This is a genomic window from Roseateles sp. (assembly GCF_036486225.1).
In the GTDB taxonomy this organism is placed as follows: Bacteria; Pseudomonadota; Gammaproteobacteria; order Burkholderiales; family Burkholderiaceae_C; genus Roseateles.
The window spans coordinates 1-51116 of sequence record NZ_DASVNZ010000181.1 but is presented as its reverse complement, the minus strand read 5'-3'; the positions used below and the strand labels follow the sequence as shown (position 1 = coordinate 51116).

Genomic DNA, 51116 nt, shown 5'->3' with positions numbered 1-51116 from the left:
CTGGCCGCGGCGCAGGTCGAGGCCAAGGCCGCCGCGCAGGCCGTGCGGACCCGGCCCTATGCGGCGGATCCGGTGGCGCACCTGGCAGTGGCCGCGGCGGTGCACGGCGCCGCGATGACGCGGATGGTGTCGCTGGTCGAGCACCACGCGGAACTGAGCGCCGATCCGGACCTCGGCGGCGCCGTCGATGAGCTCAAGATGATCGACCGCCAGCGGGCGTTCTCGCGGCAGGTCTTCAACCAGGCGGTCGACGCCTACAACGCATCGATCCGGCAGTTCCCGACCCGGGTGCTGGTCAGCTTCGTCGGCTTCAGCGAGGCGCGCAGCCTGTAATCAACCCTTCTTGTTCTTCATCAGCGCGAGGAACTCCGCGCGCAGCGTCGCATCCTTGAGGAAGGACCCGCGCATGACGCTGTTGGTCATCGTCGAGTCCATGTCCTTGACGCCGCGCCAGTGCATGCAGAAGTGGTCCGCGTCCATGACGATCGCCAGACCGTCCGGCTTGACGCGGTCCTGGAGCTCGTTGGCCAGCATCACGACCGCCTCTTCCTGGATCTGCGGACGGCTCATGATCCACTCGGTCAGGCGCACGTACTTGGACAGACCGATCAGGTTCGAGTGCTCGCTCGGCAGCAGACCGATCCAGACCTTGCCGATGATCGGGCACAGGTGGTGCGAGCAGGCGCTGCGCACGGTGATCGGGCCGACGATCATCAACTCGTTCAGACGCTCGGCGTTGGGGAACTCGGTCACCGGCGGCGGCGGCGCATAACGACCCGCGAAGACCTCCTTCACGAACATCTTCGCCACCCGCTTGGCCGTCTCCTGCGTGTTGTGGTCGCTGACGGTGTCGATCACCAGCGACTGCAGCACCTCCTGCATCCGCGACTGCACCTCGGCCTGCAGCTGCTCCAGTTCACCCGCCTCGATGAACTCGGCGATGTTGTCGTTGGCGTGGTGGCGCTTGCCAGCCTTCACCAGCCGGTAACGGATGCGGTCCGATGTGGGCAGCGCGGCCAACTCGTCGGGGCTCAGGATCAGGGTGCTCGTCATGGGCGGGATTGTCGCGGCTTCCGAATGGGATGGCGAAAGCTAGGTGCTTCACTGCGGGTTGCCAAGCGCGGGCACTCCACGAGGCAGGGGGCATCGCGTCCGCGAACCCCCAGCCTCATTCCGGCCCCACAAGCGCTCGCTGCCATCGCCACTAAACTCCAGCGGTGTCTGCCCCCTCCCCAAAGAATCCCTCCGCCGGCGGTGCGCCGCCGCTCCATCGGCTGCTGACCAGCGCCGCCGATGCAGTCCAGGCCGTGCGCGACGGCCACTCGCTGACCGAGTGGCTCGCACGATGCCCCGCCGACATCCGCCCCGGCGTGCAGGCGCTGAGCTTCACCGTGCTGCGCCGGCTCGGCGCCGCGCAAGTGGTGCGCGCCACGCTTGCCCCGAAGAATCCGCCGCCGCGCGTGGACGCCCTGCTGGTGACCGCGCTCGCGCTGCTCTGGCCTGGCGAGACGGCCTACACCGATCACACGCTGGTCGACCAGACCGTGCATGCGGTGCGTCAGCGCGCACCCAACAGCGCGGGTTTCGTCAACGCGGTGCTGCGCCGCTTCCTGCGCGAGCGCGACGCACTGGTCGCCGCCGCGGAGGCAGATCCGGTCGCCCGCTTCAACCATCCACGCTGGTGGCAGGACCGGCTGCGTGCCGATTGGCCCGCCGAGTGGCAGGGCCTGCTTCAGGCCAACCAGCAGAAACCGCCGATGACGCTGCGCGTCAATCCGGCGCATGACGACCTTGAGGGCTATCTCGCGCGCCTGCAGGAGGCCGGCATCGCCGCGCATCCCGCCGGCTCGCTGTTCCCGCAGGCCGTGGTGCTCGACGAGCCCCGTCCGGTCCAGGCCCTGCCCGGCTTCGACGGAGGCCATGCCTCGGTCCAGGACGCGTCGGCCCAACTCGCCGCGCCGCTGCTGCTGGGCCGCCACCGGCCGCAAGACCTGTCCCCGGGCGAGGACTGGCCGGAACTGGGCGCCGGCGCGCGGGTGCTCGACGCCTGCGCCGCACCGGGCGGCAAGACGGCGCACTTGCAGGAACTCGCCGGCAACCGCCTCGATCTGCTGGCTTTGGACGCCGACGCCAAGCGGCTGGAGCGTGTGAGCCAGAACCTGCAGCGCCTGAAGCTCGACGGCGCGGTGCGCGCCGCCGACGCCCGCGACACCGCCGCCTGGTGGGACGGCCGCCCGTTCGACGCCATCCTGCTGGACGCCCCCTGCAGCGCTTCGGGCATCGTGCGCCGACATCCGGACGTGCGCTGGCTGCGCCGGCCCGACGACATTCCGTCGCTCGCACGCATCCAGGCCGAACTGCTCGAGGCCCTGTGGCCGCTGCTCAAGCCGGGCGGCCGGCTGCTCTACGCGACCTGCTCGGTCTTCAAGGCCGAAGGCCAGGACCAGATCGACGCGTTTTTGCAACGCCATGGCGATGCACGGTCGCGTCAGTTCGACCAGGGGGCCGGGCATCTGCTGCCGCTCGCAGACAATGGTCCGCAGGACTCCGCATCCAGCGCGGCGGCCGTCACCGACGGCTTCTATTACGCGCTGCTGCAGAAGACCTGACCCGAGAACTTCCCCCCTGAATCCGTCCGCGTGCCTCCGCCGTCCCGTCCCGTTTCGCTGCGTTCCTGGTGGCAGCGCCTGACCCTGGTCGGCGCGCTGCTGGCGCTGCACGGCTGGGCGCTGGCGCAGGGCGTGGCGCTGCAGGTGCTGAACGCGGAGCGGGTGGAGGACGGCCTGGCCGTCAGCTTCAGCACCCGCTTCGAGCTGCCGCGGCAGGCCGAGGACGCGTTGCTCAAGGGCGTGGCGATCTACTTCGTCGCCGAGATCCAGGTCTTGCGCAACCGCTGGTACTGGCGCGACGCCCGCGTCGCGCAGGCCAGCCGGACCTGGAGACTGACCTGGCAGCCGCTCACCCGCCAGTACCGGGTGAGCACCGGCGGCCTGCACCAGAGCTTCGACACGCTGGGCGAGGCGATCGGGTCGCTGCGCGGCGTGTCCGGATGGCGCGTCGCCGAGACCAAGGACATCGAGGACGATGGCCGCTATTACCTGGAGTTCAGCTACAAGCTGGACACCGCGCAACTCCCGAGACCGATGCAGATCGGCCTGGGCGGCAATCAGGGCTGGGCGCTGAGCGTCGATCGCAATCTCACACTGACGCTGGAGGCGCCACCGACGCCGCCGCCCAACCGGCCACAGCCTTGACCCCGCGGACCTTGCCTTCTTCCTTCTCCGCCCTCTTTCCGACCTCCTTGATTCAGCAAGGACCCTGCCCGTGACCAAGTCGGCGCGCCTGGCGTGGTTGATCTCCGTGACCGCGATCGCGGGCGCCTGCGGCATGCTGGTGTTCCTGCTATCCATCAGCACGACCGCGCAACGCGGCTTCCTGGAGCGCCACTTCGTCTGGCTGTTCTGGGTCAACGTGGCCGTCGCCACCGCGCTGATCATCGTCATCGGCGTCGCCGGGACGCGGCTCGCGCTGCGGGTGAAGCGCGGACGCTTCGGCAGCCGCCTGCTGCTCAAGCTCGCCGGGATCTTCGCGATCGTCGGCGTGGTGCCGGGACTGCTGATCTACACGGTGTCCTTCCAGTTCGTGAACCGGAGCATCGAGAGCCTGTTCGACCAGCGCCTCGCCAGTGCCCTGGAGGCGGGCCTGGCACTGGGCCAGGACACGTTGGAGAACCTGCGCACGGAACAGACCACGCGAACCCGCGCCGCCGCCGAACGCTGGGAGGACGGTGCGCTGGCGCCGCTGGCACTGGAGCGCCTGCGTGACCAGCTGGGCGCGCGCAGCGTCGCGCTGGTCGCGGGCAACGGCCAGGTCATGCTGTCCGCCGGCGGAGAGTCGAGCGAGATCCCCGCGCGTCCGAGCGCGGCGCTGATCTCCCAGGCGCGCAGCAACGGCATCGCGTCGCGGCTCGAAGGACTGGAGGACGAACAGCTGGCAGTGCAAGGCGAGGCGCGGATCCGGTCGCTGGCCCTGCTGCCGAGCAGCGCGCTGCAGCTGACCAACAGCGACCGCTACCTGATGGTCGTCAAGCAGATCTCCGGCAAGGTGATCAGCAACGCGCTGAACGTGTCGGCGGCGAACCAGGAGTACCTGCAGCGCTCGCTGCTGCGCGACGGCCTGCGACGCATGTACCTGAACACGCTGACGCTGGTGCTGATCCTGGCGGTGTTCGCGGCGCTGCTGCTGGCGGTGGCCCTGTCCAACCAGCTGGTGCAGCCGCTGCTGCTGCTGGCCGAGGGCATGCGCGAGGTCGCGACCGGCGACCTGAAGGCCAAGCCGGTGTTCCGCTCGCGCGACGAGCTGGGCGGGCTGACGCAGTCGTTCGCGGACATGACGCAGCAGCTGGCCGACGCGCGCGGACTGGTCGAGCACAGCGTGACGCAGCTGGAGCGCGCGCGCACGCACGTGCAGACCATCCTCGACAACCTGACGGCGGGCGTGATCGTGTTCGACGCCGATCGGCACATCGAGACCGTCAACCCCGGCGCGACGCGCATCCTGAAGCTGCCGCTGTCGGCCTACGTGGGCCGGGAACTGGAGGAACTGCCGGCGCTGGCAGCCTTCAGCAAGGACATCTGGCAGCGCTTCGAACTGCAGGGCTCGGAGTCCGGCGAGCGCGAGCACTGGCAGGATTCGTTCGAGCTGCAGCTCGACGAGAAGACCGCGCTGACGCTGCTGGTGCGCGGCGCGCTGCTGCCGCAGGACGCGCGGCTGCTGGTGTTCGACGACATCAGCGAAGTCGTGTCGGCGCAGCGCTCGGCAGCCTGGAGCGAAGTGGCGCGCCGGCTCGCGCACGAGATCAAGAACCCGCTGACGCCGATCCAGCTGTCGGCGGAGCGGCTGCAGTTCAAGCTCGAGGCCAAGCTCGAGGGCAACGACCAGGCGATGCTGGTGCGCTCGGTGGGCACCATCGTCAACCAGGTCCAGGCAATGAAGCAGCTGGTCAATGAATTCCGGGACTATGCTCGGCTGCCCGCGGCCAAGCTCGCGCCGCTGGACCTGAACGGGCTGGTGGCCGAGGTGCTGACGCTGTATGCCGAAGCCCAGGAAGCGGGCCAGTTGAACGCGGACCTGGCGACCGATCCGCCGTTGATGCTGGGCGACGCGCCGCAGTTGCGGCAAGTGATCCACAACCTCGTGCAGAACGCGCTGGATGCGGTCAGCCATCGTCCGGACGGTCACGTGACCGTGCGGACCCAGAAGGCGTTGACGGAATCGGGCGAGTTGCGGGCGCTGCGGCTGGTGATCGTCGACAACGGGCCCGGTTTCGCGGAGAACGTGCTCAAGCGCGCCTTCGAGCCTTACGTCACGACCAAGACCAAGGGCACGGGACTGGGACTCGCGGTGGTGAAGAAAATCGCCGATGAACACGGCGCGCGCATCCGCTTGGTGAATCTACCAGCAGCCAGCGGCGGCGATCAGCCGCCGAGCGGCGCACAAGTTTCGTTATCATTTTCAAAACTCGCGACTGCACCGAGCCCTGCGCAGGACGCGCCTCGGCCGCGTGAACAGTAGGCATACATGGCAACCATACTTGTTGTTGACGACGAACTGGGCATCCGCGCCCTGTTGTCTGAAATCCTCTCCGACGAGGGGCACACCATCGAACTCGCGCAGAACGCCCAGCAGGCGAGGGCCAGCCGCGAGCGCTCGCGCCCGGACCTGGTGCTGCTGGACATCTGGATGCCGGACGTCGACGGCATCACGCTGCTCAAGGAATGGGGCAGTACGGGCCAGTTGACGATGCCGGTCATCATGATGAGCGGCCACGGCACGATCGACACGGCCGTCGAGGCGACCAAGTTCGGCGCGATGGCCTTCCTGGAAAAGCCGATCACGCTGCAGAAGCTGCTGCGCGCGGTCGAGCAGGCGCTGGTGAAGACCACGCCCCGGCCGGCCCCGCCGGCGGCCCCGGTGATCGGCGCCGTGATCGGCAACAGCTATCCGCGCCCGGAGGCGATGCAGCCGATCGCCACCGGCACGCTGCCGGTGCAGACGGCCGGTCTCGCGCCGGTGACGCCGCTGCCGCACCAGGGCCTGGCCTCCGAGCAGGTCTTCGAGCTGGACCGCCCGCTGCGCGAGGCGCGCGATGCGTTCGAGAAGAGCTACTTCGAGTTCCACCTGGCCAAGGAAAACGGCTCGATGACCCGCGTGGCCGAGAAGACCGGCCTGGAACGCACCCACCTGTACCGCAAGCTCAAACAACTGGGCGTCGATCTGTCGAGAAACAAGCGCGGGAGCGGAATTTAGTGCTATAGTCGCTGTCTTCGTTGTTCGGCACAGGACGCAAGACCTGGAACAACGATGCGAGACCCAGTCTCACGGCCAAGTAGCTCAGTTGGTAGAGCAGCGGATTGAAAATCCGCGTGTCGGTGGTTCGATTCCGCCCTTGGCCACCAAGAATGCTAAGCCCTTGATTCCTAACGGAGTCAGGGGCTTTTTGCTTTCCGGCGCATCGCTAAGCACGTTGGTTTGGTACACCGAACAGGTACACCAATGCCCTCTCGCCCTAGACTCGCGACCTCTCGCAAGCCTCGCCGCCGCTCGTTCATGGCCGACCCATTCAAGCATCCCGTATCCGGCATTTACTACCTTCGTCGCAGGGTGCCCGCCGAGCTGAGGCCCGCACTTGGACATGAGTACAAGCGCTCGCTGAAGACGCGAGATCCGGGGCAGGCGAAGTCCCGGTATGCGGCCGCGTGGACGGAGTCGGACGCAGCCTTCGCGGTGGCTCGGGCGGGGCTCGCGGGCATCGAGGCAATCAGCCTCGAAGACTCATCGCAACTTGCAGCCCGGTGGTTCCGCAGCGAGCAGGCCCGCCTTGAGCGATCACGTCGGTTCACCGAGATGCTCGCAGAAGGGCCAGGTGGCCGATGGAGCCAAGGCGACCACGAGGAAGAGTGGGCTTCATACCTGACACTCGCCCAAGCCGCCGCTCAGGGCGAGGGCCCGCCCAACAACGATTGGGCGGCACTAGTCGCGCCGCACATCCGGACGGCACTGAGCGAGCACGGTCTCCCGCTGCCTCCTTCAGACTCACTGGTCGCGAGCCACCTAAACCTCGCGTTCATCGAGCACCTTCACAAGCTTTCCAGCTGGGCGCTGCAACGTCACGAAGGCGAGTTCACCGCGCCTGGGCAAGACGTGGCACCAATCGCTCCACTCGCCACCGAACGACAAAAGGAGCGGAGCACAAAACAGATCCGGCTGCCTGCGCTGTTCGATTCATACAGCAACGAAAAGATCCTGAACGACGGCGACACGCGAGCCACCCGCAAGACGATTGCAAGCTTTAAATCGACCGTAGAGCGATTTGTCGAGCTGGTCGGCGATCTGCATGTCAACGACATCGACCGGGACGCTGTAGGCCGTTTTAGAGCTTTGTTGGCACGCATGCCAGCGAAAGGCGAAGGCACACGCGGCCTCTCAGCTCAGGCACTCATCACAAAGGCCGACGCGGAGAACCTGACGCGACTTTCAGAGCCGACGATCCGTAATCAGCTTCGCGCACTTTCGGCCGTGCTCAGCCATGCGGTGCGGTTGGATTGGCTCAGCGAAAACCCCGTGATTGCTGGCGGCGCCGGACGTGCTGCAGCCAAGGCCGCCACGAGAAGGACCGTGACTACACGCAAGCGCAAGGAGTACACCAGGTCAGAGCTTCAGGCGATCTTCAACAGCCCCGCCTTTGCGTCGAAGAATTGGAAACCCCCACGCGCCAACTTCGGCGAGGCTTGGTACTGGCTACCCGTGCTGCTGTTCTATACCGGCGCTCGACGGGAGGAGCTTGCGCAGCTCAAGGCCATCGATGTCCGAAGGTCAGAGGATGGCATCTGGCACCTCAACATCCTCGCGGTTGCCGACGAGGAGGACGGCGACCGGGGTGTCAAGACAGAGAGCAGCCGACGATTGATCCCCTTGCACCCAGACGTAGTGGATCGCGGCTTCTTGGTCTATGCCAACTCCGTCGACAAGAGCGGCCAGCTATTCCCTGAGCTAAAGGCAAACCCATCCGGGTACTACGGTGCCAACTTCGGAAAGCATTGGACCAACTACCTTCGATCCACAGTCCGCCTTGTGTCCCCCGTGAGCCCAATGCATGGATTTCGGCATACCTTCAAGACTCTATGTCGAGATGTTGGCATCACCGAGGAGGTACACGATGCATTGACGGGCCATGCCGGTAGCGGTGGCGTAGGCCGAGCCTATGGATCCATGTCTCTTCGACGTATGAGCGAAGAGCTGCAACGCCTCCCACGAATCATCGACCTATGAGCCTTAGCCACACTGAGACTGCTCGATATTCCCAATCCCCTTAAAGCCCCCATAAAAGCCCCCTGGACAGATGCTCCATGTACTTGTTCGCTCACCTACTTCACCGACTTCTCTAATCTTCTCTTTGTCGTGCGTCTTCTAGGTGCCGGCCTACTAGAACTTGTCTACTAGGTGCTATTTACTATGTGTCTATCTGGCACTTATCTACTGGTCTCTTACTCACTAGGCGCTGGCTACCGACGGCAGGTCTACTGATTGTAGGTCGACGTATCAAGTGGACTTTGAATAGCAATTGCAGGTTCGGGATGAACACTTACGTGCTGTGGGCTTGTGGGCTTGGGCTTGGGCTTGGGCTTGGGCTTGGGCTTGTGGGCTCATTCTGACTTACATGGGGGGCCAGCCTGACCGCAGTTGCGGCGCCCAAGTTCGGGTACGCAGGCAGGATCCGAGCGAGAGGGGCAGACGGGACGCACTTGTCCGTTCTTATAGGGTACCGAATCACCTCCCCGGATAGCATCCCGTCAGCATCGCCGAGTCGTGGGATGGAACCCGAACCTTGGGCCACTTGACGTGGTTCCATGCAACCCTCCCACGAACGTTGGCGGCGATGCTCGGAGTGTTGTTGCTAGCCAAACGAACCTATCGAGTTACAGCGACGGGAACGTCTGCCTGCACTTGCTGTCGGTAAGCATCCATTTTCTGAATTCGGAGTGGTCGGCATACATCGCGAATTCGGTTAGGTCGTCATGCTTCGGTATGGTCCCAAAGAGGACCTCCGACTTGAATGGGGCCGCCCTCCAAGCGTCCGTTCGCCCCGGCACTGGGACGAAGTCATGTCGCGCCAACACCGACTCGACCATCAAGTCCCTTTGTCTTTCCGATACCGAGAACTGCAGCGCAACACTTGCAAGACGATAGGCATCCTCGCCTTGTCCCAGCCCTGGATAGCGGCGGAACACAAGTCGGATGAGTCTCGGACCCTCACCGAGAACGTAGCCAGTCAAGACATCATGCTCATCGCATACGGTCGGAGGACTGCGACGCTCAAGCGACTCGATCTTGTGTGAGGCTTTGGCCGTTGCCAGAGAAGTCCCCAGGCAAATGTCATTTAGGCAGAAGCTCGCCAACGCCTTTATTGCGCCCTCTGGCTCGCTAGCCTGCACTTGCGCTTGCGCTTGCGCTTGCGCTTGCGCTTGCGCTTGCGCCGAAGATAAAGAGCCCATGGCCGATAGCAAGAGGCCAAGCAGTTGCACCCTCATCACAAAACTCCAAACACTTTGGTTGGCCAATTGTGACTTAAACGCGGCTGACTTAAAGGATGCAGGTTTGGAGACTTGCATGCTTGTCCAGCACCACTCCACAGCCGCAGGTCGCAGGGCCGCCAGCACGCCAAGCTCTGGCGATCAATCTGATTCGATTGAGGCGAGAGCGCGGATGGTCGCAGGAGGCCTTAGCGCTAGAGGTGGGTCTGCATAGAACTTTTGTCGCCCATGTCGAGCGGCAAGTTCGGAACGTGTCGCTGGACAACGTAGAGCGCCTCGCGAGAGTTTTCGGCCTTCAGGCGTTTGAGCTGCTCACACCCCACCCTTAGCTCTTGTGACTTGACTTGCACCGTGCATGCCAGTGCCATCTAGCATCCCGGGCCACGGCCAGGCTGTCGCCATCCTCTAGGCCTAGCTCTGGGAGCCTGCCGCCATGTACCTCTTAACCGAGGTGACTGAGATGTTGAAGTGCTCTGCCGTCTTCTTGATGCTCGCTGCATGAGCGGACCTCCAGGCAAGCACTTCCCTGGGATCTGCAGCCTGGGGACGGCCCAACGAGTCCTTGCCCCGATGGGTCTTGCCGGTGGCCTCCAACGAGGCCCGAGCCGCAACACGGCCCGCCGAGGTGCGCTCGTTAATCCGGTTGCGCTCCATGTCGGCTATCTGAGCGAGGACCGCCAGGATCAGCTCCCCGACGCCCTTACCGATCAGCCCCAGGCCGTACACCTCAACCGAGACCCCGCGCTCCAAGAGGCCGCGGACGGTCGCCTGGACATCCAACGCATCCCTGCCAAGGCGGTCAACGGCATACACGGACACGGTGTCACCTTCGCGGACATAGGCCAGTAGCTTGGCAAACCCCGGTCGCAGCGCAGCAGGGACGCCACCGCTCACACCCTCATCAGAGAATTCGCAATCGAACGCCCGCCCCTGAGCCAAGACTTGGCGCTGGGATTCGACGGACTGGGTATCACTGGAGGTACGGTGGTAGGCGATGTAGGACATAGGCGACCTGGCACGAAAGGTAGTAGCCCACATCATGACCTGGCCCACAAGTCGAGTCAATATCTTCTGGACCAACCCTGGGCCAGCCTCCCGACCATGGCTCGCAAGGTACAACTTTCGGATGCGGGATGTGCTCAAGTCCCCCTCATTGCGAAACCGCTCGCTGGGGCAGACTGTCTAGTAGCCTTGACAACGCTTACGCACCCTATAGCGGGGCGGGGGGAACCCGATTCTTGGATGGGCAAGCACCCCCCTCGAAATAGCACAACGATTTTAATCTTGCACCCAAAAGAGAAGCGGCCCCTTTGGGCCGCTCAGAATCGCACTATTTCTTTTTCCCGCGTATCGGGCGCTGTTTCACTGCTCTAACGGGCTTCTTCGGCGCAATTTCAGGCGGAAGATCAGAATTGGTCCAACCAGCCAACTTGTTCATAGCATACTCCGCATTCGATTTCACCGGTCTTGAAACCGGTGGCAAATCGCGCTGGAAGTAGTGTGTTGCATCACCATATCTTGCACCGGTATTTCCGCCAATGCACGGGAGATCCTTATGATGAATATCCCACTGCGCACCTAGTTTTGACGCCCATTTACCCGAATGATGCAGAAAAGCCGCATGCGTAGGGCTTCCGTTCAAGGTATATAGGGCGACTATTTCCTTTCCCGCAATGGGGTCAGGACCGGCGCAAGGAACAAAGCCCTTTGTAGCAAATGCTTCAATGAAGGCTTGAACGGTGACCGAACGCTCAACTCCATCCGGCCAATATCCATCCTGATCAGGCCACCAATAGCGTTCGTCCTCTCCCATTGCCCACGCGATGCAGTTGTACTTCGGATCTCGATCTGATGTTATCTCTAGATCCCCAACGACCGCTCGATGGAAGCCTTGTCTGATTTTTGCTTCTATAGTAATCAACGCCCCCCCTGCCATAGCTTACTGATCCTTATTCAGCTCCCACCATTGAAGCCAAGCCTTAGACATCAGCTCCAGCCTCCCCTTCATTGACGCATCTACAGGGTCGTGCCCAGTTATCGCACGCAGCGCCCAGAACCACCAGAAAGGACTCGCCTTCAACTCGGCAAAGATGAAAGGCAACGCTTCCCGACCCATACCAATAATTCGTTGGTAGGCAGGATGCATAGCCATTTCTGTCGGACTGGACGAGTAAGCGACCGCTTCACGCCATTCATCTTTCAGCTGTGCAAATAGCTTAGCTTGGAGAGAAATTTCCCCGCCAATTTCATTCAGATTCTCGCCTGGAGAAACAATCCTGATACGTTTTCCAGTGATTCGCGGCGCAACTTTTTTCGGTTGAGGCGGCGAACGAAGCAGCGAGCTGACGCGACTGGGAGTTGCGTAGTCAAAAGCAGACGAAATCTCGTCGCTTGACCCGTATCCGTAGGAAAAAGAGAAGTCCATGATTTACTCCTCAGGACAGTTTAATTTCGCCGATACCTGCACCGGCTATAAAAGTCGATAACGCCGACTCCTTTTCAATCGCTCTTTCGACTGCCTTTTTCAATCGCTTCAGGTCATGGGAGTCCAATGCGATGGAAAAGGTATCGTCACTGCCCGTATGTTCGATTCGCAAGGTATGGTAAACGACAGCTGATTCAACTTCGATTTTTCCGTCCGTCTTGAATACAGGGCGAATATCAGAAAAAATTTCACACTGAGAAAGTGCCCTCTCATGCGTTGCTAGCAAACGCATCGCTTTCGCTTTAATGCGGACGGTAGCATTATCTAGAATCGTCAGCAGATTGGCACGCAGCTTCTTAAGTGCAGAACCCGTAAACTCATTTCCGTCAGCCTTGGCTGCAGCTTGCGCCGAATGCACGAGGCCCGTAGCAACTTCGTCCCCGTCCACTGCGGAGGGAAGAACCTCATAAATGAATGGCAGGAGATTGTTAAACCATAGGACCGCAGTATCAGGGTCTACAGCTTTCAGCGGCTTCTCTGAGACGATCCGATAGGCTTCTGTTGGCGTCTGAAGCTTTTCTAGATTTTCGGCCAGGAAATTGGCTAGTTCTGCCGCTCCCGCAGCGTTTAGGCGTGCGACGCCCCTCAACATATTCAGCGCTTTCGACTGAACATTGAAAAATTGCACGAACTTGCTCCCTTCACAGGTGCGGAGAAGACCCTTCGATCCGCACCGATAGCCAAAAAAGTTCACCCAGGTCTTGTGATCGGCAATTGCCGCACCCACTCGTGCAGCCTCCCATGCCAAACGACTCTTCCGAAAAAATCTTATGGATCAACAACTTAGCCTTGCCACAAGTGTTGCAATTTCGGTCGGGCAGCGTAATGTAGCGCAAGCGCCAATAGCGCAACAGTCCCCTTTGTCAAGCCCTTCGGGAAGTCTGCAACGTCTTGCGCACACGAAAGCCATGACGCCTCCTCAAGCCACTGCTCACTAAGCAAGCGACTCGAAACGTCTTCCGTCATACCTTGCGGCATGCCCCAGCGGGGAAGCAGCAGCCCGGCATTAGGAGGCAGACTTTCGATGCACCAGCTGTCGCCCCTTCTCCCGCGCCCCTCGCAGTGGCCGAGCAGGCCCACCGATGTCGCTTCCGACTATTTGAGTAAGCAAGAGATGGCGGCCGTGCAGTCTTGTTTTTGGGCCGCTCTCGAGCCGTCTTTGTAGTTGGTACCCGACGCAGGTACACTTAGCCAAATAGACGTTCAGAAAACTCTCAACAAATCAACGGCTTAGCGGAGCTTCGGCGTTTCGGTGGTTCGATTCCGCCCTTGGCCACCAGATTCAAGAAAGCCCGGCTCTGCCGGGCTTTCTGCTTTCTGGCTCGATCGCGTCGCGATCAGGCGGTGCTCTCTCCATCGACCGGTCGCGCCACCGCCACCGCCATCGCCCATTTCGCGCTGCCAGGCATCAACATCACCCGATGCAGCACCTCGGTGGCCGGCTGCAGCGCGGACATCTCAGCATCGTTCTGAGTCAGGACGGGGACATTCCGGATGGGATCGCCAACGCCCCTAAGCGCCATCGTGCTCAGGCGGCACGCGTGATCCTTGAAGACGACCGCACATCCATTCGGGCCGAACACCAATGCGCAGCCATTTGCCTCGAGTGCATCGCAGCGCCGGACGACGTCATGGGATCGGAGCAACAGAAGATCAAGGCCTCGCCTTGGCCCAGCATCACGGGGCTCCCGCGGCGGGGTCGGAATCCGAATCACCGACTTGAGCGAATCGAGTCCCCGGGACCACGGCGTGAATTCGCTCGTCAGCAGAAAATCCAGGTCATCGCAGACCCTCACCTCGAATGCCAGCCCTCGATCCTGGATGGGCTCCAGGATCTCCGCAATGGAGCGTGGCGGACCTGCACGTCGGCCCCCGCCGGCGGTCTCTGAAGCTCGCTTCATCGCCTCATGCAGGCCGTCGTCACGACCCGTCGCGAGCATCTCGAACGCGCCGGCGAACAGCTCGCTGTCGGGCACCTTCAACCGATGCCCTTGCATCAGCAGGTCCAGGACGCTGCCGCATAGCTGGCCGTCAATGTGGTGAGCGGAAGCGGCCGGAACGCCACCGCCCTCGAGCGTCTGCGATGGAAACTGTCCTTGGACGGCGGAGGTAGTCGGCAACATAAGAGCCCCTGGTCAACGCCAGTCCGGCCAATCCGGACCAGCGACCCCCTAGTCGGCTGCTGCGCCGTGGACGTTCAAGACTCCGCGAGCAGGCGCCCACACCGTCAACGCGTGATGATGTCCCGATGCATCGGCGCCAGCAATGACAGCAAGCGGTTCTGCACCGCGAACGGCACCTGCTGGTCATCCATGGCGAACTGCAGGTCCTCGACCAACGCATTGAAGTCAGCCTTGTCCAAGCCCAGGTGGGCATGCGACTTCACCATCGTCTCGCCGTCGTAGACACAAGGCCCGCCGGTGAGCTGGCAGAACTGCTTGCGGATCGACTCCTTCAACGCCTTCGGATTGACGCCGTCGAACTTCTTCTTGATGCGATCGTCCGCGTAAGCGCGATCGAGCATGCCGTCGACGATGCGGGCGATGCCCTCCTCGCCGCCGAGCGAGCGGTACAGCGCATCGTCCGCCGCGTTCGCCCGCACGCCGGCACCCAGGCCGATCAGCAGCGCCAGCGCGCCGGCCATCCACATCCTTCGAGCAGATCGCATCGTCAGGGTCTCCTCGTCGATTCGTCGTGGTGGCATGCGGGCGTCAGGTCAAGGATCAGTATGCGAACTGGATCGACCCGTAGACCCCGCGCTGGCGCCGCGGCTGGATGCCGGGCACCACACGCCCCAGGTCCACGTAGGCTGCCGTCAGCGAGAGATGCTTGTTCGGCGCCCAGGCAACGAACACATCCTTCCAATCGTCCTCGCGCAGCGCATCCCCGAGGACCGACGGATTGAGCTTGTCGGGCTTCATGCGGTACTCGGCGCCGATCGCCCACTGTTTGTTGATGAGGTACGCGACCGATACCTCGGGGACCAACGAATAGCGGCTGCTGGCGGTGCCGCCAAAGCCCAGCAGACCGTTCTGGTTGGCTCGCGTCGCGCGCAGTGTCACGTTCACCAGCGTGCTCTGCGCGAGCAACAGCTTGGTGGCGCTCAGGTAGACGTCGACGCCGTTGCGCTTCGCGCCGAGGGCACTGAGCGTCGGCGCCAGTCCGCCGGCATCCAGGTGCTTGTACTCGACCCCCAGCGCGATCTGCGGCATCCAGGTGTCCGCGTCGAGCACCGCATCGCCGACCAGCCGCAGTTTCGCGCCGAGGATCGTCTGCTTCAACCTGAGCCCCGGCAGGCCGAGCGCGGCACCCGTGCCGCCAGCGCTGAAGTCCTGCTTCGCGAGCGACAGCTCGGCGCGCTCGCCGAAGGCCACGGACGCGCCGTAGCCGGAGAGGCTGTAGTCCTGCACTGGCAAGCGCGTGAAGTAGGCCGTGGCACCGATCTGGCCGCTGGTGGCATAGCTGCCTGTCAGCGCCCAGGGGGTCAGGCCTCCACCGGCGGCGCCGTCGATGCTGCTCACACCGCCGGTCAGCAGCAGCTTGCCCTGCGCCTGCGCGGCACAGGCCAGCGGCACGGCCAGCAACAGGGGGACAAGCGTTCGAATCATTACCAGGCGCCGGTGTTGGCCATCGAGATCCACGGCTCGGCCGGCGGCAGCGCCGGACCGTCCTGCAGCAGTTCGACGGAGATGTTGTCGGGCGAGCGCACGAAGGCCATGCGGCCGTCGCGCGGCGGACGGTTGATGGTCACGCCGGCGTCCATCAGGCGCTGGCACGCGGCGTAGATGTCCGGCACCGCGTAGGCGACGTGGCCGAAGTTGCGACCGCCGGTATAGACCTCCGGATCCCAGTTGAACGTGAGTTCGATCTGGGCATCCTCATCGCCGGGCGCGGCGAGGTAGACCAGCGTGAAGCGACCGGCCTCGTGCTCGGTGCGGCGCACTTCCTGCAGGCCGAGCGCGTCGCGGTAGAAGTTCAGGGAAGCTTCGAGGTCGGTCACGCGGACCATGGTGTGCAGATACTTCATGAGCGGTCGGCGGATGGCGTTGGAGGAATGGAAACGGAATGATGCATTGTGGCCGCGACCGGCCCGGCGCGCATGCACGAAGGCCATGTGCGAAGACCGTCTCGATGGGGCCGCACCAAAAGAAAAGGCCCGCATCAGCGGGCCTTGGTGCAAGCGGAGCGCGTCCGGGGTCAGGTCGCCTGCGGCGCGGCGTCGCCGCCCTGCGCCTGTTGCGCCGCTTGTGCCAGGCGTTGCGTCAGTTCCTTGCGGAAGCGGTTCAGCTCCTGGACGCTGGCGAAGCTGCGCTCCATCAGCAGGCTCATGTTGTGCAGGATGCGCTCGACGACCTTGTTCTCCCAGACGGTGTCGAACTGGATCTGCTTGTCGAGCCAACGCTCCAGCCACTCCGGATCCGGCAGACGGCTCTGGATGGTGTCGCGCGGGAACAGCTTGGCGTTCACATGCAGGTTGGTCGGGTGCAGCGCCTGTGCGGTGCGACGCGCGCTGGCCATCAGCACGCCGACCTTCGCGAACGCGGCCTTCGCCTCGTCGCCGAACTTGGTCATCGCGCGCTTCATGTAGCGCAGGTAAGCGCCGCCATGGCGGGCCTCGTCGCGCGACAGGGTCTCGTAGATCGCCTTGATGACCGGCTCGGTGTGCCACTCAGCGGCACGGCGGTACCAGTGGTTCAGGCGGATCTCGCCGCAGAAGTGCAGCATCAGCGTTTCCAGCGCCGGAGCCGGATCGAATTCGAAGCGCACCTCGTGCAGCTCGGCTTCAGTCGGCACCATGTCCGGGCGGAAGCGGCGCAGGTACTCCATCAGCACCAGCGAATGCTTCTGCTCCTCGAAGAACCAGACGCTCATGAAGGCCGAGAAGTCGCTGTCGTCCTTGTTGTCGCGCAGGAACATCTCGGTGGCGGGCAACGCGGACCACTCGGTGATCGCGTTCATCTTGATCGTGCGCGCCTGGTCGTCGGTCAGCTTGGACGCGTCGAACTTGTCCCACGGAATATCCGTGTCCATGTTCCAGCGCACGGCCTCGAGTTGCTTGAAGAGTTCGGGATAAAGCATCTGTCTGCGTCCTGTTGAGCGCGGCGGATTCTACCGGTCGCACCATGACAATCCCTTACGCCATTGGCCCGTGGGGCGATCTGGCCTAATCGCGCTTCCAACGAACCTGACGTCGTGTTCGCTTCTTGCGAAGCAGCGCGGCCCACGGACATCCGGATTTACCGATCCCAGGAGACAACGACATGACCCCGTCCTTCGGCACCTTCCTCCGGCGAACCGCGCTCCTGCTGGCGGTGCTCGTGGCACCGTTCGCGGCGAGTTCCGCTCACGCCGCGCCCGCGGCGGAGACCGCCGCCGCGTCCACCGCATCCTGCCCTGAACTGCTCAATCGTCAAATGCCCCGTCTGCAGGATGAGAAGCCTCAGGCGCTCTGCCAGTACGCCGGCAAGGTGGTGCTGGTGGTCAACACGGCCAGCTTCTGCGGCTACACGCCGCAGTACAAGGCGCTGGAAGCCCTCTCGGCGCGCTATGCGGACAAGGGCCTGGTGGTGCTCGGTTTTCCGTCCGGTGACTTCGGCAACCAGGAGTACGGCAGCAACAAGGAAATCGCCGAATTCTGCGAGAACACCTTCAACGTGAAGTTCCCGATGTTCAGCAAGAGCAACGTCGCCGCCGGCAAGGCCGATCTGAACCCGCTGTTCGCCGATCTGGCCAAGCGCACGGGCCAGTCGCCGAAGTGGAACTTCCACAAGTACCTGATCTCCCGCGACGGCAAGCAGGTCATGAGCTTCGCGTCCGGCGTGAGCCCGGACAGCGCGCAGTTCACCCAGGCGGTGGACAAGCTGGTCTCTCAACCGCAATGAGCGGGGCGCTGTCGCACTGAACTGGAAAACCAGATCTTTCGCGTCTCATTCGCTTGTAAAAGCTGAACGAAAGGCGCGGGATTTGGCAATCGGCGCGCCTGTGGCGAGGGGTCGTCATCACCTTGAAAACTGTCCCGGCTAGGCGGGACACCGGTGACAGTTGCTCACTTATTCGTTCATCGATGGGATGACATCGACTGCGATGCGCTGCACCATGACGGCTCGTTCAACACATCGCTGACGACTGGCAGCGTGTCATCAGGTCGTAACAGCGCTCCCTTTGAGGACGCTTAAATCGACCGGAAGGCGCAGCAGTCTGGGAGGGCATTCCGGGTTTCCACCGATCCCGGCAGCGATGGGAGTACAGTCAACGCATCCACTTTCAGCCGCAAGACCTGCTTCCTCGTGAAGCTGCAATCCCGAGGCCTTTCTCCTCCTCCTCCCTCCCTCCCTCGTTGGCCAGGGGCGTCTTGAGGCTACTTTTATACCCAGGGCTTCCGCATCGCGGAGGCCCTTTGTATTTGTGGGGCGACCTCAGGCGAGCCAGCCCTTGCGACGGAAGTAGATGAAGGGCGCGGTGACCGACGCCACCATCAACCCGATCGCGAAGAAGTAGCCGTACTTCCAGTGCAGCTCGGGCATCGCTTCGAAGTTCATGCCGTAGACGCTGGCGATCAGCGTCGGGGGCAGCAGCGCGACGCTCGCGACCGAGAAGATCTTGATGATCTTGTTCTGGTTGATGTTGATGAAGCCGACCGTGGCGTCCATCAGGAAGTTGATCTTGTCGAACAGGAAGGCCGTGTGCGAATCGAGCGAGTCGATGTCGCGCAGGATCTGCCGGGACTCCTCGAACTGCTCCGCGTTCAGCATGCGGCTGCGCATCATGAAGCTGACCGCCCGACGCGTGTCCATGACGTTGCGGCGGATGCGGCCGTTCAAGTCCTCCTCGCGCGCGATGGCCGCGAGCACCTCGCCGGCCTCGGTGTCGTTGACGTCCTTCTTCAGCACCCGGGCGCTGACCTTCTCGAGGTTGTCGTAGATGCCCTCGAGCACGTCCGCCGAGTACTCCGCGTCCGCGTCGTAGAGCTTGAGCAGCACGTCCTTGGCGTCCTCGATCAGCGCCGGGATGCGACGCGCGCGCAGGCGCAGCAGGCGGAACACCGGCAGGTCCTCGTTGTGGACCGAGAACAGCACGTTGTTGAACAGGATGAAGGCCACGCGCACGTTGCGCGGCGCCTCCATGTCGTCGATCAGGAAGTCGGAGCGGATGTGCAGCTCGCCGTTGTCCTCTTCGTAGAAACGCGCGGACTCCTCCAGGTCTTCGTCGACGATGTCCTCGGGGATCACCAGGCCGAAGCGCTCGCGAATCCAGTCCTTCTCCTCGGGCGTCGGGGACTCCAGGTCGACCCAGACCGGGTCACGGCCGTCGTCCGTGCGCGCGAGCAGTTCGGCGGCAGTCGCGATCTCCTCCTGGACCATGCCTCCCTTGAGGCGGCCGTTGTCCAGCGTGAAAACATTCAGCATGCGGGTCCTTCGTCGGCGGTGACGCGCTCTGGCGAACGCGCAAGCCGGAGTGCGCGTTGACGGATCGCTCGGGATCGTCGCGGCGCAGGAAATGTCGGGGAGCGGGCGGCGCCGGAAAATCGGCACGCGCGGGATGCAGGTCGAAGGTGGCCCGTCTCACTCCGGACAAGCGTCGCGGCGGCGTTGGTGCGGTGACGCTGAACGCTCAGGGGCTGCGGCGGATTGACGCTGGAGTGGATGGCCACCGAGGGTGGTCGCTGTCCAAGGGGAACTCCAGTAATCGGGACACGGAATTATCACATCGCGTCCTCGGAGGCGGCAAGGAAGGACGCTCCGGAGGGTCCGCCGCACAACACCCAGCATTCGAGCACGGACCTTGCCATGCCGCAAGGCGGGAATATTCGCCCCCAAACCTTGCTTTTGATCACTTGCCCGGGCCCCGGATCGGGAGCAGACTGGGCTCGTCTTCTTCTTCGATATCGCCTCAGAACCCGCATGCCATCGGCCCTCGCGGCCTTCCGGGTCCCTCGCGGACCGCACTTCTGCACGCCATCTTCTGACCCCTCCACCCGGTCCCCGAACGCTTCCGGCTCCAGGTCGGCGGCGTGTCCTTCCACCCACATCGATTTCCTCACCCCTCAAGGCATCCCTACCCCCAAGACCCTGAACCGCTCTTTTTCCTGCGGCATCCGCCGCCGACTCGACACCGTTTCCGACCAAGCCCTTGTGAAAGGAGGCTTTATGAACCTGACCATCAGCGGCCACCATCTCGAAGTGACACAGGCTCTGCGTGAGTACGTGCTGAACAAGTTGAGCCGGGTGATCCGGCACTTTGACCAGGTTGTGGACATCAACGTCCTGCTGACCGTGGAGAAGCAGAAGGAGAAGGATCGACGCCAACGCGCGGAAGTCACGTTGCATGTGAAGGGGAGGGAAATCTTCTGCGAGCACTCGCACGAGGACCTCTACGCGGCCATCGATGAGCTGATGGACAAGCTGGATCGGCAGGTCTGCCGCCACAAGGACCGGGTGCAGAACCATCATCACGAGTCGGCCAAGCGCATGGACCTGAGCGCCGGGTGACCGGCACCGGGGCTCCGGCGCGCCACGCGCCGGGTGGAAGCCCCTCCCGGACCTCGGGGATTTCCCGGAGGTCCCTCCGCAAGGCGGCCCCTCGGGCCGCCTTTTTGCCGAGAATTGTTGCAATGCAACACCAGGGACGACGTTTTCACAGCAGCGTCGCATCCGTCACGCCCCCTGTCGGTAGCGGGATTCCTATAATCCTGTCCCTCAACCCTCGAATCTGCGCCCCGCTGGTGCGCAGCGCTGCTCCCCCAGCCCGCCGGTCGTCGTGACCGGCAAATGCCCGATGAACCGTCTCGCCGCCATCCTTCCCGCCAGCAACGTGCTGGTCGATGTGGACGCTTCCAGCAAAAAGCGGGTCTTCGAACACGCGGGGCTGCTCTTCGAGAACAACCATTCGATTTCACGCGCCGCGGTCACGGACAACCTGTTCGCCCGTGAGCGTCTCGGATCCACCGGACTGGGTCACGGCGTCGCGATCCCTCACGGCCGCATCAAGGGCCTGAAGAATCCGCTGGCCGCCGTGCTGCGCGTGCAGCAGCCGATCGGCTTCGACGCACCGGACGACGAGCCGGTCACGCTGCTGATCTTCCTGCTGGTGCCGGAAGCGGCGACGCAGAGACACCTCGAGATCCTCTCCGAGATCGCCGAGATGCTGTCCGATCGCGAACTGCGCGAGCGCCTCAAGACCGAACCCGAGGCCGCCACGGTGCACCGCCTGATCGCCGACTGGGAGCCGCTGAAGTCGGTCGCCTGAGCGACGACGCAGCGTCCCGATCCTCCACCCCCACGACCGCGGCCCACCGAACTTGAAAGCCACCTCCATCAGCGCGGACCGGTTGTTCGAGGAACACCGCGAGGCCTTGCGTTGGGAGTGGATCGCCGGGCACGCGCACCCTGAGCGCCGCTTCGACGAAGCCGCGCTGCGCGACGCGCAATCGGCCGCCGACCTGGTCGGCTACCTGAACTACATCCATCCGTACCGCGTGCAGATCGTGGGCCGGCGCGAGGTGGGCTATCTGAGCCAGGCCTCGGGCGACGTGCTGGACCGCCGCATCGCGCGCATCGTCACGCTGGAACCGCCGGTGATCATCGTCGCCGACGACCAGGTGGCGCCGGACCGGCTGGTCGCCATGTGCGACCGCGCCGAGATCCCGCTGTTCACCACGGCCGAGAGCGCCGGCCATGTCATCGACCTGGTGCGGGCCTACCTCGCGCATGTCTGCGCCAACCGCACGACGCGGCACGGCGTGTTCATGGACATCCTCGGCCTGGGCGTGCTGCTGACCGGCGAGTCCGGCCTCGGCAAGAGCGAACTGGGCCTGGAGCTGATCAGCCGCGGCCACGGCCTGGTGGCGGACGACGCGGTGGACTTCTTCCGCATCGCGCAGACGGCGATCGAAGGCCGCTGCCCCGAACTGCTGATGAACCTGCTGGAAGTCCGCGGCATCGGCCTGCTGGACATCAAGGCGATCTTCGGCGAGACCGCCGTGCGCCGGAAGATGCGGCTCAAGCTGATCGTGCACCTGGTCCGCAAGGAAACGATGGAGCGGGACTTCGAACGCCTGCCCTACGAGCCGCTGTACGAGGATGTGCTCGGCATGCCGGTGCGCAAGGTCGTGATCGCGGTGGATGCGGGCCGCAATCTGGCCGTGCTGGTCGAGGCCGCAGTGCGCAACACCATCCTGCAACTGCGTGGCATCGACACCTACCGCGAGTTCGTCGAGCGCCACCAGCGCGCGATCGAGCAGGGCCTCAACGACACGAACTGAACCTCGGCCCGGATCGCAGGGACATGAGAAAGGGGCTCCACGGAGCCCCTTGTCGTTCCTGCCGTTGCCGCCGGCCGTCGCCGACGTCCAACCCCGCTCAGCGGACCAGCTTGTTCGGACAGTCCTTCTTCACGCAGTTCGCGTACAGCGCGAGCGAGTGCTCCTGCAGCTGGAAGCCGCGATCGAGCGCAATGGCGTGCTGGCGTTCCTCGATCTGCGGATCGTAGAACTCCTCGACGAAGCCGCAGGTCAGGCACACGAGGTGGTCGTGGTGATGGCCCTCGTTCAACTCGAACACGGCCTTGCCGGACTCGAAGTGGTTGCGCGACAGCAGGCCCGCCTGCTCGAACTGCGTGAGGACGCGATAGACCGTCGCGAGACCGATGTCCGCGCGTTCATCGAGCAAAGCTTTGTAAACGTCCTCGGCGGTCATGTGCCGCTGCTGGGTCGTCTGGAAGATCTCGAGGATCTTGATGCGGGGCAAGGTGGCCTTGAGCCCGCTGTTCTTGATTTCGTCTGACCGGTTCATGGGGTTTGCGCCTGCGGAAGAGCGTGGGTGCGAGCCGCTAGAATCCGGCGATCATAGCCTTTGCGCCTCGGCCGAGACGTGCCATGTCATTGAATTCCCGTATCGCCCGCATTGCACGCCCGAACGCCTCCGGCGCCGCCGTGGCAGGTCTGGTTGTTGGTCTCCTGGCGCTGGGCGGTTGCTCGCAGATGCCCAAGTTCGACGCGCTCTCCGTGAGCGGCGAGAAGGTGCTGGGCCTGGTCACGCCGTATCGCGTCGAGATCGTCCAGGGCAACGTCGTCACCAAGGAGCAGGTCGCCGCGGTCAAGCCCGGCATGACGCGCGCCCAGGTGCGCGACGTCCTCGGCTCGCCGCTGCTGGCAGACGTCTTCCATGAGGCGCGCTGGGACTACGTCTTCACGATCCGTCGCCAGGGCGCCGCGCCGCAGAACCGCCACATCCTGCTGACCTTCGACGGCGACCAGCTGTCCAAGATCGACGCGCCGGACGATCTGCCGACCGAGAAGGAATTCATCGCGTCGATCAACACGCTGAAGATCTCCAGCAAGGAACCCAAGCTCGAGCTGACGGAAGAGGAGCGCAAGGCGCTGCCGCCGCCGGTGCGCACGGCCGCGACCACGACGCCGGAGCCCATCGGCCCGACCCGCGACTACCCGCCGCTGGAGCCCCGCCGATGAGCCGACTGCGGATCGCGATCACCGGCGCGTCCGGCCGCATGGGCCGGATGCTGGTGGAGGCGGTGCTGGCGGCGGAGGACCTCGAACTGGCTGCCGCCCTCGATCGCGCCGGCAGCCCGGCGCTGGGTCAGGACGCCGGCGCCTTCCTCGGCCAGACGACCGGCGTTGCCATCACCGACGACCTCCGCGCCGGCCTGTCGAAGGCCGACGTGCTGATCGATTTCACCCGTCCCGAAGGCACGATGACGCACCTCGCGCTGTGCGCCGAGCTGGGCGTGCGGACCGTCATCGGCACCACCGGCTTCAGCCCCGACGAGAAGGCGAAGATCGGCGAATTCGCGCAGCGCGCCGCCGTCATGATGGCGCCCAACATGAGCGTGGGCGTGAACGTCGTGCTCAAGCTGCTGCAGCAGGCGTCGAAGGCGCTGGCGCAGGGCTACGACATCGAGATCGTCGAGGCCCACCACCGCCACAAGGTCGACGCGCCCAGCGGCACCGCGCTGAAGATGGGCGAAGTCGTGGCCGAGGCGCTCGGCCGCGACCTGAAGACCTGCGCGGTCTACGGCCGCGAAGGCGTCACCGGCGAGCGCGATCCGTCAACGATCGGCTTCGCGACCGTGCGGGGCGGCGACGTGATCGGCGACCACACCGTGATGTACCTGGGCATCGGCGAGCGCATCGAGATCAGCCACAAGGCTTCCAGCCGCGCCACCTTCGCGCAGGGCAGCCTGCGCGCCGCGCGCTTCCTGGGTGAGCGCAGGACCGGGCTGTTCGACATGAACGACGTGCTCGGCATCGCCTGAGCCCGCGACCTCTCCTGATCGGCGCCCGACTCACGACGCGATGACCGAACTGATCCATCTCTGGCAAGCGGGCGACGGTGTCGCCCGTTTCGTTTCCCTGCTGCTGCTGGCGATGTCGGTCTGCAGCTGGGTGCTGATCTTCTGGCGCAGCTGGACGCTGGCGCGGGCGCGGACCGATCTCGGCCGCGGCCTGCCGGTCTTCTGGGCGGCGCCCGACGTCGGCCAGGGACGGGATCAGCTCAAGGTGCTGGACCGCGGTGCGCTGATGCTCCCGCTGATCGACGCCGCCATGCAGGACAGCGCGCCGGGCACGCTGGCCGCCTCCGCGCAGAAGACCTCGCAGCTGACGCGCCGCCTGCGCGACGCGCTCCACGTCGTGCTGAACGGTCTGAGCCGGGGTCAGGTCGTGCTGGCGACGATCGGCGCCACCGCCCCCTTCGTCGGCTTGTTCGGTACCGTCTGGGGCATCTACCACGCGCTGATGAGCATCTCCTCGACCGGCAACTTCAGCCTGGACAAGGTCGCCGGTCCGGTCGGCGAGTCGCTGATCATGACCGCCGCCGGCCTGGCCGTGGCGATCCCGGCGGTGCTGGCCTACAACCTGTTCGGCAAGTGGGTCGCCGCCTGCGAGGCCGAACTCGAAGGCTTCGCGCACGATCTGCGCGAGCTGGCCGGCGGCGCCTGAGCGTCCCGCCCGTCCGGACGCATCCGCCATGAGTTTCGGCCGCCTCGAACGCCGCGAAGCGCCTAAGCCAATGGGCGAGATCAACATGACGCCGCTGATCGACGTCATGCTGGTGCTGCTGGTGATCTTCATCATCGCGGCGCCGCTGATGGGCAGCGCGCTCAAGCTGGACCTTCCCAAGAGCGACGCCGCGTCGCCCACACCCGGCGCGAGCTTCATCGCGCTGTCGATCACGCCCGAGGGCGAGTACGTGCTGGGCGACGACAAGCTCGATGCCAAGGCCATGCGCGAGCGCCTGGCGCAACTGGCCCAGCGCCAGCCCGATGCCGAACTGCGCCTGAGCGCCGACCAGTCCGTGCCCTACGGCAAGGTCGCGCAGTTGATCGGCTGGGCGCAGAAGGCGGGGCTGAACCGGATCGCGTTCGTCGCCGAGAACGGCGAGCCGGCCGACGACGCCGAGCCTGCCAAAGGCGCTGCGCCTCCCCCGAAGCGCTGATCGTTCACCCCCGCAAGGCGGCCCTCCCACAGAGGATGGGGCGGCCGCGCGCGGCCTCCTACAATCGACGGCTACGTTGCCCGAGCCACCATGAACGAGAAATACGCCCCCTCCGAGGTCGAACAGGCCGCCCGCGATCACTGGAACGCCCGCGACGCCTACCGCGTCGTCGAGGACGCGTCCAAGCCGAAGTTCTACGCCTGCTCCATGCTGCCCTACCCGAGCGGCAAGCTGCACATGGGCCACGTCCGCAACTACACGATCAACGACATGTTGACGCGTCAGCTACGCATGAAGGGCTACAACGTGCTGATGCCGATGGGCTGGGTCGCCTTCGGCCTGCCCGCGGAGAACGCGGCGATGAAGAACAAGGTGCCGCCGGCCGCGTGGACCTACGACAACATCGCCTACATGAAGTCGCAGATGCAGGCGATGGGCCTGGCGATCGACTGGTCGCGCGAGATCGCCACCTGCAAGCCGGACTACTACCGCTGGAACCAGTGGCTGTTCCTGAAGATGCTGGAGGCCGGCATCGCCGAGCGCCGCACGCAAGTCGTGAACTGGGACCCGATCGACCAGACCGTGCTGGCCAACGAGCAGGTCATCGATGGCAAGGGCTGGCGCTCGGGCGCGACGATCGAGAAGCGCGAGATCCCCGGCTACTACCTGAAGATCACCGACTACGCCGAGGAGCTGCTGGCCGCGGTGGCCGATCCTTCGGACAAGAACTACCTGTCGGGCTGGCCCGAGCGCGTGCGCCTGATGCAGGAGAACTGGATCGGCAAGAGCGAGGGCGTGCGCTTCGCCTTCCCGCACGCGATCGCCGGAGAAGACGGCCAGCCCATCCAGGGCGGCCTGCTGTACGTCTTCACGACGCGCGCCGACACCATCATGGGCGTGACCTTCTGCGCCGTCGCACCGGAGCATCCGCTGGCCGCGCACGCCGCGAAGAGCAACCCCGCGCTGGCCGCGTTCATCGAGGAATGCCAGCAGGGCGGCACGACCGAGGCCGAACTGGCCACGCAGGACAAGAAGGGCCTGGCGACCGGCCTCTTCGTGACGCACCCGCTGACCGGCGAGCAGGTCGAGGTCTGGGTCGGCAACTACGTGCTGATGAGCTACGGCGACGGCGCCGTGATGGGCGTGCCCGCGCATGACGAACGCGACTTCGCCTTCGCGAAGAAGTACGGCATCCCGATCAAGCAGGTCGTGGCGGTGGGCGACGAGGCCTACTCGACCGACGCCTGGGCCGAGTGGTACGGCGACAAGCAGCGCGGCCTGTGCATCAACTCCGGCGCGCTGGACGGCCTGACGCACAAGCAGGCGGTGGACAAGGTGGCCGAGCTGGTCGGCACCAAGGGCCTGGGCGAGAAGAAGACCACCTGGCGCCTGCGCGACTGGGGCGTCAGCCGCCAGCGCTACTGGGGCACCCCGATCCCGATCATCCATTGCGACACCTGCGGCGCGGTGCCCGTCCCCGAGAAGGATCTGCCCGTCGTGCTGCCCGAGGACTGCATCCCCGACGGCAGCGGCAACCCGCTGAACAAGCGCGCGGACTTCCTGGACTGCAGCTGCCCGAAGTGCGGCGCCGCGGCCAAGCGCGAGACGGACACGATGGACACCTTCGTGGACAGCTCGTGGTACTTCATGCGTTATTGCGACGCGACCAATCCGGACCAGATGGTCGCGAACGGCACCGACTACTGGATGCCGATGGACCAGTACATCGGCGGCATCGAGCACGCGATCCTGCACCTGCTGTACGCGCGTTTCTGGACCAAGGTGATGCGCGACCTGAAGCTGATCACCTTCAGCGAGCCCTTCACCAACCTGCTGACGCAGGGCATGGTGCTGAAGGGCGCGTTCTCCCGCAAGCCGGAAGACGCCGGCAAGAACTACTACTGGGAACACGAGGTCGACGTCATCCGCAACGAGCACGGCCAGCCGACCGGCGGCACGCTGAAGGCCGACGGCCTGCCGCTCGAGTACGAGATGACGACGATGTCGAAGTCGAAGAACAACGGCGTCGACCCGCAGGCCCTGATCGACGAATACGGTGCCGACACGGCCCGCCTGTTCGTGATGTTCGCGTCGCCGCCGGAACAGACGCTCGAGTGGAACGACGCCGGCGTCGAAGGCGCGCACCGCTTCCTGAAGCGCGTGTGGGGCTTCGGCACCAAACACGCCGACGCGATCAAGACCGGCGGCGCCGATTTCGCCGCGCTGAGCGACGACGGCAAGGCGCTGCGCCGAGAAGTCCATCTGGTGCTGAAGCAGGTCTCGTACGACTACGAGCGCATGCAGTACAACACCGTGGTCTCGGGCGCGATGAAGCTGCTGAACGCGCTGGAAGGCTTCAAGGCTGAAGGCCAGTCGGCCGCGGTGCGCGAAGGCTTCTCGGTGCTGCTGCGCGTGATCTACCCGGCCTGCCCGCACATCGCGCACGCGCTGTGGACGGAACTCGGCTTCGCCGCCGAACTGGGCGAGCTGCTGGACGCCGCCTGGCCGCAGGTCGACGAATCGGCCCTTGTCCAGGACCAGATCGAGCTGATGCTGCAGGTCAACGGCAAGCTGCGTGGTGCGATCAAGGTGGCGGCCTCGGCCGACAAGGCCACGATCGAGGCGATCGCGCTGGCCAGCCCGGACTTCGAGAAGTTCGCCGAAGGCAAGGCACCGAAGAAGGTCGTCATCGTGCCGGGTCGTCTCGTCAACGTGGTGGTATGAACATGAAGCGCCGTGATCTGCTGTCGTTCGCTTCCCTGGGTGCAGTCGGTGCCACCGGCCTGCTGTCGGCCTGCGGCTTCGAGTTGCGCAAGGAACCCGTCTATCACTTCAAGACGCTGGCGCTGACCGGTTTCATCCCGCACTCGCCGTTGGCGCAAGAGCTCCGCCGCCAGGTGCAGCGCAGCACGATGCGCCTGGTCGAGGACCCGAACCGCGCGGACGTCATCATCGAGGCCGAGCGCGAAGTCCGCGACAAGACCTCGGTGGCGACGACCGCGGCCGGCCAGATCACGGAATGGCAGTTGCGGCTGTCGTTGGACTACTCGCTGCGCTCCGCGGGCGGGGACATCCTGCTGCCGCGCACGGAGCTGCGCCTGACGCGCGACATGAACTACAGCGAAAGCGCGGCGCTGGCCAAGGAGCAGGAAGAAGCGGCGCTGCAGAAGGCCATGCAGGTGGAGGCCGTCGGCCTGCTGCTGCGCCGCCTGGCGGCGGTGCACCTGCCCAACTGAACCCGGACGGACCGCGCGCATGCAGATCAAGGGCGAAGCGCTCGCCGGCCATCTGGCGAAGGGGCTCAAGCCGGTGTACGTCGTTCACGGCGACGAGCCCCTGCTCGCCCAGGAAGCCGCCGATGTCCTGCGCGCCGAAGCGCGCAAGCAGGGTTACAGCGAGCGCCAGGTCTTCATCGTCAGCGGTGCGCACTTCGACTGGGCGTCGGTGATCGCGGCGTCGCAGGCGATGAGCCTGTTCGCCGACAAGCAGTTGATCGAGATCCGCATCCCTGGCGGCAAGCCTGGCAAGGACGGCTCGGACGCGCTGCAGCGCTACGTCGACGGCCTGCCGCCGGACGTGCTGACGCTGGTGACGCTGCCCCGCCTGGACAAGACCCAGATGAGCAGCGCCTGGTTCACGGCGCTGGACAGCGCCGGCGTGTCGGTGAAGGTCGACCCGGTCGAGCGTCGCGAGCTACCGGCCTGGATCGCCCGACGGCTGCAGCAGCAGGGGCAGCCAGTCGCAGCTGGGCCGGACGGCCAGCGGGCGCTGGAGTTCTTCGCCGACCGCGTCGAAGGCAACCTGCTCGCCGCACACCAGGAGCTGCAGAAGCTCGCGCTGCTGCATCCGAAGGGCGAGCTCAGCCTGCAGCACATCGAGGCCGCCGTGCTGGACGTGGCGCGCTTCGACGTCTTCAAGCTCAGCGAGGCCTTGCTGAGCGGCAAGGTCGGCCGCGTGCTGCGCATGCTCGACGGCCTGAAGGCCGAGGGCGAAGTGGCGGTGCTGGTGCACTGGACGATGGCCGAGGACATCCGCGGCCTGAAGCGCGTCCATGACGCGGTGGCTGCGGGCAAGCCGCTGCCGATGGCCTTGCGGGAGTCCCGCATCTGGGGACCCAAGGAGCGCCTCTTCGAACGCATCGTGCCGCAGTTGCACGGCGCGGCGCTGACGCGGCTGGTCGTCGCCGCACAGATCTGCGACGGGATCGTCAAGGGCTTGCGCCATCCGGAATGGCCCACCGATCCCTGGGAAGCCCTCGGACGATTGGCCCTCCTCCTGGAGCAAGCCCTGCGCCCGCCGGCGCAGAAAACCCGCTATGGTTGACGCTTGTCGTCCCTCTGGCGTCGCTGATGAGCTACTCCCGTTCCGCCCCCTTCCTGATTGCCGCCGCGACTTTGGCGGGGGCGCTGATGAGCGCCCCGGCAGCCCGCGCGGCGGACTGGACGATCCAGGTCCGTGACGCCGGCGGCGCACCGGTGCCGAATGCGGCCGTGGCCGTCGAACTGAAAGGGCAGCCGGCCAGGCCGGCAGCAGGCGCCACCGCCGAGATGTCGCAGCGCGACCGCCAGTTCCAGCCCCAACTGCTGGTGGTGCAGACCGGCACCGCGGTGAACTTCCCCGATTTCGACACCGTACGGCATCACGTCTACTCGTTCTCGGCGACGAAGAAGTTCGAGCTCAAGCTGTACTCCGGCACGCCGTCGGAACCGGTGGTCTTCGACAAGCCGGGCGTGGCCCAGCTCGGCTGCAACATCCACGACCGGATGAGCGCGCACATCGTCGTGGTCGACACGCCGGTGTTCGGGATCACGGACGCCAAAGGCGAGGTCAAGCTGAACCTCCCGCCCGGCGATCATCGCCTGCGCCTGTGGGCGTCGCGCCTGGGCAATGCCGCGCCGACCGCGCAACCGCTGGCAGTGGGCGCGGGCGCGTCGGGCGTGTTGAAGGTCGAGCTGAAGGACTGACGCCGCGATGCGCTGGCCGGACTTCCTCAACCTGCGGCGGCTGGAAGGGCGCATCGTCGCGTTGTTCCTGGCGCTGCTGCTGGTCGTCCAGCTGCTCAACCTCGCGCTGATCGACCAGGGCATCGGACGCAACGCCCGCGCGCAGGTGACCGAGGAACTCGAGGCCGGCGAGCGCATCCTGGTCCAGCTCATCGACGAAGACAACCAGCAGCGCGGCCTGGTGGCCGACCTGCTGCAATCGGATTACGGTCTGCGCCAGCTGGTATCCGCCGGCATCCAGGGCGAGGAACTCCGCGCGATGCTGCAGGACGTCTTCACCAACCTGAGCGAACGCGGCGATGCCGCGTTCATCGGGTATGCCGACGACGCCTTCAAGCTGGTGACGGCAACCGACGCGATCGCGGCGAAGGTGACGCCGCTGCTGCGCGGCGTGACCCGCGAGCAGCAGGGCCGCACGCAGAGCCAGTTGCTGCTGCTGGACGGCAAGGCCTACCAGGTCGTGGTCGCGCGGATGCGCGCAGCGGGGCTGGGCGGCTGGATCTTCACCGGCTTCGAGATGAAGAGCGACCAGTTGCAGGAGCTCAAGCGCATCGTGCGCATCCAGGGCGTGCTGCTGGCGCAGTCGGCGACGGGGCAGTGGCAGGTCCTCGCGTCGGTGCTCGATCCCGCGGCGACGGCGCGCGCGGTCCAGGCGCTGCCCACGCTGGGCGCCTCCGATCGTGAGGTGCGCACCTTCCACATCCCGCTGGATGACGAGCTGTTCCAGGCCCGCCTGCAACCGCTGGCGCACGGCGGCGATACCGACAAGTCGGTGGCCGTGCTGCTGTTGCGCTCGGTGGACGAGGCGCTCGCGCCGTACCGGCGCCTGCAATGGATGCTCCTCGGACTGAGCGGCGTCGGCGTGCTGCTGTTCGCCGTCGGCGCCGTGCTGACGGCACGGCGCATCAGCGGACCGGTGAAAGCCTTGGCGAGCGCGGCGCACCGGCTCGGCCAGGGCGACTATGCGCAGCCTGTCCAACGGCCTTCGCGCGACGAGATCGGCGATCTGGCCGAGGCCTTCGAGGCGATGCGCCAGGGCATCCGGGCGCGTGAGGAAGAGGTGAACCGCCTCGCATTCTGGGATCCGCTGACGGACCTGCCGAACCGGGAACAGTTCCACCAGGCGCTCGCCAGACGGATGGCGGAGAGCGACGCGCGTTTCTCCTTGCTGATGCTGAACCTGGATCGCGTCAAGCATGTCAACGACGTGCTTGGGCGCCCTTTCGGCGACCGGCTGCTGCGCGCGGTGGCGGACCGGCTGCAGCACCTGCTGACGGGCGAGGTGAGCCTGATCGCGCGCGTGGGTGGCGACGAGTTCCTGCTGATGATCGACGGTGCCGGTGCGACGCGGGCCGAAGCGATCTGCAAGCGCATCCAGCGCGACTTCGAACGGGCGCTGAGCATCGACGATCAGACCGTGGACCTCTCGGCGGGGATGGGCGTGGCGCTGTACCCGCAGCATGGGCGCGACCCGATGCTCCTGCTGGCGCGCGCGGAGCTCGCGATGCATGCCGCCAAGCGGGGCCAGAGCGGCTGCGAGGTCTACGCGCCGAGCATGGACGCGGCGAGCCAGGAATCGTTGTCGCTGCTGAGCGAGTTGCGGCATGCGATCGACGCCGGCGAACTGCGCCTGTTCCTGCAGCCGAAGGTGGACCTGCACGGCCAGAAGATCTCGGGCGCGGAGGCGCTGGTGCGCTGGCAGCATCCGACGCGCGGGTTGGTGCCGCCGATGGAGTTCATCCCCTTCGCGGAGCAGACGGGATTCATCCGCCAGATCACCGCGTGGGTGCTGCATGCGTCGGCGCAGGCCTGGATGGGCTTGCAGCGGGACGGACTGGCGCTGCCGATCAGCGTGAACCTGTCGACGCGGGACCTGATGGACCAGGACCTGCCGATCAAGGTGGCGGACCTGGTGGCAGGCGTGCCGCCGCCGGCGCTGTGCCTGGAGATCACCGAGTCCGCGATCATGGACGACCCGCAGCGCGCGCTGCAGACGCTGGAGCAGTTGCATGCGCTCGGGTTCAAGCTGTCGATCGACGACTTCGGCACCGGTTATTCATCGCTCGCCTACCTGAAGCAGCTGTCGGTGGACGAACTGAAGATCGACCGCAGCTTCGTGATGAACATGGAGCGCGACATCGACGATGCCAAGATCGTGCGCTCGACGATCGAGCTCGCACACAACCTGGGGCTGACGGTGGTCGCCGAAGGGCTGGAGACCGCCAAGCAATGGACGCTGCTGCAGACGCTGGGCTGCGACCAGGGGCAGGGCTACTTCCTGTCGCGGCCGATGCCGGCGGAGAAGTTCGCGGACTGGCTGCGCGGTTGGCAGCCGCCCGACCTCGACGACGCGCAAGCGAACACGATCCTGGCCGGGCTGTGAGGGACAGGTCTTGCCCGGCATGAACGCTGAGCCAGCAGCGACCTACTGACTCGTGCGAGTAGATCCCTCGAGCTTGCTCCCGCTGATTGGGGATGCGATCTCCCCCTCTGAAGCGATTTCCTTTTGCAGGACCTACCGAGATGATTCACACAGATCTGGGACCCGAACTGGAGGCCATCGTGCTGAATCTGATCGAGAGCGGAAAGTATTCGTCGCGCACGCAGGTGCTGCGGGACAGCGTGGAGCTGCAGGCTTGGCGCGAGGCGAGGTTGAAGGCGTTCGAGGACTCCTTCGCCGAAGGTGTTGCCGAGGAGGCCATCAGTGAGGGCGAAAGCGTCGAAGACGTTTTCCTGCCGTTGATCGCCAAGTACCAGGCGCTGGCGGACTCGAAGAAATGATCGTCCGCCTTCTTCGGAAGGCGCGGGCAGATCTGGACTCCATTGGCGAATACATCGCGCGGGACAACCCTTCGCGGGCCCCGTCGTTCCTGGCCGAACTGATGGCCAAGGTCAACGGGTTGTCGACCATGGCTGAGTCATTTCCGTCCGCCCGCCTTCGCCCCTACCCTCACATCCGGCGCCGCAGTCATGGGCGATACGGCATCTTCTATTCCGTGAACGTCATGGCGCAGCGTGTCATGGTTCATCGCATCCTTCATTCATCTCAAGACCTCGCGAGGGCCTTCAATGCTTGAAAGCAAACCAGACTCAGCACATCGCATGGATGAGATCGAATCAACCGAGAGTCGACGCGCCAACCGCATTGCTTGAATGAAGGCATTTGAAGAATCCATCTCTCGCGGCAAGGCTGCGGCCGCGGCAGGGAAAGGCAAAGCCGCGGACGAAGTCTTCGACCGACTGATCGCCGAATACCAAGCGATGGCGGACGCGAAAGAGGGATCGCGTTCCTAACCTTGACTACTCAAGAGTCTCGGTCTTCGAGCGCATCACACAGGGCTTCCAGCCCGGCGCGAACGGTTTGCGCGCGCACCGCATGCCGGTCGCCGGTGAAGTGCTCCTTCCACACCCGCACGCGCTGCCGGCCGTGCATCAGCGCGAGCCACACCGTCCCGACCGGCTTGTTCTCGGTGCCGCCGCCCGGCCCGGCCACGCCGGTCACGGCGATCGCCCAGTCGATGGGTGCGTGCGCCACCAGGCCGCGCGCCATCTGTTCGGCCACTTCGCCGCTCACCGCGCCATGCAGCGTGATCAGCGCCGCCGGCACGCCGAGCAGCTCCGTCTTCGCCTGGTTGGTGTAGCTCACCACGCCGCGCTCGAACCACTGGCTCGAACCCGCCAGGCTCGTGCACGCCGCCGCGATCAGGCCGCCGGTGCAGGACTCCGCGGTGCCCATGCGCTCCTTGCGCTGGATCAGCGCCAGGGCGATGCGTTCGATCAGTTCGGATTCGTCGGGAAACAGCATGGGGATCTCCTCGTCGATGGATCTGGATGATCTGGCATCCGTGGATGACAGCGCCCGGCCGTCAGTGCAACAAGGCCCTCGCGCCGGCCAACACCACAAGCGTACATGCAGCCGCCACCAGATCGTCGAACAGGATGCCGAAGCCTTGCCACACCGTCACTGGCTGGCCGGGCTCGATCTTGAACAGCGCATCGGCCCAGCGCACTGGACCCGGCTTGGCCGCGTCGAAGAAGCGGAACACGCCGAACGCCGCCAGTTGCCACCAGAACCCCGCCGGCATGATCAACCACAGCACGAGCCAGATCGCGACGATCTCGTCCCACACGACCGAACCGGGATCGCAGGTCTTGAGATGCCTCGCCGTCACCGTCGAAGCCCACCAGCCGATCGGGATGCTCGCGGCGATCACCACGCCCCACATCACCGGCGTCAGCCACAGGTTCAGGATCGCGAACGCGGCCCAGCCCCACAGCGTGCCCACCGTTCCCGGCGCCTTCGGCGCCAGCCCGCTGCCGAACCCCATCGCGATCCAATGCGCGGGGTGCCTGGCCATGAAACCGAAAGTCGGACGCACCGCGCTCATGATTTGAAGTGGTCGAAGCTCTGCAGGCGATCCTGCAGCGGACGCCCCGCGCCGTCGACGACGCGCAGGCCGGGTTCTTCATCGATGCGCCCGACGCGGTACACCGGCGTGCCGGACACGCGACCTGCCTCGAGCACAAGCTCACGCGCGTCGGCGGGCGCGGTGAAGACGAGTTCGTAATCGTCGCCGCCGCTCAGCAGGCACAGCTGCTGGATGTCTTCCGGCATCGCGCCGAGCACGCCCGACCGCGGCAGATCCGCCAGTCGCAAGGTCGCGCCGACGTTGGAACGCTTCAGCACATGGCCGATGTCGCCGGCCAGACCGTCGGACACATCCGCCGCGCTCGTCGCGATCCCGCGCAGCGCGCGTCCGAGCGCCACGCGCGGTTCGGGCATTTCCATCCGCAGACGGGCTTCGTCGAACTGCGACGCGCTCAGCGACAGCGTGCCGCGGAACACCTCCAGCGCCAGCCGCGCATCGCCCAGCGTGCCGCTGACCCAGACGTCGTCACCCGACTTCGCGCCCGAGCGCAACAGCGCCTGGCCTGCTGGCACTTCGCCCATCGCGGTGATGTTGATGTTGAGCGGCCCCGCCGTCGTATCACCGCCGGCAAGCACGATGCGATGCGCATCGGCGAGTTCGAACAGCCCTTGCGCGAAACCCGCCAGGAAAGCCTCGTCGACGCGCGGCAGCGCCAGCGACAGGAAGAAGGCCTTGGGGGTCGCACCGCAGGCCGCGAGGTCGCTGAGGTTCACTGCCAGCGCCTTGTGGCCGAGCCGCCGCGGCGACACCGTCGACAGGAAATGCCGGCCCTCGACCAGCATGTCCGCCGTCACCAGCCACTGATGGCCCGCCGACGGCGTCAGCACCGCGCAGTCGTCGCCAATGCCCAGCGTGACCGCGCCGCCTTCGGTCCGGCCGGCGCGCCCGGCGCGGCCGAAGAAACGGTCGATCAGATCGAACTCGCCCAGCGGCCGGCCGTCCCGTCGCTCGCCCTCGCCAGACGTACTGGCAGACGTAACGGCACACATACCGGCAGATGCACCGGCAATTGCGCCGGACGCGTCAGAAGAATCACCCATGGGCGGCATTGTCGCCGCGCAGCAGGTTGGACAGCTCGACCGCGGACTTCACATCCATCTTCTCGAAGACCCGCGCGCGATGGACTTCCACCGTGCGCACGCTGATGTTGAGCTGGTCCGCGATCAGCTTGTTGGGCAGGCCCTGCACGACCAGCTGCATCACCTCGCGCTCGCGCTCGGTCAGGTCGCCGACGCGATGCCCCAGCGCCGACTTCGCGTCGCGCGCGGAGATCGCCTCGGCGCTCTGCGCCAGCGCATGCTCGACGCGGTCCACCAGCGCGTTGTCCGAGAACGGTTTCTCGACGAAGTCGTAGGCGCCCTGCTTCACCGCCGCCACCGCCGTCGGCACGTCGCCGTGACCGGTCAGGAAGATCACCGGCAGCGTCTCCAGCAGGCCGCGCTCGATGAGCCGCTCGAACAGCGCCAGGCCGCTCATCCCGGGCATGCGCACGTCCAGCAGCAGACAGCTCGGCGCCGACGGCCAGTCGCGCCCGCTGCGCGGCAGGCCGTCCAGCATCGACTCGAAGGCCTCGGCGCTGCCGAAGCCCTCGGACAGCAGCCGCCGCGAGCGCAGCAGCCAGGCGAGCGCGTCGCGCACCACTTCCTCGTCGTCGACGAGGTAGACCATCGGCAGGGACTGCGGCTTCATGCGGACGACTCTCCAGATCCAATGACGGGGAACCGGTCGGCTCCGGACTTCGGCGCCGACCCAGGCGCATCCTCGCACGGCAGGCTGAAACGGAACTCGGTCCCGGTCGGCGACGCGGGCGCCACGCGGCTTTCGAAATCCATCGCGCCGCCATGCTGCTCCACGACCGTGCGGCACAGGCTCAGGCCCAGGCCCATGCCTTCGGTGCGGGTCGTGAAGAACGGCGTGAACAGCTGACGCGCCACTTCGGCCGGAATGCCCGGCCCGCGGTCGATCACCGCGAAACTCAGCCAGCGCGGCTGCAGGCGCTTCACCTGGATGATCAGCGCCCGGTCGGCGAGCGGCGTCGGGCCGTCCATCGCCTGGATCGCATTGCGGGTGAGGTTCAGCAGCACCTGCTCGACCATGGTCCGGTCGCAGCGCACGCGCGGCAGGCCCCGGGCCAGGTCCATCTCGATGCGCGCGCCGCTCTTGCGCGCCTGCAGCCGGATCAGCGGCAGCACCGCCTCCAGCAGCTGCTCGACGTTCACCCACTCGCGCGCCGCCTCGCGGCGCCGGACGAAGTCGTGCACGCTCTTGATGACGCGGCCCGCGCGCTCGGCCTGCTCGGCGATGCGTGTCACGGCCTGGCGCACCATGGCCGGCGTCTGCGGATCGTCGGCCTCGCGCACCATCAGGTTGATCGAGGCCGTCGCGTAACTCGCGATCGCCGCCAGCGGCTGGTTCAGTTCGTGGCTCAGCAGCGAGGCCATCTCACCCACCGTCGCCAGCCGCGCCGTCGCCTGCAGCCGGTCCGACTGCTGGCGCGACAGCTCCTCGACCTTGCGCTGCGCGCTCAGGTCCAGCACCGCGCTCATCCAGCCGGTCTGCTGGCCTTCGGCGTTCAGCAGCGGCGCCTCGTAGATCATCACCGGGAAGCGCTCGCCGGTGCTGCGCGCGAAGACGGTCTCGAAGCCCTCGCGCGGCGGCAGGCCTGCTTCCCAGCGCGCCTCGCGGTCGTGGTGGCGGCGCCAGTATTCGTCGGTGAACTCCGGCGGCCAGTACGGCGGTGCGTGCGGCGGACGGCCGGTGCCGACCACTTCCTCCGCCGGGTAGCCGACCATCGCGCAGAACGCCGGATTCACATAGCTGATGTTGCCGTCCAGGTCGCGGGCGCGCAGGCCGGTGATCAGCGAGTTCTCCATCGCCTGCCGGAACGCGAGGGACTCCGCCAGCGCGTGTTCCGCCTGCGCGCGCTTGCGGGTGTCGCGCGCCAGAATGATGACCAGCGCGAAGAGCGCCATCGACAGGCCGAGCACCAGCGCCGTCGCCAGGTTCGGGATCAGCTGCGGCCGGCCGGTGGCGTTGTCGACGCGCAGCTGCAGGCTCAGGCCCGGCAGGTCGAGCAGTCGCTCCGACAGGTAGAAGCCGGTGCCGCGCGTCAGGCCGGTGCGCGCCAGGCGCGTGCCGTCGCCTTCGACGAAGGACATCTCGAAGCGCCGTGCCTGGTCCTGCGAGACCGACTCCTCCAGCAGCGGCCGCAAGCCCATCGTCGCGACGACGTACGAGCGCGGCTCGCCGGCGCGCACACGCGGCAGGCAGAGGTCGGCGACCTCCATGCCGTCGCCGCCCGGGCCCGGCACGAAGTAGGAGCGCGAGAACAGCGGCGTGCCCTGTCTCAACGCGGCGATGCAGGCGAGCTCGGTCTCGATCTGCAGCTGCTCGCGCGACAGGATCGAGAACAGCGGTGGCGCGTACGGCGTGTCGACGGCGCGCCGCACCTGGCGCTCCGAATCGCGCAGCTCGATGCGCAACAGCACGCGCGTCTGGCGCAGCTGCGCGGCGGCGTTGCCGCGCCAGTCATCGTCCTCCGCCCACATCAGGCCCTGCAGGCCCTGCAGGTCGCGGCCGATCAACTGCTTGGCGCGCGCGGTCACCTCGGCGGCGGCCAGGTCGGACGCCTCCTGCGCGCGGGCCGCCTCGTGACTCAAGGTCAGCGACAGCAGCAACGACTGCGCGATCAGCAGCAGCGCGACCAGCGTTCCCCACAGCAGCGCACGCCGCCAGCGCCGCGGTCGGGCGCCAGGCGCCATCGGGGGAAAGGGGGCGGCGGGCCGCATGATGGTCGGAGCAGGCAAGCGGAAATCGCTGAAGTCGAGAAAGGCGGCGTGAACGCGACGTGAAAGGCGCTTGAAAGGATCGCCCACGCGTGCGATGGCAAGGGGTCTCGCGCGCGTGCGGGGCAGGCAGTATGGCGCGCCGCGGGCCCGTGGCGATGCGCAGTTTCGCGTATGTGCCTGCGGCCCTGCCGACATGCAGCATACGCATAGTCCGCACTGCCGCCGTCGGGGCGGACTCCTACAATCGCCGACCCGGCCCACGACGGCGGACCGGTTTCAACCAGAAGAGTCCCCCATGTCCACGTCCGAAGAAAAACGTGCGCAGCTGCGCCAGGCCGCTCTCGAATACCACGAGTTCCCGACCCCCGGGAAGATCGCCATCGCGGCCACCAAGCAGCTGATCAACCAGCGTGACCTGGCCCTGGCGTACTCGCCGGGCGTGGCGGCCGCGTGCGAGGAGATCGTCGCCGACCCCGCCAACGCGTTCCGCTACACCTCGCGCGGCAACCTGGTCGCGGTGATCTCCAACGGCACCGCCGTGCTGGGCCTGGGCGACATCGGCCCGCTGGCCTCCAAGCCGGTGATGGAAGGCAAGGGCGTCCTGTTCAAGAAGTTCGCCGGCATCGACGTCTTCGACCTCGAGATCGACGAGAAGCACGACCTCGACAAGCTGGTCGACGTGATCGCCGCGCTGGAGCCCACTTTCGGCGGCATCAACCTCGAAGACATCAAGGCGCCGGACTGTTTCTACGTCGAGCGCGAGCTGCGCAAGCGGATGAAGATCCCCGTCTTCCACGACGACCAGCACGGCACCGCCATCGTGGTCGCTGCCGGCCTGCTCAACGGCCTGAAGGTCGCGGGCAAGGACATCGCGTCGGTGAAGCTGGTGACCTCGGGCGCGGGCGCCGCCGCCCTCGCCTGCCTGAACCTGCTGGTCAAGCTGGGCCTGCCGCGCAAGAACATCTGGGTGACCGACCTGGCCGGCGTGGTCTACGAAGGCCGCACCGAGCTGATGGACCCGGACAAGGCCGTCTACGCCCAGCCCACCGAGCAGCGCAGCCTGCGCGACGTGATCGCCGGCGCGGACATCTTCCTGGGCCTGTCGGCGGGCGGCGTGCTCAAGCAGGACATGGTCGCCTCGATGGCGGCGCGGCCGATCATCTTCGCGCTGGCCAACCCGAATCCGGAGATCCAGCCGGAGGACGTGCACGCCATCCGCGGCGACGCGCTGATGGCCACGGGCCGGACGGACTATCCGAACCAGGTCAACAACGTCCTGTGCTTCCCGTACATCTTCCGCGGCGCCCTGGACTGCGGTGCGACGACAATCAACGACGAGATGGAGATCGCCGCCGTCCACGCGATCGCCGAGCTCGCCCAGGCGGAGCAGAGCGAGGTCGTGGCCGCCGCGTATGCCGGTGCGAACCTGAGCTTCGGCCCGGAATACCTGATCCCGAAGCCTTTCGACCCGCGCCTGATGATGAAGATCGCTCCGGCGGTCGCGCTGGCGGCGGAAGCCTCGGGCGTCGCGCTGCGGCCGATCGCCGACATGCCGGCGTATCTGGAGAAGCTGCAGAGCTTCGTCTACGCCTCCGGCACGACGATGAAGCCGATCTTCCAGATCGCGAAGAAGGCCAAGCACAAGCGCGTGGCCTACGCGGAAGGCGAAGAGGAACGGGTGCTGCGCGCGGTGCAGATCGTCATCGACGAGGGCATTGCCCGTCCGACGCTGATCGGCCGTCCGGAGGTCATCGCGCAGCGTTGCGAGCGCTTCGGCCTGCGCCTTCAGGAAGGTCGCGACTACGAGGTGGTGAACACCGAGTTCGACCAGCGCTACCGCGACTACTGGCAGACCTACCTCGCAATGACCGAGCGCAAGGGCGTGACCCAGCAGCTCGCCAAGATCGAGATGCGCCGCCGCCTGACGCTGATCGGCGCCATGATGCTGCACAAGGGTGAAGTGGACGGGATGCTCTGCGGCACCTGGAGCAACACCGCGATGCACCTGCAGTACATCGACCAGGTGATCGGCAAGCGCCCCGGCGTGAAGACTTTCGCCTGCATGAACGGTCTGATCCTGCCGGGCCGCCAGATCATGCTGGTCGACACCCACGTCAACTACGACCCGACCGCCGAGCAGATCGCCGAGATCACGCAGATGGCGGCCGAGGAGATGATGCGCTTCGGCCTGCGTCCGAAGGCGGCGCTGCTGTCGCACAGCAATTTCGGTTCGAGCAACTGCCCGTCCGCGGTCAAGATGCGCGACGCGCTGGCCCTGATCAAGGAACAGGCGCCCTGGCTGGAAGCCGACGGCGAGATGCACGGCGACGCCGCGCTGGACCCGCACTACCGCGATCAGCTGGTCTCCAACAGCTCGCTCACGGGCGAGGCCAACCTGCTGGTCATGCCGAACATCGACGCGGCCAACATCAGCTACAACCTGCTGAAGACGGCTGCCGGCGGCGGCATCGCGATCGGGCCGGTGCTGCTCGGCGCGGCCAAGCCGGTCCATGTGCTGACGCCGTCGGCCACGGTGCGCCGCATCGTGAACATGACGGCCCTCACCGTCGCGGACGCCAACGCGGCTCGCTGACCCTGCCGTTTCCGGACCGAAGAATATTCGGTTCCGGGCCTACCGCGCCCCTCGAAAGGGGTGCCGGAAGGCCTTTAAACCCGACCTGCGGCCCGGTCTATAGAAAAAGTTTGTAGCGGCTCACCAGCCGATTTCCTTGGGATGACGAGCATGTCTCCCATCGATTTCAGCGTATGTGTGCGCACGCTCACAGTGCCGCTTTTTAGGGCATTCTGGTCACCCCCGGCTTGAGCATTCGGGTCCGTTTCTGTACCATCTCGGTTTCAGAGTTCAGGGTTAACCCTCTCTGACCCCACCCACGCCACCGACGATTGCAGGCTCCCCAGCGGGTTCTGTCCGGTGCCGCGGGCATGGTTGGACATGAACTCGGAACCCCCATCTAGGAGGAACGCGACAATGCTTTTGCAGACAGTCCGTCCCAACATCGTGCAGGCGATCAGAGCCTACCGGGTCGAGGACTTGATGCAGGCCGCGCAGGACGCCGGCCAACACTTCCTGTACGCCGACCTGTCTCCAGCGGAGACCAAACAGGACGTGCTGGAATTGATTGCCAGCAATTTCCTGTTCCCGGCCCACTTCGGGAAGAACATGGAAGCGCTGTACGACTGCATGACCAATCTGGTCCACAAGTCGGGTGCGCAGCCAGGGTTCGTCGTGGTGCTGGACCAGTTGCCGGACCATGCGAAATTCGATCGTGAGGCGCGCGAGCAGTTGCTCGACGTCTTCCGCGAGGCGGCCGATTTCTGGGCCGAGCGGAAGGTCTCATTCCGGTGCTTCTATTCTTTTCAGTAGCCCGCTCTCAAGAACAAGGTTCCTGGGAGCGGGCGACCGAAGTGGCCCCCGAGGTGAAGCCGGTGCTCAAGAGCACCAAGGCGAATCCGAATCCGAACTTCGGCATGAACATGCCGATGATGTGCAGCGCCTTCGATACGTCCATGTGGCTCAGCGCCGCATGAGGCATTGAAGATCGACTGACCTCCGGGTTTGACGCAGAAGGCCTTCCGGCGACGGAAGGCCTTTTTCTTTGGGCTCAGCCTTGGACCGCGAGCGCCAGCGCGACGAACTCCGCCACCGGCACCTCTTCGGCGCGGCGTTGCAGGTCGAACTCGCCCTGGAAGCCGCGGGCTTCCAGCCACTTGCCGAGCGAATGCCGCAGCAGCTTGCGGCGTTGCGAGAAGGCCGAGGCGACCAGTTCGCTCAGCAGCGCCTCGTCGACCTTGGCCGGCGCCGATAGCGGCACCATGCGCACGATCGCCGAGTCGACCCGCGGCGGCGGATCGAAGGCCTCCGGCGGCACGTCGAACAGCGCCTCGACGTCGTAACGCCATTGCAGCATGACGGTCAGCCGGCCGAAGTCCTTGTTGCCCGGCTTGGCGGCCATGCGGTCGACGACTTCCTTCTGCAGCATGAAGGTCTGGTCGACCACGTGGTCCACGAAACCCAGCAAGTGGAAGAGGATGGGCGAGGAGATGTTGTACGGCAGGTTGCCGACAACCTTCAGCTTGCGGCCGCGCTCGGCGGCCAGCGCGGCGAAGTCCACCTTCAGCACGTCGGACTCGATGACCGTCACATCGCCGCGCTTGCGCATGCGGGCGGCGAGGTCGCGGTCCAGTTCGATGACGGTCAGCGGCCGGCTCGACGCCGGCAGCCGCTGCAGCAGCGGCAGCGTCATCGCGCCCAGGCCCGGACCGATCTCGACCATCGCCTGGTCTTCGCCCGGCGCGATCGCGTCGACGATACCGTCGATGATCGCCTTGTCGGTCAGGAAGTGCTGGCCGAAGCGCTTGCGCGCGACATGTCCCATGAACTCAGTCCCGGCCGGTCAGTCCAGCCACTCGCGCGTCTCGATGAAGGCGCGGGCGCGGATTTCCTTCATCCAGTCGTTGTAGGCGTCGTCGTACTTGCGCTCGCGCAGCGCATTGCGGGCCTGCTCGCGCAGCTGCTTCGTATCGAGCACCACGTCGCGGCGCTCCATCACCTGGATCAGGTGGATGCCGAAACGCGACGGCACCGGGTCCGAGATGCCCTTGAGCGGCAGCGCATCCATGGCCTGCTCGAACTCGGGCACGAAGCCGCCCGGCGAGACCCAGCCCAGGTCGCCGCCTTCCTGCGCGCTGCCGTCTTCCGAGTTGGCGCGGGCCAGTTGTTCGAAGGTGGCACGGCCAGACTCGATCGCCCGCTTGAACTCGACCATCCGGCGGGTCGCCTGCTCGGGGCTCAACTGCTCGGAGGGGCGCAGCAGGATGTGGCGCGCATGGGTCTGCACGACCACGTTGATCGATGCCTTGCCGGTCTGACGCTCGATCAGCTTCAGCACGTGGAAGCCGGCTTCGGAGCGCAACGGTTCAGGCCGCACCTCGCCGTCCTTCAGGTCCTTGACCGCGTCGACGAAGACATCGGGCAGCTTGTCGGCGGCGCGCAGACCGATCTCGCCGCCGCGGTTCTTGTTCGCGTCTTCCGACACTTCGCGGGCGACCTTGGCGAAGTCCTCGCCGGCCTTGATGCGGGCCAGCGCGGCGTCCGCGCGGGCCTTGCGCTCGGCGACCACCGCGACGCTCGAGCCTTCCGGCACCGGCACCAGGATCTGCGCGATGTTCAGCTGCGCGCGCCCCTGCAGCGCGGCCTGGCGCTCTTCCAGGTACTTGTCGATGTCGCCGTCCGTGACGCGGATGCGGCCCTGCACCTCGCGCTCGCGGACGCGCTCGCTCAGCATCTGGTCGCGCAGGTTCTCGCGGAAACGCTTGAAGTCGATGCCCTCGGCCGCCAGGCGCTGGCGCAGCTCGGGCATCGTCAGCTTGTTCTGCGTCGCGACGTTCGCGACGACACGATCCAGCTCCGGCTCGTCCACGCGCGGGCCGTTCTCACGGGCGTAGGTCACGACCACCCGCTCGTCGACCAAGGTGTCCAAGGCCTGCTTGTGCAGCAGTTCGTTGGTGACGGTCTGGCCGCGCTGACGGGCTTCCTCGCGCGCGCGCTCGGTGCGCTGGATCACTTCCGACGCCGCCACGATGTCGGTGTTGACGATCACCGCGATGTAGTCACCCGGCTTGAGCTGCCGTTGTTCGACGACCGGACGATTGACCGCCGGCGTCGATGCCGCAGCAGCAGGCGTTGGGGCCGCCGCCGCTGGGGTTGCCGCGGGCGTCGTCTGCGCCGAGGAAACCGAGCCGGCCAGGGCGGCGCTCAGGGACAGGAGGGTGGCCGCCACCGGCTGGAGATATCGCATCGAACGCAGTTCAGTCATATGTGCCAAAAGCCGAGCGCTCGGAGCTCAGCGAACGGTAACCCGGGATATTGTCTCTCAACACTTTCAGCGCATTGGAGCCCAGCGGCGACAGGCCGACCAGCTCCAGCTGGAGGATCAGTCGGGTGTTGGTTTCCGCGCGGCCGGTGGCCTGGCGTTCCGCGCCGACGCGCAGGATCCAGCAGCCCGAGTCGTACTCGGCGCCGACCACGGAATCGGTGAAGCGCTTGTCGCGCATCGAGTACTGCAGCCGGCCCGCGCCGTACCAAGCGCCGGCGCAACCGGGTCCGCCGGAGACCGACTTGCGGTCCGGTCCGAACAGCGGCCATTGCCAGGCCAGCTCGACCTGTTCGCTCTGCCCGCGGGCGAGTCGGTAGGACGCGCTGACGGTGCGGAACGGACCGGGGGAATAGCGCAGCCGCAGCACGGTCCGCTCGACCTTGCCGTCGGCGGAATTCAGCTGCAGCGTGCTGTCGGTCCACCAGGCCTGGTTCAAGTGCGCCGAGGCCAGCAGCACCACGTCGGAGAGCCGGTGCGTCTGCGGCGAGCCGTCGGGCGTGATCTGCTGGTTGCGGAACAGGTAGCGCTGGACCATGCCCAGGCGCAGCTGCTCCTCGCCGCGCTCATCCTCGATCCAGCGCGTGGTCGCGCCGAAGGCCAGCATGTTGGCGTCGTTCACCCGGTCGACGCCGGAGAACTGGTTCTCCGCGAAGACCGAATCGAAGTTGTAGTCCCGCGGCGCCGCGTCGAAGTTGGGCATCGCGCTCTGGTCGCGGTACGGCGTGTTGACGTACAGCAGGCGCGGTTCCAGCGTCTGGCGCATCGCCTGGCCGAACAGCGAGGTGTTGCGCTCCAGGATCCAGCCGTGGTCGACGCTGAAGGTCGGGATGGTGCGGCCGATCGAGCGCCGGCCGGTCGCGTCGATCGGCTGGTCGAGGTTGTAGCTCGCCGCGTTGATCGACATCTTCGGGATCAGCCACCAGGCCGCACCGCTGAACGGCAGGCTCAGGTGACCGAGCAGGTGGATCCGCTCGCCGGTCTGCGTCTGCGAGTCCAGCGCGCCGCCGGGCAGGTCGAAGCGGTTGTACTCGAGCTCCAGGCCGCCCTCCAGGCGGGCGCGGCGACCGGTCGGGAGATAACCGGCCAGCACCGATTCATCGGCGCCGCTCTGCAGCCGCACGCCGATCTGCGGCGAGCGCTGGTACGGCGAGGCGAACTTGTCCTCGATCTGCGCGACCTGCAGCGGCTGCCATTTCTGGATCCGCGCGTAGGTCTGCATCTCGCCCCAGTTGAAGCTGAAGTCGCGCTGGGTACGCACATCCGTCGACAGCAGGCGCGGCGTCTGCGACAGCATCCGGCTGCGCAGGTCCTTCCAGTAGTCGTCGTCGGAGACGCGCTCGGTATGGACGTTGTAGGTCCAGTTGGGCATCACGTCGCCGTCGGCGTTCAGCCGCAGGTCCCAGCGCGAGATGCCGGTGACCCGGTCGTGCGGCAGCAGCGCGTAGTCGATCTGGCCGCGGTGGCCCGGCTCCAGATAGCGGAACTGCGTGTCGACCCCGGGACCGCGGCGCGTCATCACGAAGGGCGTGATCGTCGCGTCGCGGTTGGGTGCGATGCTCCAGTAGAAGGGCTGGCTGTACTCGACGCCGCTGCGGTTGTCGATGTTGACGTTGGGCGGCAGCAGGCCGGACTTGGGCTGGTCGCCGAGCGGGAAGCTCAGCGACGGCGCGGCCAGGATGGGCACGCCCAGGAAACGCACCACGGCGTCCTTCGCCACCCCCTCGCCGGCGTCGAAGTCGAGGTTCAGGCTGCTGGTGACCAACTCCCAGTCGCGCTTGCCCTTGCTGGCGTCGGCCGCATCCTGCTCGCCCTTCTCCGACACCGGGCAGGTCGAGTACGTCGCCTCGTCGGCGCGCATGCGCTGGTCGCCGAGGAAGTGGATCGCCTTGGCGCTGCCGCTGCCGCCGGTCGCGGCGAAGAAGTAGGTCGGGCTCTGGAGCTGGCCTTCGAACTTGTCGACGAAGAGCTCGAGCTTGGGCCCGCGCAGCACGGCGCCGTTCTGGCTGAGTTCGACGTTCCCCTCGGCGGTGGCCAGATCCTGCGGATAGTCGTAGCGCAGGTTCTTCGACTTCAGCAGCATGCCGCCGTAGCGCAGCTGGACGTCGCCCTCGGCGGTGGAGGTCTGGTCCATGTCGCTGGTGATGCGGTCGGCGCTCAGCGCCAGCGCGGGACGGGCGTCCTTGCGCTTGGTCTGGTGCAACTGCTTGACCGACTTGAGGATCAGCGGCTGGCCGGCGGACTCCTGCGCCTGCGCGGACGAAGCGTGGAACGCGGAGAAGCCGGGCAACGCGACCGCCAAGGCGGCGGCCAGCGAGATCGGGCGGGGACGGGAAACCGGTGGGCGCATCAGGCGGGCAGCGTCTTGCAGAGGTCAGGCGGCCGCGCGTCGATCGCGCCGCGCTGCCCGGGGTTTGTAGAATCATTATCCACGAGGCTTGCGAGCCGGCAGGACCGCCGGAGCGCCTTGTCACCGACCCCGGGGCCGCTCACGCAGCGGCCCTTCTGCTTCCCCCGCCGATGACCCCTTCCGTCCCGCACGCCCCGAACGGAGCGCCCCCGCTCTGGCCCGACGCCGACCGCGCCGCCCGATTCCATCGCTGGCTGGCACCGCTCGTGGCGACGCACGGCCTGCGCGAGGCGACGCTCGCCGCGGCCAGCAGCGATGCGGGCTTCCGCCGCTACCTGCGCATTGCCACGGCCGACGGCGGCACGCTGATCGTCATGGACGATCCGGCGTCGCCCAACCAGGTGGCGAGTTTCGTGAAGGTCGGTGCACTGATGGCGGAACGCGGCCTGCACGTGCCGAAGATGCTCGCGCACGACGCCGACCTCGGCTTTGCGCTGATGGAAGACCTTGGTACCGGGTCCTACCTGGACGCGCTGCTCGCCGCGCAGCGCGCGGGCGACACGGAGACGCCGCGCGTGCTGATGCGCGACGCCACCGCCGCGCTGCTGCGTTGGCAGACCAGCGGGTCGGCCCGTGCCGAGGGCGTGCTGCCGCAGTTCGACGAGGCCTTCGTGCGTCGCGAGCTGCAGATCTTCGTCGACTGGTGCGTCCAGGCCCACCACGGCAAGACCTGGAACGACAAGCAGCGCGGCTACTGGGACCGCACCGTGGCGTTGCTGTCGGCCAACGTCCTGGCGCAGCCGCGCGTGCCGATGCACCGCGACTACATGCCGCGCAACCTGATGGTCTGCCCGGCGGGAAGCATCGATTCCAAGGTGGCCGATGCGGCCGTGGTCGGCAAGGGCGCGGCCTTCGCCACGCCCGGCATCCTCGATTTCCAGGATGCGGTGATGGGTCCCATCACCTACGACATCGCCTCGCTGATGCGGGACGCGTTCATCTCCTGGGAAGAGGCCGAGGAACTCGACTGGGCGGTGAGGTATTGGGAAGGCGCGAAGCGCGCCGGCCTGTTCGGCCTGGATCCGAACGGCGAGGACCCGCACGAGATGGCGCTGGACTTCGGCCTGTTCTGGCGCCGCCTCGAATGGACCGTGCTGCAGCGGCAACTGAAGATCATGGGCATCTTCTGCCGGCTCAAGCACCGCGACGGCAAGCCGCACTACGCGGAAGACCTGCCGCGCTTCTACGCCTACGTCGTGAAGACGGCGACGCGCTACATCGAGCTGTCGCCGCTGCTGCGCCTGATCGAAGACCTCCAGCCTCAATACACGCAGGTCGGTTTCAGCCTGCGCTGAATCGGCGCGAACGCGCGGCGCGTCGCGCTGAATCAATCTCCCTCGGCCGGCGTGGCCGCGGCCTTCGCCGCTTGTGCTGCCTGAGCGGCCAGGAACTCCTGCGCTGCCCGGTACGACGGACAACCCGCGGCGGTGAGCCACGGATCCTCGTCCTTCCCGCCGAAGATCTCGACGAGGAAATCCATGAACGCGCGGGTGCGCGCCGGGACGAACTTGCGGGTGGGCATTGCCGCCCACAGCGCGTAGCTGTAGATGCGCCACTGCGGCAGCACGCGCTCGAGCGCCCCCTCCATCAGCGCGTCGCCGACGACGAAGGACGGCAATCCGGCCACACCCAGCCCGTGCAGCGCGCAGGCGTACTTGGTGTCGACCGACGAGGTCGTCATCACCGGCCGGCTGGGGATGGCGAAGAAGCTCTCGGTGGTGAGGCCGTCGACGCCGCAGCGCTCGAAGGTCACGCCGCGGGTCAGCTCGTGGATGGGCGGCAGCATGACGTCGTGCTGCTTGAGGTCGGACGGATGCTGCGGCTTGCCGCGCCGGCCCAGGTACTCGGGCGAGGCGCACAGGATCACCTCGGTGCGCGCCAGCTTGCGGGCGATGAAGTCGCCCTGCAGCGGACTGCGGGTGGAGATGACGGTGATGTCGAAGCTCTCGTCGAGCGTGTCGACGGGGCCGGGCGCGACCAGTTCGACGCTGACCAGCGGGTACAGCGCATGGAAGCGCGCCATGTGACGCGCCAGCTGGTGGATGGCGATCGCCGGCGGGATCAGCACGCGCAGCGTGCCGCGCGGCTCGTTGGTCGCCGCGGAGGCCAGCGCCTCCGCCTCCTCGATGTCGCTGAGGATGCGGCGGCAGCGTTCGAGGTAGCCCTCGCCGACGTCGGTCAGCGACAGCCGCCGCGTCGTGCGGTTGAGCAGCCGCGCGCCGAGGTGCTCCTCCAGATCCGCCACCAGCCGCGTGACCACGGCGGGTGCCAGGTCCATGGCCCGCGCGGCGCCGGCGAGGCTGCCCTCGTCGATCACGCGGGTGAAGACCCGCATCGCCTTGACCTGATCCATCCCGTCTCCTCCGGGCGGACGCCGCGTCGCCGCGGGCCGCCTCTCTGTGCGTCGATCAGCGGACCTTGACGGCCTTCCGGCCGCCGACCGGGTCCGCGGCGGTCAGGGGTGCGCGGCGATCACCTGCGCCACCGCGGCGGTCAGGCGCTTGCCGTAGGGCACGTGCAGGAACTCGTTGGGACCGTGGGCGTTGCTCTTGGGGCCCAGCACGCCGCAGACCATCATCTGCGCGGCCGGGAAGCCCTTCTGCAGCATGCTCATCAGCGGGATGGTGCCGCCCTGGCCGATGTAGCCGACCGGCTGGCCGAAGTGGGCCTGGCTGGCGTCGTCCAGCACCTGGCTGAGCCACGGCGAGAGTTCCGGCGTGTTCCAGCCGGTGGCGCCGTAAGCACCGGCGCGGCCGTCCGGCACGAAGCTGACCTTGGCGTTGTAGGGCGCGTTGTCTTCCAGCAGCGCCTTGAGCTTGAGCGCGGCCTCGTTGCCGTCGATCAGCGGCGGCAGGCGCAGCGACAGCTTGAACGCGGTGTACGGGCGCAGCACGTTGCCGGCGCTCTTTAACTCGGGGAAGCCGTCCACGCCGGTCACCGACAGCGTCGGCCGCCAGGTGCGGTTGAGCAGCACCTCGACCGGGTCGGAGGTCACCGGCAGCACCGGCGCGCCGTCGGCACCGCAGGCCCAGGGCAGGCGCTTGTAGACCTCTTCCTTCAAGATCGCGGCGGTCGCCTGGGCCTGCTCGAAGCGCACGCCGGGGATGTCGCAATGGAAGGACTCGGGCAGCAGGCGACCGGTCTTGGAATCCTCCAGCCGGTCCAGCACCTGCCGCAGGATTCGGAAGGACGAGGGCACCACGCCCGACGCGTCGCCGGAGTGGATGCCTTCGGTCAGCACCTCGACCTTGAGCACGCCCGAGACCATGCCGCGCAGCGAGGTGGTCATCCAGAGGCGGTCGTAGTCGCCGGCGCCGGAGTCCAGGCAGACCACCAGCGACACGTTGCCCAGGCGCGGCCGCAGCAGGTCGATGTAGGCCGGCAGGTCGTAGGAGCCGGATTCCTCGCAGGCCTCGATCAGGCCGACGCAGCGCGGGCGGGGGATGCCCTGCTGGTCCAGTGCCAGCAGCGCGGTGATGGAGGCGTAGATCGCGTAGCCGTCGTCTGCGCCGCCGCGGCCGTAGAGCTTGCCGTCCTCGTACTTGGGCGTCCACGGGCCGAGGTCGGCGCGCCAGCCGTTGAACTCGGGCTGCTTGTCCAGGTGGCCGTAGAGGACGACGGTGTCGGCGCTCTCGGCCTTGGTCGACGGCAGCTCGAAGAAGATGACCGGCGTACGGCCGTCCTGGCGGATGACCTCCAGCTTCAGGCCGGGGATCTTCTTGCTCTCCACCCACTGGGCGGCGTCGCGGACGACGCGCTCGATGTAGCCGTTGGCCTGCCAGTCGGCGTCGAACATCGGGCTCTTGGCAGGGATGGCGATGTAGTCGGTCAGCGCGGGGACGATCTCCTGGTCCCAGACCTTCTCGGCGAAGGCGCCCAGGGCGCTGATTTCATCGGTCTGCAGCGGCAACGACGGATCACGTGCGTTCATGTGGATCTCCTGCGCGGCCGGTGGGCCGCCTTGGCTGGGTCCGGGGTCGCGCGAGGCGGCCGGTCCGGGCGGAACATGGGGAATGGAAGCGGGAAATGGGGTGGGGGGACTGGATCGACTGATTCTAGGAG

Annotated in this window: 49 protein-coding genes and 1 tRNA gene; 27 read left to right on the top strand and 23 right to left on the bottom strand. The window is 66.2% G+C overall.

All coding sequences use genetic code 11. The features are described from left to right. On the top strand, nt 1-333 hold a 333-nt coding region (locus VF536_RS12970; RefSeq protein WP_331615265.1), incomplete at its 5' end, for a LemA family protein. Here the strand turns inward: VF536_RS12970 and folE are convergent. After that, nucleotides 334-1053, bottom strand: a complete 720-nt coding sequence (gene folE / locus VF536_RS12965) for a GTP cyclohydrolase I (protein ID WP_331615264.1) — start codon at nt 1051-1053, stop codon at nt 334-336. Nucleotides 1054-1217: 164 nt separating this feature from the next. On the opposite strand from folE, the gene rsmB reads away from it, so the two are divergent. From rsmB to VF536_RS12935, 6 genes are all read left to right on the top strand, one after another. Next, the gene (gene rsmB, locus VF536_RS12960) at nt 1218-2609 is read left to right on the top strand and encodes a 16S rRNA (cytosine(967)-C(5))-methyltransferase RsmB (protein WP_331615263.1); all 1392 of its coding nucleotides are present in this window, start codon (nt 1218-1220) and stop codon (nt 2607-2609) included. Nucleotides 2610-2639: 30 nt separating this feature from the next. After that, nucleotides 2640-3254, top strand: coding sequence for a DUF4390 domain-containing protein (locus VF536_RS12955; RefSeq protein ID WP_331615262.1), 615 nt, complete (start codon nt 2640-2642; stop codon nt 3252-3254). Nucleotides 3255-3324: 70 nt separating this feature from the next. Next, complete coding sequence (locus tag VF536_RS12950; RefSeq protein ID WP_331615261.1) at nt 3325-5574, top strand: sensor histidine kinase; 2250 nt, start codon at nt 3325-3327, stop codon at nt 5572-5574. A gap of 6 nt (nt 5575-5580) precedes the next feature. Beyond that, a complete protein-coding gene (locus VF536_RS12945; protein ID WP_331615260.1) occupies nt 5581-6309 on the top strand; it encodes a response regulator in 729 nt (242 codons plus the stop codon). A 73-nt stretch (nt 6310-6382) separates the two neighbouring features. Beyond that, a tRNA-Phe gene (locus tag VF536_RS12940) sits at nt 6383-6458 on the top strand. Nucleotides 6459-6609: 151 nt separating this feature from the next. Next, a complete protein-coding gene (locus tag VF536_RS12935; protein ID WP_331615259.1) occupies nt 6610-8331 on the top strand; it encodes a DUF6538 domain-containing protein in 1722 nt (573 codons plus the stop codon). 647 nt (nt 8332-8978) lie between these two features. On the opposite strand, the gene VF536_RS12930 is transcribed toward VF536_RS12935, so the two are convergent. After that, the gene (locus VF536_RS12930) at nt 8979-9671 is read right to left on the bottom strand and encodes a hypothetical protein (protein WP_331615267.1); all 693 of its coding nucleotides are present in this window, start codon (nt 9669-9671) and stop codon (nt 8979-8981) included. Here VF536_RS12930 and VF536_RS12925 point away from each other — a divergent pair. Continuing rightward, entirely contained in the window at nt 9650-9922 is a 273-nt protein-coding gene (locus VF536_RS12925) for a helix-turn-helix transcriptional regulator (protein WP_331615258.1), read from the top strand. The two genes, VF536_RS12930 and VF536_RS12925, sit on opposite strands and share 22 nt — an antisense overlap. An 82-nt stretch (nt 9923-10004) precedes the next feature. Here the strand turns inward: VF536_RS12925 and VF536_RS12920 are convergent, their stop codons facing one another. The 9 genes from VF536_RS12920 to VF536_RS12880 all read right to left on the bottom strand — a co-directional run bounded on the left by VF536_RS12920 (nt 10005) and on the right by VF536_RS12880 (nt 17157). Then, a complete protein-coding gene (locus VF536_RS12920; RefSeq protein ID WP_331615257.1) occupies nt 10005-10598 on the bottom strand; it encodes a recombinase family protein in 594 nt (197 codons plus the stop codon). A 325-nt stretch (nt 10599-10923) separates the two neighbouring features. Continuing rightward, a complete protein-coding gene (locus tag VF536_RS12915) occupies nt 10924-11529 on the bottom strand; it encodes a DUF7689 domain-containing protein (RefSeq protein WP_331615255.1) in 606 nt (201 codons plus the stop codon). Between the two features lie 3 nt (nt 11530-11532). Then, on the bottom strand, nt 11533-12018 hold the full coding sequence (locus VF536_RS12910; RefSeq protein WP_331615254.1) for a hypothetical protein: 486 nt from the start codon (nt 12016-12018) through the stop codon (nt 11533-11535). A gap of 10 nt (nt 12019-12028) precedes the next feature. Beyond that, nucleotides 12029-12706, bottom strand: a complete 678-nt coding sequence (locus VF536_RS12905) for a hypothetical protein (protein WP_331615253.1) — start codon at nt 12704-12706, stop codon at nt 12029-12031. Between the two features lie 709 nt (nt 12707-13415). Further along, nucleotides 13416-14201 (bottom strand): hypothetical protein, encoded by a 786-nt coding sequence (locus VF536_RS12900; RefSeq protein ID WP_331615252.1) that lies wholly within the window; start codon nt 14199-14201, stop codon nt 13416-13418. Nucleotides 14202-14305: 104 nt separating this feature from the next. Beyond that, nucleotides 14306-14746: a group 1 truncated hemoglobin gene (locus tag VF536_RS12895; protein ID WP_331615251.1), complete on the bottom strand. Its 441-nt coding sequence runs from the start codon at nt 14744-14746 to the stop codon at nt 14306-14308. A 55-nt stretch (nt 14747-14801) separates the two neighbouring features. Then, complete coding sequence (locus VF536_RS12890) at nt 14802-15686, bottom strand: DUF3034 family protein (RefSeq protein ID WP_331615250.1); 885 nt, start codon at nt 15684-15686, stop codon at nt 14802-14804. Next, entirely contained in the window at nt 15686-16105 is a 420-nt protein-coding gene (locus VF536_RS12885; protein WP_331615249.1) for a VOC family protein, read from the bottom strand. The genes VF536_RS12890 and VF536_RS12885 overlap by 1 nt, the downstream gene beginning before the upstream one ends. A 170-nt stretch (nt 16106-16275) precedes the next feature. Further along, a complete protein-coding gene (locus VF536_RS12880; protein WP_331615247.1) occupies nt 16276-17157 on the bottom strand; it encodes a ferritin-like domain-containing protein in 882 nt (293 codons plus the stop codon). A gap of 182 nt (nt 17158-17339) precedes the next feature. Here VF536_RS12880 and VF536_RS12875 point away from each other — a divergent pair, with 182 nt between their 5' ends. After that, nucleotides 17340-17960 carry a glutathione peroxidase gene (locus tag VF536_RS12875; RefSeq protein WP_331615246.1) on the top strand — a complete coding sequence of 207 codons (621 nt, stop codon included), beginning with the start codon at nt 17340-17342 and terminating at the stop codon, nt 17958-17960. 534 nt (nt 17961-18494) lie between these two features. On the opposite strand, the gene corA is transcribed toward VF536_RS12875, so the two are convergent. Then, on the bottom strand, nt 18495-19484 hold the full coding sequence (gene corA / locus VF536_RS12870; RefSeq protein ID WP_331615245.1) for a magnesium/cobalt transporter CorA: 990 nt from the start codon (nt 19482-19484) through the stop codon (nt 18495-18497). Nucleotides 19485-20225: 741 nt separating this feature from the next. Here corA and hpf point away from each other — a divergent pair. From hpf to hprK, 3 genes are all read left to right on the top strand, one after another. Then, a complete protein-coding gene (hpf, locus tag VF536_RS12865) occupies nt 20226-20567 on the top strand; it encodes a ribosome hibernation-promoting factor, HPF/YfiA family (protein ID WP_067281141.1) in 342 nt (113 codons plus the stop codon). Nucleotides 20568-20853: 286 nt separating this feature from the next. Beyond that, nucleotides 20854-21324 (top strand): PTS IIA-like nitrogen regulatory protein PtsN, encoded by a 471-nt coding sequence (ptsN, locus tag VF536_RS12860; RefSeq protein ID WP_067281138.1) that lies wholly within the window; start codon nt 20854-20856, stop codon nt 21322-21324. Nucleotides 21325-21376: 52 nt separating this feature from the next. Continuing rightward, entirely contained in the window at nt 21377-22339 is a 963-nt protein-coding gene (gene hprK / locus VF536_RS12855) for an HPr(Ser) kinase/phosphatase (protein WP_297523899.1), read from the top strand. A 97-nt stretch (nt 22340-22436) separates the two neighbouring features. Here the strand turns inward: hprK and fur are convergent, their stop codons facing one another. Beyond that, complete coding sequence (gene fur, locus VF536_RS12850; RefSeq protein ID WP_331615243.1) at nt 22437-22868, bottom strand: ferric iron uptake transcriptional regulator; 432 nt, start codon at nt 22866-22868, stop codon at nt 22437-22439. Nucleotides 22869-22951: 83 nt separating this feature from the next. Here fur and VF536_RS12845 point away from each other — a divergent pair, with 83 nt between their 5' ends. From VF536_RS12845 to VF536_RS12790, 12 genes are all read left to right on the top strand, one after another. Further along, on the top strand, nt 22952-23545 hold the full coding sequence (locus VF536_RS12845; RefSeq protein WP_331615242.1) for an outer membrane protein assembly factor BamE: 594 nt from the start codon (nt 22952-22954) through the stop codon (nt 23543-23545). Continuing rightward, nucleotides 23542-24348 carry a 4-hydroxy-tetrahydrodipicolinate reductase gene (gene dapB, locus VF536_RS12840; protein WP_331615240.1) on the top strand — a complete coding sequence of 269 codons (807 nt, stop codon included), beginning with the start codon at nt 23542-23544 and terminating at the stop codon, nt 24346-24348. Before VF536_RS12845 ends, dapB begins: the two co-directional genes overlap by 4 nt. A 40-nt stretch (nt 24349-24388) precedes the next feature. Beyond that, the gene (locus VF536_RS12835; RefSeq protein WP_331615239.1) at nt 24389-25033 is read left to right on the top strand and encodes a MotA/TolQ/ExbB proton channel family protein; all 645 of its coding nucleotides are present in this window, start codon (nt 24389-24391) and stop codon (nt 25031-25033) included. 28 nt (nt 25034-25061) lie between these two features. Beyond that, the gene (locus VF536_RS12830; protein WP_331615238.1) at nt 25062-25529 is read left to right on the top strand and encodes a biopolymer transporter ExbD; all 468 of its coding nucleotides are present in this window, start codon (nt 25062-25064) and stop codon (nt 25527-25529) included. Nucleotides 25530-25619: 90 nt separating this feature from the next. After that, on the top strand, nt 25620-28253 hold the full coding sequence (leuS, locus tag VF536_RS12825) for a leucine--tRNA ligase (RefSeq protein ID WP_331615237.1): 2634 nt from the start codon (nt 25620-25622) through the stop codon (nt 28251-28253). A 2-nt stretch (nt 28254-28255) separates the two neighbouring features. Continuing rightward, on the top strand, nt 28256-28765 hold the full coding sequence (gene lptE / locus VF536_RS12820; protein WP_331615236.1) for an LPS assembly lipoprotein LptE: 510 nt from the start codon (nt 28256-28258) through the stop codon (nt 28763-28765). A 19-nt stretch (nt 28766-28784) separates the two neighbouring features. Next, on the top strand, nt 28785-29852 hold the full coding sequence (gene holA / locus VF536_RS12815) for a DNA polymerase III subunit delta (protein WP_331615235.1): 1068 nt from the start codon (nt 28785-28787) through the stop codon (nt 29850-29852). Between the two features lie 26 nt (nt 29853-29878). After that, nucleotides 29879-30493, top strand: a complete 615-nt coding sequence (locus VF536_RS12810) for a methylamine utilization protein (RefSeq protein ID WP_331615234.1) — start codon at nt 29879-29881, stop codon at nt 30491-30493. A gap of 7 nt (nt 30494-30500) precedes the next feature. After that, nucleotides 30501-32915, top strand: a complete 2415-nt coding sequence (locus VF536_RS12805) for a putative bifunctional diguanylate cyclase/phosphodiesterase (RefSeq protein WP_331615233.1) — start codon at nt 30501-30503, stop codon at nt 32913-32915. A 179-nt stretch (nt 32916-33094) separates the two neighbouring features. Then, a complete protein-coding gene (locus tag VF536_RS12800) occupies nt 33095-33313 on the top strand; it encodes a type II toxin-antitoxin system ParD family antitoxin (RefSeq protein ID WP_331615232.1) in 219 nt (72 codons plus the stop codon). Continuing rightward, complete coding sequence (locus VF536_RS12795) at nt 33310-33609, top strand: type II toxin-antitoxin system RelE/ParE family toxin (protein WP_088407567.1); 300 nt, start codon at nt 33310-33312, stop codon at nt 33607-33609. The genes VF536_RS12800 and VF536_RS12795 overlap by 4 nt, the downstream gene beginning before the upstream one ends. A gap of 76 nt (nt 33610-33685) precedes the next feature. Beyond that, nucleotides 33686-33826 carry a hypothetical protein gene (locus VF536_RS12790; protein ID WP_331615231.1) on the top strand — a complete coding sequence of 47 codons (141 nt, stop codon included), beginning with the start codon at nt 33686-33688 and terminating at the stop codon, nt 33824-33826. Nucleotides 33827-33836: 10 nt separating this feature from the next. On the opposite strand, the gene VF536_RS12785 is transcribed toward VF536_RS12790, so the two are convergent. The 5 genes from VF536_RS12785 to VF536_RS12765 form a co-directional block, all read right to left on the bottom strand. Next, nucleotides 33837-34337: a CinA family protein gene (locus tag VF536_RS12785; protein WP_067281115.1), complete on the bottom strand. Its 501-nt coding sequence runs from the start codon at nt 34335-34337 to the stop codon at nt 33837-33839. 61 nt (nt 34338-34398) lie between these two features. Then, complete coding sequence (locus VF536_RS12780; RefSeq protein ID WP_331615230.1) at nt 34399-34920, bottom strand: phosphatidylglycerophosphatase A; 522 nt, start codon at nt 34918-34920, stop codon at nt 34399-34401. After that, on the bottom strand, nt 34917-35891 hold the full coding sequence (gene thiL / locus VF536_RS12775; protein WP_331615266.1) for a thiamine-phosphate kinase: 975 nt from the start codon (nt 35889-35891) through the stop codon (nt 34917-34919). The genes VF536_RS12780 and thiL overlap by 4 nt, the downstream gene beginning before the upstream one ends. 103 nt (nt 35892-35994) lie before the next feature. Further along, complete coding sequence (locus VF536_RS12770) at nt 35995-36651, bottom strand: response regulator transcription factor (protein ID WP_067281112.1); 657 nt, start codon at nt 36649-36651, stop codon at nt 35995-35997. Then, entirely contained in the window at nt 36648-38768 is a 2121-nt protein-coding gene (locus tag VF536_RS12765) for a two-component system sensor histidine kinase NtrB (protein ID WP_331615227.1), read from the bottom strand. Before VF536_RS12765 ends, VF536_RS12770 begins: the two co-directional genes overlap by 4 nt. 277 nt (nt 38769-39045) lie before the next feature. Between VF536_RS12765 and VF536_RS12760 the strand changes: the two genes are divergently transcribed. Both VF536_RS12760 and VF536_RS12755 read left to right on the top strand, forming a co-directional pair. Beyond that, a complete protein-coding gene (locus VF536_RS12760) occupies nt 39046-41343 on the top strand; it encodes an NADP-dependent malic enzyme (RefSeq protein WP_331615226.1) in 2298 nt (765 codons plus the stop codon). A gap of 396 nt (nt 41344-41739) precedes the next feature. Beyond that, entirely contained in the window at nt 41740-42135 is a 396-nt protein-coding gene (locus VF536_RS12755; protein ID WP_088407561.1) for a barstar family protein, read from the top strand. Between the two features lie 238 nt (nt 42136-42373). Here the strand turns inward: VF536_RS12755 and rsmA are convergent, their stop codons facing one another. Genes rsmA through VF536_RS12740 form a run of 3 tightly spaced genes read right to left on the bottom strand, consistent with a single transcriptional unit; the run spans nt 42374 to nt 46994 of the window. Beyond that, the gene (gene rsmA, locus VF536_RS12750) at nt 42374-43147 is read right to left on the bottom strand and encodes a 16S rRNA (adenine(1518)-N(6)/adenine(1519)-N(6))-dimethyltransferase RsmA (protein WP_331615225.1); all 774 of its coding nucleotides are present in this window, start codon (nt 43145-43147) and stop codon (nt 42374-42376) included. 18 nt (nt 43148-43165) lie between these two features. After that, on the bottom strand, nt 43166-44569 hold the full coding sequence (locus tag VF536_RS12745) for a peptidylprolyl isomerase (protein ID WP_331615224.1): 1404 nt from the start codon (nt 44567-44569) through the stop codon (nt 43166-43168). Between the two features lie 10 nt (nt 44570-44579). Beyond that, nucleotides 44580-46994 carry an LPS-assembly protein LptD gene (locus VF536_RS12740; RefSeq protein WP_331615223.1) on the bottom strand — a complete coding sequence of 805 codons (2415 nt, stop codon included), beginning with the start codon at nt 46992-46994 and terminating at the stop codon, nt 44580-44582. Between the two features lie 170 nt (nt 46995-47164). Between VF536_RS12740 and VF536_RS12735 the strand changes: the two genes are divergently transcribed. Then, entirely contained in the window at nt 47165-48349 is a 1185-nt protein-coding gene (locus VF536_RS12735; protein ID WP_331615222.1) for an aminoglycoside phosphotransferase family protein, read from the top strand. A gap of 32 nt (nt 48350-48381) precedes the next feature. Here VF536_RS12735 and VF536_RS12730 read toward each other — a convergent pair whose 3' ends face one another. Together VF536_RS12730 and VF536_RS12725 are read right to left on the bottom strand one after the other, a co-directional pair. Then, nucleotides 48382-49407: a LysR family transcriptional regulator gene (locus VF536_RS12730; protein ID WP_331615221.1), complete on the bottom strand. Its 1026-nt coding sequence runs from the start codon at nt 49405-49407 to the stop codon at nt 48382-48384. A 102-nt stretch (nt 49408-49509) separates the two neighbouring features. Beyond that, a complete protein-coding gene (locus VF536_RS12725; RefSeq protein WP_331615220.1) occupies nt 49510-50985 on the bottom strand; it encodes a M20 family metallopeptidase in 1476 nt (491 codons plus the stop codon). Nucleotides 50986-51116 lie beyond the last annotated feature (131 nt).

Bases quoted from the DNA above. Each gene is read 5' to 3' on its own strand.
- folE (WP_331615264.1), bottom strand. From the start codon at position 1,053: ATGACGAGCACCCTGATCCTGAGCCCCGACGAGTTGGCCGCGCTGCCC.
- VF536_RS12945 (WP_331615260.1), top strand. From the start codon at position 5,581: ATGGCAACCATACTTGTTGTTGACGACGAACTGGGCATCCGCGCCCTG.
- VF536_RS12935 (WP_331615259.1), top strand. From the start codon at position 6,610: ATGGCCGACCCATTCAAGCATCCCGTATCCGGCATTTACTACCTTCGT.
- VF536_RS12925 (WP_331615258.1), top strand. From the start codon at position 9,650: ATGCAGGTTTGGAGACTTGCATGCTTGTCCAGCACCACTCCACAGCCG.
- VF536_RS12930 (WP_331615267.1), bottom strand. From the start codon at position 9,671: ATGCAAGTCTCCAAACCTGCATCCTTTAAGTCAGCCGCGTTTAAGTCA.
- VF536_RS12920 (WP_331615257.1), bottom strand. From the start codon at position 10,598: ATGTCCTACATCGCCTACCACCGTACCTCCAGTGATACCCAGTCCGTC.
- VF536_RS12915 (WP_331615255.1), bottom strand. From the start codon at position 11,529: ATGGCAGGGGGGGCGTTGATTACTATAGAAGCAAAAATCAGACAAGGC.
- VF536_RS12910 (WP_331615254.1), bottom strand. From the start codon at position 12,018: ATGGACTTCTCTTTTTCCTACGGATACGGGTCAAGCGACGAGATTTCG.
- VF536_RS12900 (WP_331615252.1), bottom strand. From the start codon at position 14,201: ATGTTGCCGACTACCTCCGCCGTCCAAGGACAGTTTCCATCGCAGACG.
- VF536_RS12895 (WP_331615251.1), bottom strand. From the start codon at position 14,746: ATGCGATCTGCTCGAAGGATGTGGATGGCCGGCGCGCTGGCGCTGCTG.
- VF536_RS12890 (WP_331615250.1), bottom strand. From the start codon at position 15,686: ATGATTCGAACGCTTGTCCCCCTGTTGCTGGCCGTGCCGCTGGCCTGT.
- VF536_RS12885 (WP_331615249.1), bottom strand. From the start codon at position 16,105: ATGAAGTATCTGCACACCATGGTCCGCGTGACCGACCTCGAAGCTTCC.
- VF536_RS12880 (WP_331615247.1), bottom strand. From the start codon at position 17,157: ATGCTTTATCCCGAACTCTTCAAGCAACTCGAGGCCGTGCGCTGGAAC.
- VF536_RS12875 (WP_331615246.1), top strand. From the start codon at position 17,340: ATGACCCCGTCCTTCGGCACCTTCCTCCGGCGAACCGCGCTCCTGCTG.
- corA (WP_331615245.1), bottom strand. From the start codon at position 19,484: ATGCTGAATGTTTTCACGCTGGACAACGGCCGCCTCAAGGGAGGCATG.
- hpf (WP_067281141.1), top strand. From the start codon at position 20,226: ATGAACCTGACCATCAGCGGCCACCATCTCGAAGTGACACAGGCTCTG.
- ptsN (WP_067281138.1), top strand. From the start codon at position 20,854: ATGAACCGTCTCGCCGCCATCCTTCCCGCCAGCAACGTGCTGGTCGAT.
- fur (WP_331615243.1), bottom strand. From the start codon at position 22,868: ATGAACCGGTCAGACGAAATCAAGAACAGCGGGCTCAAGGCCACCTTG.
- VF536_RS12845 (WP_331615242.1), top strand. From the start codon at position 22,952: ATGTCATTGAATTCCCGTATCGCCCGCATTGCACGCCCGAACGCCTCC.
- dapB (WP_331615240.1), top strand. From the start codon at position 23,542: ATGAGCCGACTGCGGATCGCGATCACCGGCGCGTCCGGCCGCATGGGC.
- VF536_RS12835 (WP_331615239.1), top strand. From the start codon at position 24,389: ATGACCGAACTGATCCATCTCTGGCAAGCGGGCGACGGTGTCGCCCGT.
- VF536_RS12830 (WP_331615238.1), top strand. From the start codon at position 25,062: ATGAGTTTCGGCCGCCTCGAACGCCGCGAAGCGCCTAAGCCAATGGGC.
- leuS (WP_331615237.1), top strand. From the start codon at position 25,620: ATGAACGAGAAATACGCCCCCTCCGAGGTCGAACAGGCCGCCCGCGAT.
- lptE (WP_331615236.1), top strand. From the start codon at position 28,256: ATGAAGCGCCGTGATCTGCTGTCGTTCGCTTCCCTGGGTGCAGTCGGT.
- holA (WP_331615235.1), top strand. From the start codon at position 28,785: ATGCAGATCAAGGGCGAAGCGCTCGCCGGCCATCTGGCGAAGGGGCTC.
- VF536_RS12810 (WP_331615234.1), top strand. From the start codon at position 29,879: ATGAGCTACTCCCGTTCCGCCCCCTTCCTGATTGCCGCCGCGACTTTG.
- VF536_RS12805 (WP_331615233.1), top strand. From the start codon at position 30,501: ATGCGCTGGCCGGACTTCCTCAACCTGCGGCGGCTGGAAGGGCGCATC.
- VF536_RS12795 (WP_088407567.1), top strand. From the start codon at position 33,310: ATGATCGTCCGCCTTCTTCGGAAGGCGCGGGCAGATCTGGACTCCATT.
- VF536_RS12790 (WP_331615231.1), top strand. From the start codon at position 33,686: ATGAAGGCATTTGAAGAATCCATCTCTCGCGGCAAGGCTGCGGCCGCG.
- VF536_RS12785 (WP_067281115.1), bottom strand. From the start codon at position 34,337: ATGCTGTTTCCCGACGAATCCGAACTGATCGAACGCATCGCCCTGGCG.
- VF536_RS12780 (WP_331615230.1), bottom strand. From the start codon at position 34,920: ATGAGCGCGGTGCGTCCGACTTTCGGTTTCATGGCCAGGCACCCCGCG.
- VF536_RS12770 (WP_067281112.1), bottom strand. From the start codon at position 36,651: ATGAAGCCGCAGTCCCTGCCGATGGTCTACCTCGTCGACGACGAGGAA.
- VF536_RS12760 (WP_331615226.1), top strand. From the start codon at position 39,046: ATGTCCACGTCCGAAGAAAAACGTGCGCAGCTGCGCCAGGCCGCTCTC.
- VF536_RS12755 (WP_088407561.1), top strand. From the start codon at position 41,740: ATGCTTTTGCAGACAGTCCGTCCCAACATCGTGCAGGCGATCAGAGCC.
- rsmA (WP_331615225.1), bottom strand. From the start codon at position 43,147: ATGGGACATGTCGCGCGCAAGCGCTTCGGCCAGCACTTCCTGACCGAC.
- VF536_RS12745 (WP_331615224.1), bottom strand. From the start codon at position 44,569: ATGCGATATCTCCAGCCGGTGGCGGCCACCCTCCTGTCCCTGAGCGCC.
- VF536_RS12740 (WP_331615223.1), bottom strand. From the start codon at position 46,994: ATGCGCCCACCGGTTTCCCGTCCCCGCCCGATCTCGCTGGCCGCCGCC.
- VF536_RS12735 (WP_331615222.1), top strand. From the start codon at position 47,165: ATGACCCCTTCCGTCCCGCACGCCCCGAACGGAGCGCCCCCGCTCTGG.
- VF536_RS12730 (WP_331615221.1), bottom strand. From the start codon at position 49,407: ATGGATCAGGTCAAGGCGATGCGGGTCTTCACCCGCGTGATCGACGAG.
- VF536_RS12725 (WP_331615220.1), bottom strand. From the start codon at position 50,985: ATGAACGCACGTGATCCGTCGTTGCCGCTGCAGACCGATGAAATCAGC.